Annotated in this window: 52 protein-coding genes (2 of these 52 only partly in view); 51 read left to right on the forward strand and 1 reads right to left on the reverse strand. The window is 41.4% G+C overall.

Annotated elements, in window-relative coordinates:
* The 24 genes from ACDZ29_RS19130 to ACDZ29_RS19245 all read left to right on the forward strand — a co-directional run.
* A protein-coding gene (locus ACDZ29_RS19130) for a PolC-type DNA polymerase III (RefSeq protein ID WP_375088361.1) crosses the window boundary here: on the forward strand, positions 1-2,141 show its final stretch. It extends 2,182 nt beyond the left edge of the window; the window shows 2,141 of its 4,323 coding nt (coding positions 2,183-4,323); the start codon falls outside the window, past its left edge; the stop codon is at positions 2,139-2,141.
* Positions 2,142-2,334: 193 nt separating this feature from the next.
* Entirely contained in the window at positions 2,335-2,808 is a 474-nt protein-coding gene (gene rimP / locus ACDZ29_RS19135) for a ribosome maturation factor RimP (protein ID WP_289324415.1), read from the forward strand.
* 43 nt (positions 2,809-2,851) lie between these two features.
* A complete protein-coding gene (gene nusA, locus ACDZ29_RS19140) occupies positions 2,852-3,982 on the forward strand; it encodes a transcription termination factor NusA (RefSeq protein WP_061462442.1) in 1,131 nt (376 codons plus the stop codon).
* A 17-nt stretch (positions 3,983-3,999) separates the two neighbouring features.
* A complete protein-coding gene (rnpM, locus tag ACDZ29_RS19145) occupies positions 4,000-4,275 on the forward strand; it encodes an RNase P modulator RnpM (RefSeq protein WP_034313617.1) in 276 nt (91 codons plus the stop codon).
* Between the two features lie 4 nt (positions 4,276-4,279).
* On the forward strand, positions 4,280-4,585 hold the full coding sequence (locus ACDZ29_RS19150; protein WP_061144653.1) for a YlxQ family RNA-binding protein: 306 nt from the start codon (positions 4,280-4,282) through the stop codon (positions 4,583-4,585).
* Positions 4,586-4,604: 19 nt separating this feature from the next.
* Entirely contained in the window at positions 4,605-6,761 is a 2,157-nt protein-coding gene (gene infB, locus ACDZ29_RS19155) for a translation initiation factor IF-2 (RefSeq protein WP_289324416.1), read from the forward strand.
* Positions 6,758-7,039 (forward strand): DUF503 domain-containing protein, encoded by a 282-nt coding sequence (locus ACDZ29_RS19160; RefSeq protein WP_057913375.1) that lies wholly within the window; start codon positions 6,758-6,760, stop codon positions 7,037-7,039. Before infB ends, ACDZ29_RS19160 begins: the two co-directional genes overlap by 4 nt.
* Before the next feature lie 18 nt (positions 7,040-7,057).
* Positions 7,058-7,426 (forward strand): 30S ribosome-binding factor RbfA, encoded by a 369-nt coding sequence (gene rbfA / locus ACDZ29_RS19165; protein WP_289317125.1) that lies wholly within the window; start codon positions 7,058-7,060, stop codon positions 7,424-7,426.
* A gap of 166 nt (positions 7,427-7,592) precedes the next feature.
* Entirely contained in the window at positions 7,593-8,513 is a 921-nt protein-coding gene (gene truB / locus ACDZ29_RS19170; protein ID WP_289324417.1) for a tRNA pseudouridine(55) synthase TruB, read from the forward strand.
* A gap of 33 nt (positions 8,514-8,546) precedes the next feature.
* Positions 8,547-9,497, forward strand: coding sequence for a bifunctional riboflavin kinase/FAD synthetase (gene ribF / locus ACDZ29_RS19175; protein ID WP_289324418.1), 951 nt, complete (start codon positions 8,547-8,549; stop codon positions 9,495-9,497).
* Between the two features lie 147 nt (positions 9,498-9,644).
* Complete coding sequence (gene rpsO / locus ACDZ29_RS19180; protein WP_289324419.1) at positions 9,645-9,914, forward strand: 30S ribosomal protein S15; 270 nt, start codon at positions 9,645-9,647, stop codon at positions 9,912-9,914.
* Between the two features lie 320 nt (positions 9,915-10,234).
* On the forward strand, positions 10,235-12,352 hold the full coding sequence (pnp, locus tag ACDZ29_RS19185; RefSeq protein WP_289324420.1) for a polyribonucleotide nucleotidyltransferase: 2,118 nt from the start codon (positions 10,235-10,237) through the stop codon (positions 12,350-12,352).
* A 156-nt stretch (positions 12,353-12,508) separates the two neighbouring features.
* A complete protein-coding gene (locus ACDZ29_RS19190; protein WP_375088362.1) occupies positions 12,509-13,468 on the forward strand; it encodes a polysaccharide deacetylase family protein in 960 nt (319 codons plus the stop codon).
* Positions 13,469-13,515: 47 nt separating this feature from the next.
* Positions 13,516-14,742: a pitrilysin family protein gene (locus tag ACDZ29_RS19195; RefSeq protein ID WP_289324421.1), complete on the forward strand. Its 1,227-nt coding sequence runs from the start codon at positions 13,516-13,518 to the stop codon at positions 14,740-14,742.
* Positions 14,743-14,911: 169 nt separating this feature from the next.
* Positions 14,912-15,178: a YlmC/YmxH family sporulation protein gene (locus tag ACDZ29_RS19200; protein ID WP_289324422.1), complete on the forward strand. Its 267-nt coding sequence runs from the start codon at positions 14,912-14,914 to the stop codon at positions 15,176-15,178.
* Positions 15,179-15,404: 226 nt separating this feature from the next.
* The gene (gene dpaA, locus ACDZ29_RS19205; RefSeq protein WP_370017003.1) at positions 15,405-16,307 is read left to right on the forward strand and encodes a dipicolinic acid synthetase subunit A; all 903 of its coding nucleotides are present in this window, start codon (positions 15,405-15,407) and stop codon (positions 16,305-16,307) included.
* On the forward strand, positions 16,304-16,906 hold the full coding sequence (locus ACDZ29_RS19210; RefSeq protein ID WP_289317118.1) for a dipicolinate synthase subunit B: 603 nt from the start codon (positions 16,304-16,306) through the stop codon (positions 16,904-16,906). The genes dpaA and ACDZ29_RS19210 overlap by 4 nt, the downstream gene beginning before the upstream one ends.
* 214 nt (positions 16,907-17,120) lie before the next feature.
* On the forward strand, positions 17,121-18,176 hold the full coding sequence (gene asd, locus ACDZ29_RS19215) for an aspartate-semialdehyde dehydrogenase (RefSeq protein ID WP_289324423.1): 1,056 nt from the start codon (positions 17,121-17,123) through the stop codon (positions 18,174-18,176).
* An 89-nt stretch (positions 18,177-18,265) separates the two neighbouring features.
* Entirely contained in the window at positions 18,266-19,492 is a 1,227-nt protein-coding gene (gene dapG / locus ACDZ29_RS19220) for an aspartate kinase (protein ID WP_289324424.1), read from the forward strand.
* 49 nt (positions 19,493-19,541) lie between these two features.
* Complete coding sequence (gene dapA, locus ACDZ29_RS19225; RefSeq protein ID WP_375088363.1) at positions 19,542-20,411, forward strand: 4-hydroxy-tetrahydrodipicolinate synthase; 870 nt, start codon at positions 19,542-19,544, stop codon at positions 20,409-20,411.
* 277 nt (positions 20,412-20,688) lie between these two features.
* Positions 20,689-22,359: a ribonuclease J gene (locus ACDZ29_RS19230; RefSeq protein ID WP_289317114.1), complete on the forward strand. Its 1,671-nt coding sequence runs from the start codon at positions 20,689-20,691 to the stop codon at positions 22,357-22,359.
* 124 nt (positions 22,360-22,483) lie between these two features.
* Positions 22,484-23,233 carry a ClpP family protease gene (locus tag ACDZ29_RS19235; protein WP_370017004.1) on the forward strand — a complete coding sequence of 250 codons (750 nt, stop codon included), beginning with the start codon at positions 22,484-22,486 and terminating at the stop codon, positions 23,231-23,233.
* A complete protein-coding gene (locus tag ACDZ29_RS19240) occupies positions 23,230-23,457 on the forward strand; it encodes a YlzJ-like family protein (protein WP_375088364.1) in 228 nt (75 codons plus the stop codon). The genes ACDZ29_RS19235 and ACDZ29_RS19240 overlap by 4 nt, the downstream gene beginning before the upstream one ends.
* A gap of 239 nt (positions 23,458-23,696) precedes the next feature.
* Positions 23,697-26,027, forward strand: a complete 2,331-nt coding sequence (locus tag ACDZ29_RS19245) for a DNA translocase FtsK (RefSeq protein ID WP_375088365.1) — start codon at positions 23,697-23,699, stop codon at positions 26,025-26,027.
* A gap of 33 nt (positions 26,028-26,060) precedes the next feature.
* Here the strand turns inward: ACDZ29_RS19245 and ACDZ29_RS19250 are convergent, their stop codons facing one another.
* Positions 26,061-26,360: a DUF6509 family protein gene (locus ACDZ29_RS19250; protein WP_289324428.1), complete on the reverse strand. Its 300-nt coding sequence runs from the start codon at positions 26,358-26,360 to the stop codon at positions 26,061-26,063.
* 316 nt (positions 26,361-26,676) lie between these two features.
* On the opposite strand from ACDZ29_RS19250, the gene ACDZ29_RS19255 reads away from it, so the two are divergent.
* From ACDZ29_RS19255 to mutL, 27 genes are all read left to right on the forward strand, one after another.
* Positions 26,677-27,402 (forward strand): GntR family transcriptional regulator, encoded by a 726-nt coding sequence (locus ACDZ29_RS19255; RefSeq protein ID WP_289324429.1) that lies wholly within the window; start codon positions 26,677-26,679, stop codon positions 27,400-27,402.
* 152 nt (positions 27,403-27,554) lie between these two features.
* Positions 27,555-28,646, forward strand: a complete 1,092-nt coding sequence (locus ACDZ29_RS19260; protein WP_289324430.1) for a BMP family protein — start codon at positions 27,555-27,557, stop codon at positions 28,644-28,646.
* 201 nt (positions 28,647-28,847) lie between these two features.
* Positions 28,848-30,383 (forward strand): ABC transporter ATP-binding protein, encoded by a 1,536-nt coding sequence (locus tag ACDZ29_RS19265; protein WP_375088366.1) that lies wholly within the window; start codon positions 28,848-28,850, stop codon positions 30,381-30,383.
* Positions 30,376-31,419, forward strand: coding sequence for an ABC transporter permease (locus ACDZ29_RS19270; RefSeq protein WP_289317106.1), 1,044 nt, complete (start codon positions 30,376-30,378; stop codon positions 31,417-31,419). The genes ACDZ29_RS19265 and ACDZ29_RS19270 overlap by 8 nt, the downstream gene beginning before the upstream one ends.
* Positions 31,420-32,379, forward strand: coding sequence for an ABC transporter permease (locus ACDZ29_RS19275; RefSeq protein ID WP_289317105.1), 960 nt, complete (start codon positions 31,420-31,422; stop codon positions 32,377-32,379). It abuts the gene before it with no gap.
* 220 nt (positions 32,380-32,599) lie between these two features.
* Positions 32,600-33,886 carry an EF-P 5-aminopentanol modification-associated protein YfmF gene (yfmF, locus tag ACDZ29_RS19280; RefSeq protein WP_289324432.1) on the forward strand — a complete coding sequence of 429 codons (1,287 nt, stop codon included), beginning with the start codon at positions 32,600-32,602 and terminating at the stop codon, positions 33,884-33,886.
* On the forward strand, positions 33,886-35,172 hold the full coding sequence (gene yfmH / locus ACDZ29_RS19285) for an EF-P 5-aminopentanol modification-associated protein YfmH (protein ID WP_289317103.1): 1,287 nt from the start codon (positions 33,886-33,888) through the stop codon (positions 35,170-35,172). The genes yfmF and yfmH overlap by 1 nt, the downstream gene beginning before the upstream one ends.
* 19 nt (positions 35,173-35,191) lie before the next feature.
* A complete protein-coding gene (gene ymfI, locus ACDZ29_RS19290; RefSeq protein WP_289324433.1) occupies positions 35,192-35,917 on the forward strand; it encodes an elongation factor P 5-aminopentanone reductase in 726 nt (241 codons plus the stop codon).
* 80 nt (positions 35,918-35,997) lie between these two features.
* The gene (locus tag ACDZ29_RS19295) at positions 35,998-36,255 is read left to right on the forward strand and encodes a DUF3243 domain-containing protein (RefSeq protein ID WP_289324434.1); all 258 of its coding nucleotides are present in this window, start codon (positions 35,998-36,000) and stop codon (positions 36,253-36,255) included.
* 239 nt (positions 36,256-36,494) lie between these two features.
* Positions 36,495-37,286: a DUF3388 domain-containing protein gene (locus ACDZ29_RS19300; protein WP_289324435.1), complete on the forward strand. Its 792-nt coding sequence runs from the start codon at positions 36,495-36,497 to the stop codon at positions 37,284-37,286.
* An 8-nt stretch (positions 37,287-37,294) separates the two neighbouring features.
* Complete coding sequence (locus tag ACDZ29_RS19305; RefSeq protein WP_353957901.1) at positions 37,295-38,203, forward strand: RodZ family helix-turn-helix domain-containing protein; 909 nt, start codon at positions 37,295-37,297, stop codon at positions 38,201-38,203.
* A gap of 162 nt (positions 38,204-38,365) precedes the next feature.
* Positions 38,366-38,950, forward strand: a complete 585-nt coding sequence (pgsA, locus tag ACDZ29_RS19310) for a CDP-diacylglycerol--glycerol-3-phosphate 3-phosphatidyltransferase (RefSeq protein ID WP_034313524.1) — start codon at positions 38,366-38,368, stop codon at positions 38,948-38,950.
* Between the two features lie 22 nt (positions 38,951-38,972).
* Positions 38,973-40,205 carry a competence/damage-inducible protein A gene (locus ACDZ29_RS19315; RefSeq protein ID WP_375091170.1) on the forward strand — a complete coding sequence of 411 codons (1,233 nt, stop codon included), beginning with the start codon at positions 38,973-38,975 and terminating at the stop codon, positions 40,203-40,205.
* Between the two features lie 347 nt (positions 40,206-40,552).
* Entirely contained in the window at positions 40,553-41,599 is a 1,047-nt protein-coding gene (recA, locus tag ACDZ29_RS19320; RefSeq protein WP_375088367.1) for a recombinase RecA, read from the forward strand.
* 350 nt (positions 41,600-41,949) lie between these two features.
* Positions 41,950-43,509, forward strand: a complete 1,560-nt coding sequence (gene rny / locus ACDZ29_RS19325; RefSeq protein WP_289317097.1) for a ribonuclease Y — start codon at positions 41,950-41,952, stop codon at positions 43,507-43,509.
* 153 nt (positions 43,510-43,662) lie between these two features.
* Positions 43,663-44,460: a TIGR00282 family metallophosphoesterase gene (locus tag ACDZ29_RS19330; RefSeq protein WP_375088368.1), complete on the forward strand. Its 798-nt coding sequence runs from the start codon at positions 43,663-43,665 to the stop codon at positions 44,458-44,460.
* A gap of 174 nt (positions 44,461-44,634) precedes the next feature.
* Positions 44,635-44,895: a stage V sporulation protein SpoVS gene (gene spoVS, locus ACDZ29_RS19335; protein WP_029281188.1), complete on the forward strand. Its 261-nt coding sequence runs from the start codon at positions 44,635-44,637 to the stop codon at positions 44,893-44,895.
* Positions 44,896-45,033: 138 nt separating this feature from the next.
* A complete protein-coding gene (locus ACDZ29_RS19340) occupies positions 45,034-45,957 on the forward strand; it encodes a dipeptidase (protein WP_289324438.1) in 924 nt (307 codons plus the stop codon).
* 230 nt (positions 45,958-46,187) lie between these two features.
* Positions 46,188-47,945 (forward strand): 2-oxoacid:acceptor oxidoreductase subunit alpha, encoded by a 1,758-nt coding sequence (locus tag ACDZ29_RS19345; protein WP_289317094.1) that lies wholly within the window; start codon positions 46,188-46,190, stop codon positions 47,943-47,945.
* Entirely contained in the window at positions 47,932-48,798 is an 867-nt protein-coding gene (locus tag ACDZ29_RS19350) for a 2-oxoacid:ferredoxin oxidoreductase subunit beta (protein WP_289324439.1), read from the forward strand. Before ACDZ29_RS19345 ends, ACDZ29_RS19350 begins: the two co-directional genes overlap by 14 nt.
* Positions 48,799-48,846: 48 nt before the next feature.
* Positions 48,847-49,161, forward strand: a complete 315-nt coding sequence (locus ACDZ29_RS19355) for a hypothetical protein (protein WP_375088369.1) — start codon at positions 48,847-48,849, stop codon at positions 49,159-49,161.
* A 236-nt stretch (positions 49,162-49,397) separates the two neighbouring features.
* Positions 49,398-50,438, forward strand: a complete 1,041-nt coding sequence (tdh, locus tag ACDZ29_RS19360) for an L-threonine 3-dehydrogenase (RefSeq protein ID WP_375091171.1) — start codon at positions 49,398-49,400, stop codon at positions 50,436-50,438.
* A 390-nt stretch (positions 50,439-50,828) separates the two neighbouring features.
* Positions 50,829-52,373 carry a tRNA (N6-isopentenyl adenosine(37)-C2)-methylthiotransferase MiaB gene (gene miaB / locus ACDZ29_RS19365; protein ID WP_375088370.1) on the forward strand — a complete coding sequence of 515 codons (1,545 nt, stop codon included), beginning with the start codon at positions 50,829-50,831 and terminating at the stop codon, positions 52,371-52,373.
* A gap of 1 nt (position 52,374) precedes the next feature.
* Positions 52,375-52,803 carry a RicAFT regulatory complex protein RicA family protein gene (locus tag ACDZ29_RS19370; RefSeq protein ID WP_289317090.1) on the forward strand — a complete coding sequence of 143 codons (429 nt, stop codon included), beginning with the start codon at positions 52,375-52,377 and terminating at the stop codon, positions 52,801-52,803.
* A 212-nt stretch (positions 52,804-53,015) separates the two neighbouring features.
* Positions 53,016-53,555 carry an outer spore coat protein CotE gene (locus ACDZ29_RS19375; RefSeq protein ID WP_289317089.1) on the forward strand — a complete coding sequence of 180 codons (540 nt, stop codon included), beginning with the start codon at positions 53,016-53,018 and terminating at the stop codon, positions 53,553-53,555.
* A gap of 252 nt (positions 53,556-53,807) precedes the next feature.
* Entirely contained in the window at positions 53,808-56,447 is a 2,640-nt protein-coding gene (gene mutS / locus ACDZ29_RS19380) for a DNA mismatch repair protein MutS (RefSeq protein ID WP_375088371.1), read from the forward strand.
* 23 nt (positions 56,448-56,470) lie between these two features.
* Positions 56,471-57,671: the 5' portion of a DNA mismatch repair endonuclease MutL gene (mutL, locus tag ACDZ29_RS19385; RefSeq protein WP_375088372.1), read on the forward strand. 740 nt of this gene lie beyond the right edge of the window; only the first 1,201 of its 1,941 coding nucleotides appear in the window; it begins with the start codon at positions 56,471-56,473; its stop codon lies off the right edge, out of view.

Here is a 57,671-nt window from a genome sequence, read left to right on the forward strand (position 1 = left end):
AAAAATTGGATAAACCTGTCGTAGCCACAGGAAATGTGCATTATTTGGATCCGAATGATAAAATTTACCGGAAAATCCTTGTAAATTCACAAGGTGGAGCAAATCCGCTGAATCGTCATAAGCTGCCTGACGTACATTTTCGGACAACTGATGAAATGCTACGGGAATTTTCCTTCCTTGGTTCTGAGAAAGCCAAAGAGGTCGTGGTAACTAATACGAATAAAATCGCTGATATGATTGAAGAAATCAAGCCAATCAAGGACGAGCTATATACACCTAAAATCGAAGGTGCCGAAGAAGAGATGCGTGAGATGAGCTATGGCATGGCAAGGAAGATTTATGGAGAGAACCTGCCGGAAATCGTGGAAGCCCGTCTTGAGAAAGAATTGAAAAGCATCATTGGCCACGGATTTGCCGTTATTTATTTAATTTCTCACAAACTAGTAAAAAAATCATTGAATGATGGTTATCTAGTTGGCTCAAGGGGATCGGTTGGATCATCTTTCGTTGCCACGATGACTGAAATAACGGAGGTAAATCCGCTTCCACCGCATTATGTATGTCCGGAGTGCAAGAAATCCGAATTCTTCAATGACGGTTCAGTAGGTTCGGGATTTGACCTGCCAGATAAAGATTGTCCCGATTGTGACATTGCTTATACAAAAGACGGGCATGATATCCCGTTTGAAACCTTCCTTGGATTTAAAGGGGATAAGGTTCCCGATATCGACTTGAACTTCTCGGGTGAATATCAGCCGAAGGCCCATAACTATACGAAAGTTTTATTCGGTGAAGAATATGTCTATCGTGCGGGAACGATTGGCACGGTCGCTGAAAAAACAGCTTATGGGTATGTAAAGGGGTATTCCGCTGATAATAACATCCATATGCGCGGAGCTGAGACTGACCGCCTTGTTGCCGGTTGTACTGGGGTGAAACGGACGACAGGACAGCATCCTGGCGGAATCATAGTTGTTCCGGATTATATGGATATTTATGATTTCACACCTATTCAGTTCCCTGCGGATGACAGGAATTCCGAGTGGAAAACAACTCACTTTGATTTCCATTCCATTCACGATAATATTTTGAAACTCGATATACTTGGACATGATGATCCGACCGTGATCCGGATGCTTCAAGATTTAAGCGGCATCGATCCAAAGACCGTTCCTACCGATGATCCTGAAGTAATGAAAATATTCAGCAGTACCGAATCTTTAGGTGTTACCGAAGAACAGATCATGTGTAAAACGGGTACGCTCGGCATTCCCGAATTTGGAACCCGTTTCGTCCGGCAGATGCTTGAAGATACGAAACCTACAACATTTTCCGAGCTTGTTCAGATCTCAGGGCTTTCTCACGGTACGGATGTATGGTTGAGCAATGCACAGGAGCTGATCCACAACCGGATATGTACACTAAGTGAGGTTATCGGTTGCCGGGATGATATTATGGTCTATCTGATTTATCAAGGACTAGATCCTTCCCTAGCGTTTAAAATAATGGAATCTGTACGTAAAGGGAAAGGGCTCTCGGAGGAATTCGAAGAGGAAATGAGGAAAAATGAGGTGCCGGAATGGTATATCGATTCATGTAAGAAGATTAAATACATGTTCCCGAAAGCCCATGCTGCAGCTTACGTCTTAATGGCTGTCCGGATTGCCTATTTTAAAGTGCATCTGCCTTTATTGTATTATGCAGCCTATTTCACGGTACGTGCCGATGATTTTGAAATCGACGCCATGACACGGGGATCGCAAGCAATCAAATCGAAAATTGAAGAAATTACCGTAAAGGGATTGGATGCATCCACAAAGGAAAAGAATACATTGACGGTTCTTGAACTAGCTTTGGAAATGTGTGAACGCGGATATGCATTCGCTAAAGTGGATTTGTACAAATCCAGTGCTGATCAATTCATAATTGAAGGCAATAATTTGATTCCGCCTTTCAATTCGATACCTGGTCTTGGCACGAATGCGGCCATCAATATCGTCAACGCACGCAAGAATGGTGAATTCCTTTCGAAAGAAGACCTTCAGCAACGGGGAAAGGTTTCGAAGACCATCCTTGAATACCTTGATAAACAAGGATGCCTGGAATCATTACCCGAACAAAATCAGTTATCTTTATTTTAAAGAGGAAACTGATGGAAAAAAGGAAGAAACAGACATGATATTTGCATAAATATCTTGATTATGGTATATTTTTATTGGAAATACTAAGAGGAACCAATGGCAAGAGTGGGGAAACCCACTCTTTCGTGTTGTATTGACCATTTAATTTTGAATCCGAAACCAAGCGCATACAACGCACGTATGGAGGAAACAAATGAGTAAAAAGGTAACGGAAGTTGTAGAAGAATTAGCATTACCAATTCTTGAAGAATTGCAGCTTGAATTAGTCGAAGTGGAGTATGTGAAGGAAGGTAAAACCTGGTTCCTTCGAGTATACATTGATAAAGAAACAGGCGTAGATATTGAAGATTGCGGAAATGTAAGTGAAAAACTCAGTGAAAAGCTTGATGAGGTTGATCCGATTCCACAAAATTATTTTCTCGAAGTTTCATCACCCGGAGCTGAAAGGCCTCTGAAAAAAGAGAAGGATTTCCTTAAAGCTATCGGTAAAAATGTTTACATAAAAACATACGAGCCCATTTTAGATGAAAAAGAATTCGAAGGAATCTTAACCAGTTTCGATGGTAAAGAAGTGACACTCGAAGTCAGAATCAAGACAAGAAAGAAAACGATTGTCATACCATTCGAAAAGGTGGCCAAAGCAAGATTGGCGATTACCTTCTCTTAAGTCAAGCAAATCATTAATTTAAATATCCGTAAGGGGGATCACCATGGGCAATGAGTTATTGGATGCTCTCTATATTTTAGAAAACGAAAAAGGAATTTCCAGGGAAGTTTTGATCGACGCGATTGAAGCTGCTCTTATATCGGCATACCGCCGTAACTTTAACCAAGCACAAAATGTACGTATCGACTTGAATCTTGGTAAAGGAACTATGCGTGTATTTGCCAGAAAAGACGTTGTTGACGAAGTATTCGATTCACGTCTGGAAATTTCTGTTGAAGAAGCAAGAGCAATTGATCCCAACTACCAGTTAGAGGATATTGTCGAAATGGAAGTAACACCAAAGGATTTCGGCCGTATTGCGGCACAAACTGCCAAACAAGTCGTTACTCAAAGGGTGCGTGAAGCAGAAAGAGGCATCATTTACGCCGAGTTCATCGATCGCGAAGAGGATATCATGACTGGCATCGTTCAACGCCAGGATTCCCGATTCATTTATGTGAGCCTAGGTAAAATCGAAGCTTTGCTCCCGGTTAATGAGCAAATGCCGAATGAACAGTATAAACCTCATGATCGCATTAAAGTTTTCATCACTAAAGTTGAAAAGACTTCCAAGGGCCCGCAAATTTTTGTATCCCGTTCACATCCTGGTCTTTTAAAACGTTTATTCGAAATCGAAGTGCCTGAAATTTTCGATGGAACAGTGGAAATTAAGTCAGTTGCCCGCGAAGCAGGCGACCGTTCAAAAATCTCCGTGCACTCCGATAACGAAGAAGTCGATCCTGTCGGTTCCTGTGTAGGCCAAAAAGGACAACGTGTTCAGGCCATCGTCAATGAATTGAAAGGTGAAAAGATCGATATCGTTAAATGGTCGGAGAATCCGGTCATTTTCGTTGCGAATGCTTTAAGCCCTTCAAAAGTACTTGAAGTCATCGTAAAAGAAGAGGAAAAGGCGACTACCGTAATCGTTCCGGATTATCAACTTTCCCTGGCAATTGGTAAGCGTGGACAAAATGCCCGTTTAGCTGCCAAACTTACTGGCTGGAAAATTGATATCAAGAGTGAAACGGAAGCTCGCGAAGCTGGTATTTATCCAGTGGAAGAACAGGAATTCCTTTTGAGCAGAGATAGTTATGTTAATGAAGAGGAAACAGATTTCGAAGAGGATAATGAGTAATTCAGAGGTGAAAAAAGATGAATAACCGAAAAAAAATCCCGATGCGTAAATGTGTGGCTACAGGCGAAATGAAGCCGAAAAAAGAACTCATTCGCATCGTTCGATCTAAAGAAGGGGAAGTCAGCCTTGATCCGACCGGAAAGAAATCGGGAAGGGGAGCTTATTTGACTCTTGATCGGGATGTTATCGAGCTGGCCAAAAAGAAAAATGTGCTGGCTAATCACCTTAGTACCCAAATCGATTCTTCCCTTTATGAACAATTGCTTGAATTAGTGAATAAGGAGAAAAACTAACACCATGACCCAACAACAACAATGGATGTCTCTATTAGGTTTGGCCAATCGAGCACGCAAGCTAATTTCGGGTGAAGAATTAGTGGTTAAAGAGATTAGAAGCGGTAATGCCAAAGTTGTTATTTTATCCGCGGACGCTTCAAAAAACACTGAAAAAAAAATATCTGATAAGTGCGCATTTTATCAGGTTCCTTTAAAAAGAGTCGAAAGCAGGTCTATGCTCGGCCATGCGATAGGTAAGGATGCTAGAGTTGCCGTCGCAGTTCTGGATGAAGGTTTTGCACAAAAACTCCGAACGCTGCTCGATTAAATTTTACGGGGGTGAACGTATGACAAAATTGCGTGTATATGAATATGCAAAACAAAAGAACGTTTCAAGCAAGGATGTAATAAATAAACTTAAAGAAATGAATATAGAGGTAACAAACCATATGACAGCATTAGACGATTCAACTGTAAATAAATTAAACGATTCAATTAAACCTAAAAACGAAGATAAAAGCCAAGCTGCTGAACCAAAAGCTAACGCTACGGTTGCGAAGTACGAAGCTGAAGCAGATGAAAAGAGCACAGTCAATAAAGAAAAACTGAAGAAGAAACCACCAGTTAAGCCTGTAGGTACGAAAAAACCAACTGGGCAGTTTAACAGGGGCCGCAATAATAAGAATAAAAATAATAAACAAAGACAACAAGCACCTCAGGCACCCGTTACAAAACGTAAAGAAAGAGAGCTTCCTGAGAAAATTACGTTTTATGAGTCTTTGACTGTAATGGAACTTGGTAAAAAGCTTCACCGTGAACCATCTGAAATCATTAAAAAGCTCTTTATGCTTGGTGTGATGGCTACAATTAACCAAACTTTGGATAAAGATGCTATCGAATTAATCTGTACGGAATACGGTGTATTGGCTGAAGAAGAGATTCGTGTTGACTTAACTGACCTTGAGTCATTGGTAACCGAAGATGCTTCTGAAGATTTGATCGAGCGTCCGGCTGTCGTAACGATCATGGGACACGTTGACCATGGTAAAACAACATTGCTTGATTCTATTCGCCATACGAAAGTAACGGAAGGCGAAGCAGGCGGAATCACTCAGCATATTGGTGCTTATCAAGTTAATGTTAACGACAAGAAAATTACATTCCTTGATACACCAGGACATGCTGCGTTTACAACAATGCGTGCTCGTGGAGCTCTGGTTACGGATATCACAATCCTAGTTGTAGCTGCGGATGATGGTGTAATGCCTCAAACGGTTGAAGCGATTAACCATGCTAAAGCGGCAGAAGTTCCAATTATCGTTGCTGTTAATAAAATGGATAAAGAAGCTGCTAATCCGGACCGTGTCATGCAAGAATTGACAGAACATGGCTTAGTTTCTGAAGCGTGGGGCGGAGACACAATTTTCGTACCTATTTCAGCCAAAAACGGTGAAGGTATCGATAGCTTGCTTGAAATGATTCTTCTTGTCAGTGAAGTGGAAGAGTATAAAGCGAATCCAACTCGTAAAGCGAATGGTACGGTTATCGAAGCGCGTTTGGATAAAGGTCGCGGATCGGTTGCTACTTTGTTAGTTCAAAACGGAACGTTGAAGGTCGGAGATCCGATTGTTATCGGTAATACATTCGGACGTGTACGTGCTATGCTTAACGATCTTGGACGCCGTGTTAAGGATGCAGGTCCTTCAACACCGGTTGAAATCACTGGATTGAATGAAGTGCCGCAGGCCGGAGATCGTTTCATCGTCTTTGAAGATGAGAAAACGGCCCGTCAAGTTGGGGAAGTGCGTGCGCAGAGACAACTTGCTTCACAACGTAATGAAAAATCCCGTGTAACGCTTGATACATTGTTCGAGCAAATGAAAGAAGGGGAAATTAAAGAATTGAACATCATTCTAAAAGCGGATGTTCAAGGTTCTGCGGAAGCAGTAGCCGCTTCCCTGAATAAAATAGAAGTGGAAGGCGCTAAAGTGAAAATCATACACACTGGCGTCGGTGCAATAACAGAGTCTGATATCATCCTTGCTACAGCTTCCAATGCAATCGTCATCGGATTTAACGTCCGTCCTGACGTGAATGCTAAGCGTGCAGCTGAATCGGAAAATGTTGATGTACGCCTTCACCGCATCATCTATAAAGCGATCGAAGAGATCGAATCGGCTATGAAAGGGATGCTTGACCCTGAATTCGAAGAAAAAATTATTGGTCAGGCCGAAGTTCGTACGACATTCAAAGTATCAAAAGTTGGTACTATCGCCGGTTCATATGTTACAGAAGGAAAAATTACACGTGATAGCGGAATTCGCTTAATTCGTGAAGGTGTCGTCATTTACGAAGGTGAAATTGATGCATTGAAACGTTTTAAAGATGATGTTAAAGAAGTGGCAACGAACTATGAGTGCGGTATTACCATTAAAAATTACAACGACCTTAAAGAAGGCGATGTAATCGAAGCGTATGTAATGGAAGAGATCGAACGTAAATGATCGTTGGCTCCGTCCAATGTGAATGCATCATCCATGACACCCATTCTTTGAAAGAAAAACGGGCCGTGCTTCAGCGTGTCATGACACGGCTTAAACAGAAGTTCAATATTTCTGTAGCCGAGACCGATTTTCAGGATTTATGGCAGCGGACAAAGATTACTATCGTAACCGTAACGTCCTCAAGGAAGGCTACAGAGCGGGAACTTCAAAATGCCCTTAAATTTCTAGATTCTTTTCCGGAACTAGAGCGAACAATAACAGATATAGACTGGCTTTAGGCTATCGAGGTGATATTAATGAGCCTTCGTTCAAATCGTGTTGGCGAACAAATGAAAAAAGAGCTGAGTGAAATTATCGGCCGAAAAATTAAAGATCCAAGAATCGGATTTGTTACCGTGACGGATGTCGCGGTCACAGGCGATTTACAACAGGCAACAGTTTATATTTCCGTTTTGGGTGATCAGGAACAACGGGAGAAAACCCTTCAAGGCCTAGCAAAGGCCAAAGGATTCATGCGTTCAGAAATTGGGCAAAGAATCCGCCTGCGCAAAACCCCTGAGCTGTTTTTTGAATTTGATGAATCGGTCGATTATGGTAATCGTATCGAGTCGTTGATTTCCCAAATCAATTCAGAGGAAAAACCGGCTGAAAAAGACGAAGAATAAGCAAGCAGTAAAAGGAGGCCGACTCAATAAGTGCTTTGCACTTCTTGAAGTCGGTCTCTTTTTTTGAAAACGAAATATGTAATAAAGCCAAAAACACCTTTCGGAATGGAATCCATTTTGCTACATGATAACGTTTAGGGTGTTTTATAAATGATGAGGTGAAAGCGTGAACGGTATTCTTCCATTATGGAAACCCAAGGGATTGACATCCCATGATTGTGTTTTTAAATTAAGAAAAATTTTAAAGACAAAAAAGGTTGGGCATACAGGCACTTTAGATCCTGATGTAACAGGGGTTTTACCTATTTGTATTGGCAGGGCAACTAAAATCGCTGAATATTTGACAGAAGCCGGTAAAGCGTATGAAGGGGAAGTGACCCTTGGTTTTTCAACGACAACTGAAGACGCAAGCGGTGAAAAAGTGGAAGAGAAAAAGATTGATCAAGTGATTCAGCGTGAGCGGATCCTAGAAGTGTTAGAATCATTGACTGGGAAAATTAAACAGACGCCACCGATGTTTTCAGCCGTAAAGGTAAACGGGAAGAAGTTATATGAATATGCTCGTGCAGGGGTGGAAGTGGAAAGGCCGACAAGGGAGGTATCCATCTACGATATTACCCTACTCGATGATCGGTCTGAATTCAAAGGGGAAACCATTTCTTTTCGTTTTCGCGTCAAGTGCAGCAAAGGAACGTACATTCGGACGCTAGCAGTCATGATGGGTGAAGCACTTGGGTTTCCTGCACATATGTCAGATTTGACCCGTATTGAATCAGCAGGTTTTAAGCAAGAGGACTGTTTTACTTTTGCTGAGGTGGAAGCATTCATGGAAACCGGAAGAACGGATGATTTTCTATTGCCTTTGGAGCGGGGATTATTTCATTTGCCCAAATTTCAGATTAGTGATAAAGTAGCAAAGAAAGTACTTAACGGTGCGGTATTGGAACAAACAGAGGATGTCGTTGTTGAAAAAGGGAAGCCTTTTGTGATGGTTGACACATCCGGTAAGGCCATTGCCATTTATCAAATACATCCGACAAAAGTGGGATTAATTAAACCTGTAAAAGTATTGGCACAAGAATTATAGACCGTTTTACCGTCGGAAAGAGGAGATTGAAAGGTGAAAGTGATCGCAATAGAGCATCCTCATCAATATAAATCGGATGATTTTCCTGAGCTTGTAATGGCGCTTGGATTTTTTGATGGTATACATAAAGGACATCAGATCGTTATTCAAACCGCCAAGCAAAAAGCCGATGAAATGAATCTTAAGTCAGCAGTCATGACATTTGACCCCCATCCTTCTGCAGTACTGGGGAGGAAAACGGAAAATATCCGCTATATCACTCCACTTGAAGATAAGGTGGATATCATAGAGTCGATGGAGATAGATTATTTATTCATTGTCCATTTCAGCAAGGAATTTGCTTCGGTACTGCCGGAACGGTTCGTTGACGAATACATTGCCGGTCTGAATGTCCGTCACGTAGTAGCCGGGTTTGATTATTCATACGGCCGCTATGGTCAAGGGTCGATGGAAGATTTGCCTGTTTACGCACAAGGAAGGTTTTCGCAGACGGTCGTTGCAAAACAGACACTTGAAGATGAGAAGGTTAGCTCGACAAGAATCAGGGAAACTCTCGGTAATGGCAACTTTTCCGACTTTTATCATTTGGCTGGCCGACGCTATTTGACGAAAGGTCATGTCATTCACGGTGAAAAGCGGGGCAGGAAGTTGGGATTCCCCACAGCTAATATTGAAGTAAGCGACGATTATATCTTCCCTGCTGCTGGCGTTTATGCTGTAAGGATCAAAATAAGCGGTAAATGGTATGATGGAGTTTGCAATGTCGGTTACAAACCGACGTTCCACGAAGAAAAACCTAAATATCCAACTGTAGAGGTACATGCCTTGGAGTTCTCGGGAGATATTTATGGCAGCCAGGTTACGGTTGAATGGCATACAAGACTTCGGAGTGAGCAGAAATTTTCCGGACTTGAAGCATTAGTCGCTCAGATAGAAACGGATAAGCAAAATGCAATATCCTATTTTTCAAAGCTGGAAGCATAAAAGGGCACTAGATAGACAGGACTTGCAATTTTAATGAAAAACGTGTATTCTATTGTATGTATGAAAATAACCATTGCTTGGCTAGTCGAGACTCCGACGCTGGCTCGGTAATAGGTGATTTTACAGAATTTTAGGAGGAATAATAACATGGCAATTACACAAGTACGCAAAAACGAACTTATCGTTGAGTTCAGAACTCACGATACTGACACTGGGTCTCCAGAAGTTCAAATCGCAGTATTAACAGAAGAAATCAACAACTTGAACGGTCACTTACGCACACATAAAAAAGACCACCATTCACGTCGCGGTCTTCTTAAAATGGTAGGTAAACGTCGTAATCTTTTAACTTACCTACGTAACAAAGACGTTACTCGTTACCGTACACTAATTAACAAATTAGGTCTACGTAGATAATTTTTTCAGGAAGGCGGGAAATTTCCCGCTTTTTTGATGTTAATCAAATGATTTGGACGTGTTCTACTTAAAGGCTGAGCCTTCGTCCTTGGGACTCGGCAGGTGCCGGGTCCTTTTCCATTTATAGATGATTAGGATATACATAATCAAATGAATGAAATTTTTATTCATTTTACTGTTAATGCTTGTTTTTTTCGTGCATAATAGGAATAGTTTGGTTTTAACTCGAGTTCAGTTACTTTCACATATAAATGATTTAATCCAATACAGGTTTAGGTAAACTAAGCCTCTAAGTGAAGATTCAGAGAGGGGTTTAATAAATGGGACAGGAAAAACATACGTATTCATTTGACTGGGCCGGCCGTAATGTAACGGTAGAGATAGGGCAATTGGCCAAACAAGCGAACGGGGCAGTTTTAGTCCGTTATGGAGAAACTGCTGTATTAAGTACAGCAACAGCTTCGAAGGAACCGAGAAATGTCGACTTTTTCCCTTTGACGGTTAACTACGAAGAAAGACTTTATGCAGTCGGTAAAATTCCAGGGGGCTTCATCAAACGTGAAGGCCGACCGAGTGAAAGGGCAATTCTTGCAAGCCGTTTAATTGATCGTCCAATACGCCCGTTATTCGCTGATGGCTTCAGGAACGATGTTCAGATCATCAGCATGGTCATGAGTGTCGATCAAGATTGCTCTACGGAAATGGCAGCGATGCTTGGTTCATCCCTTGCACTTTCAGTTTCCGACATTCCGTTCGAGGGTCCAATTGCCGGAGTTGTAGTAGGAAGAATCAATAATGAATTCATGATTAACCCTACAGTTGACCAACTTGCAAAAAGTGACATCAATTTGACGGTTGCAGGTACTAAAGATGCTATCAACATGGTTGAAGCAGGCGCAAATGAAGTACCAGAGGAAACCATGCTTGAAGCAATCATGTTTGGACATGATGAAATCAAGAAGATCATTGCATTCCAAGAGAAAATCGTTGCTGAAATCGGCAAGGAAAAAATGCAAATCGCTTTATATCAAGTGGATGCAGAACTGGAAGCAGAAGTGAAGGGTCTATGTGAAGCAGACTTGAACAAAGCTGTACAAGTTCAGGAAAAACATGCTCGTGAAGACGCGATTAAAGAAGTGAAAGATCGTGTGTTGGCTCATTATGAAGAAGAAACTGATGAAGCTAAATTAAAACAAATCAAAGAAATCCTTAATAAATTGGTGAAATCCGAAGTCCGTCGTTTAATTACGGAAGAAAAAGTGCGTCCGGATGGCCGTAATCCTGACGAAATCAGACCATTATCATCGGAAGTTACAATTCTGCCTCGTACACATGGTTCTGGATTGTTCACACGCGGACAAACCCAAGCGCTATCGATCTGTACATTAGGTGCACTTGGTGATGTGCAGATTCTGGACGGGCTTGGAACCGAAGAGTCGAAACGTTTTATGCACCACTATAACTTCCCACATTTCAGTGTTGGTGAAACTGGTCCTATCCGTGGGGCAGGGCGCCGCGAAATTGGTCATGGTGCACTTGGTGAAAGAGCATTGGAGCCGGTCATTCCAAACGATAAGGATTTCCCTTATACAATCAGACTAGTGTCGGAAGTACTTGAATCGAACGGTTCAACATCACAAGCAAGTATCTGTGCAAGCACTTTGGCAATGATGGATGCTGGTGTTCCTTTGAAAGCTCCAGTTGCCGGTATTGCAATGGGACTTGTCAAAACAGGTGAGCACTATACAATCTTAACGGATATTCAAGGTATGGAAGATCATCTAGGAGACATGGACTTTAAAGTCGCAGGGACTTCAAAAGGTGTAACTGCCCTACAAATGGATATTAAGATTGAGGGACTTTCAAGAGAAATCCTTGAAGAAGCTTTACTTCAAGCCAAACATGGCCGGATGCATATTTTGGAATCAATGATGTCAACGATCAATCAACCGCGTGAGCAGTTATCCAAATATGCCCCAAAAATCGTTACAATGTCTATAAATCCGGATAAGATCCGTGATGTCATTGGACCGAGCGGAAAACATATCAATAAAATCATTGAAGAAACTGGCGTGAAAATCGACATCGAACAAGATGGAACGGTATTCATATCTTCTACAGATGAACCAATGATTCAAAAAGCGAAGAAAATCATCGAGGATATCGTACGTGAAGTCGTTGTGGGCGAACTATACTTAGGTAAAGTTAAACGTATCGAAAAGTTCGGTGCATTCGTTGAAATCTTCAATGGTAAAGACGGTTTGGTACATATTTCTGAACTGGCTGAAGAAAGAGTCGGAAAAGTGGAAGATGTCGTTTCACTTGGCGATGAATTATTGGTTAAAGTAACTGAGATTGATAAGCAAGGAAGGGTAAACCTTTCCCGTAAAGCGGTCCTGAAAGAGCAAAAAGAGGCAGCTAACCCTTCTCAATCGTAATAGAAATGAAAATCCGGCATGCGATTCCTTGTGAATCTGCATGCTTTTTTTGTTTAAAAGTATTGGGATAAGCATAGTTGTAATGGCATTAAAAGTATGTCATGTTCTACCTTGTCCGTTTTCTTCATACATTTTGGTATGAAGGGGGCGTAAAAAATGAATAATAAATGGAAGCAGATAGTTGCGATAAGTGCCATTGCAGGTATATCATGGTTATTAGTGCAAAATCCATATACACAAATTTATTTGACCCAATTAACAGATCATTCAGTTGCTTCAATGAAGCAAGAAGATGAGCTTCTTTTACAAATAAAAGAATCAACAAAAAAATATGAGATTGCACCACAGGATGCACGAATAGATTCGGTTTGGAAAACCGTTCCTGCATATAATGGACTTAAGGTAAATATTGATGATTCGTATAAAGCTATGAAGAAGGTAGGTGTGTTCGATAAGGATAAGCTGGTATTTCAGCAGGTCCCTGCAAAGATACATATAGAGGATTTGGACCCTGCTCCGATTTACCGGGCCCATCCCGAAAAGCCAGTGGTTTCATTTTTAATCAATGTGGCCTGGGGGAATGAATACTTACAAGATATGTTGGCTGTGTTAAAAAAGAATAATGTCAAAGCCACTTTTTTCCTTGAAGGTAATTGGACCAAGAAAAATCCAGATTTGGCCAAGATGATCGTGGGTGGTGGGCATGAAGTTGGCAATCATTCTTATTCGCATCCCGATATGAAAAACATATCCGCCCAAGCTACACGTGAGGAAATTCGAAAAACGAACGAAGTCATTGAAGCGGTGACAGGTTTGAAAATGAAATGGTTCGCACCACCAAGTGGAAGCTATCGGGATGAAACGGTGAAAATCGCGGATTCTTTCGGTATGGAGACTGTCATGTGGAGTGTGGATACGATCGACTGGCAAAAACCAAGCCCTGAAGTCCTTCAACAACGAGTGCTTTCTAAGGTACACCCAGGAGCATTTATTTTAATGCATCCGACGGAATCTACTGCAAAATCATTGGAAACGTTAATAATTGAAATAAAAAAGAAAGACTTAGATGTTGTTACCGTTTCGGAAGCAGTAGATGAAGAGCGATCGAATCCATGATGTATTGGTTAACGATAGCAGCATAGAATGATTGGGAGGAATGTTAGTTGATTAAGAAATACACGTGTCAAAATGGAGTTAGAATTGTATTGGAAAATATTCCAACTGTACGCTCAGCAGCAATTGGAGTATGGATCAAAACCGGTTCACGAAATGAAACACCTGAATTGAATGGGGTTTCACATTTCCTGGAGCATATGTTCTTCAAAGGGACAACTACAAGAAATGCGCGTGAAATTGCCGAGTCGTTCGATAGTATTGGCGGACAGGTGAATGCATTCACATCAAAAGAATATACCTGCTATTATGCTAAAGTAATGGATAACCATGCAAGCTATGCGCTTGAAATCCTTGCTGATATGTTCTTCAATTCAACTTTTGACGGGGAAGAATTGAAAAAAGAAAAAAATGTGGTCTACGAAGAAATCAAAATGTACGAAGACACACCGGATGACATTGTTCATGATCTCTTAAGCAAGGCAGTATATGAAAATCATCCTCTTGGCTATCCTATACTAGGAACGGAAAATACGCTTGAAACATTCAATAGTGATACATTAAAAAAATACGTCCATGACATGTATACACCTGATAAAGTGGTGGTATCCATTGCCGGGAATGTGGATGAAAAATTGATTCAAGAAGTCGAAAGCTACTTTGGTTCGTATCAAGGAGGAGAAGACCGACTTGAATTGGTCAAACCTTCCTTCCATGAAAATAGGATCACCCGTAAAAAAGATACGGAACAAGCCCACTTATGCCTTGGTTACAAAGGGTTGGAAATCGGTAATGATAAAACATACAGCTTAATCACCTTGAATAATATTCTTGGAGGAAGCATGAGTAGCCGCCTATTCCAGGACGTGAGGGAACAACGCGGCCTTGCCTATTCCGTTTACTCCTATCATTCCAGCTATCAAGATAGCGGTATGGTGACAGTATATGGGGGGACAGGCACAAATCAACTTGACAGCTTGTATGAAACCATTCAGGAAACACTGGATACATTAAAAAGAGATGGTATTACGGAAAAGGAATTACGAAATAGTAAAGAGCAACTTAAAGGAAGCTTGATGCTCAGCCTTGAGAGCACGAATAGCCGCATGAGCCGAAACGGAAAAAATGAGCTTATGTTGGGTGAGCACCGTTCCCTTGATGATATCATCATCAAAATTGACGAGGTTACAGAGGATACCGTCAATGAACTGGCAAACCAGATCTTTACGGAACATTCCTTGTCATTAGTGAGCCCGCTGGAAAACTGGGACAAATAAAAACAAACAAGTCTGCACCTTCCTTATATGGGGGGGCAGGCTTTTTTTTATTAAATGCCTTTGAAAATGGAGGGATCCAGTGTAATGGACAAATATTTCGATAAATGCATTCTAAGTTTACCTTTTTCGGATATAGATTGAATAGAAGGTGAAAAAGGGGGAACCACAATTGAGATTGAGTGAACTTAGCGGTAAAGAAATAGTCGATGTGAATAGAGCGCAACGATTAGGAATCCTTGGTCAGACGGATTTGGAAATAGATGAAACTGGACAAATTACCACGTTGATCATCCCTTCTGTCAAATGGTTCGGCCTCTTAAGGAATGGCAGTGAAATAAGAGTGCCATGGGAACATATAAAAAAAGTCGGTACGGATATGGTCATCATTGATTTTCAGGAAGGCCTACTTAAAGATGGAGAGCATATGGACGGGTAAAAACGCTCGTACCATACTCCTAGGGTTATCTGGAAATGGTCTTTCGAAACGCCTCAGCTGTCAATAGCTAAGGCGTTTTTTCTTTTCTTATCACCGTTTTTTAAGTGAAAACATAAGATGGCAAGGTAACTAGAGAATGTAGCAAAAACAGAATTGCTTCTTGAGGAAATTTATCATGAAGCGAGGAATGTTTAGGATCTTTTATATAAAGAAGGTGACAGTTTTAATGCTCACAGGCATGCAAATCGCTGTAATTGGTGGAGATGCGCGTCAGCTTGAAGTTGTCCGTAAATTGACGGAGCTTGATGCGAAGCTATTATTGGTAGGTTTTGAACAGCTCGACCATGCTTTTACCGGAGCGGTTAAGGAAAAAATGGAAGATATAAATTTCAAGGAAATTGATTCAGTTATTTTACCTGTCCGGGGCACGGATTCAGATGGGAAAGTGGAGACGATCTTTTCCAGTGAAGAGGTTGTTTTGACTGAAGAAATGATAAAAAATACCCCGGCACATTGCACTTTTTATGCAGGAATCAGTAACGATTACCTCAATGGGATATTTAAGAAAGCGGATCGCAAACTCGTTCTATTGTTCGAACGTGATGATGTGGCTATTTATAATTCGATTCCCACTGTAGAGGGTGCGATCATGATGGCCATTCAACATACGGATTTTACTATTCATGGTTCGAATGTAGCCGTTCTCGGACTGGGAAGGGTCGGTATGAGTGTAGCCCGGTCATTCCAGGCCCTTGGAGCAAAAGTAAAGGTGGGGGCAAGAAAAAGCGAGGATATTGCAAGGATCAGTGAAATGGCATTAACCCCTTTTCATTTAAATGATCTTGCTTCAGAAATGAAAAATGTTGATATATGCATCAATACGATTCCTTTTCCGATAATTACCGCAAAAGTCATAGCTAATATGCCAGTTCATACATTAATCATCGACCTTGCTTCAAAACCGGGGGGGACGGATTTTCGTTACGCTGAAAAAAGGGGAATTAAAGCGCTGTTGGCACCGAGCCTACCGGGTATAGTTGCCCCGAAAACAGCTGGTCAGATATTAGCGAATGCACTGGGGTTATTGATTCAAGACGAGTGCTTGATAAGGAAGGGGAAAAAACTATGAGTCTCCAAGGGAAAAGGATTGGTTTCGGATTAACAGGATCACATTGCACTTATGATGAAGTGTTTCCGGAAATAGAAAAACTTGTAAATGAAGGGGCGGAAGTCATTCCAATCGTAACATCGACTGTACAGAACACGGAAACCCGTTTTGGAAAGGGCGAGGACTGGGTCGAAAGAATTGAAAAATTGACGGGGAATCATGTCGTTGATACAATCGTCAAAGCGGAGCCATTAGGACCTAAATTGCCACTGGATTGTATGGTGATCGCTCCTTTAACGGGTAACTCAATGAGTAAAATGGCAAATGCACTTACCGATTCGCCTGTACTTATGGCTGCAAAAGCGACGATGAGAAATCACCGTCCAGTCGTGGTCGCGATATCAACAAATGATGCACTTGGGTTAAATGGTGTCAATCTAATGAGGCTGATGGCAGCAAAAGATATTTATTTTGTTCCATATGGCCAGGATAATCCAACAGGCAAGCCAAGTTCCATGGTTGCCAGGATGAGCATGATTAGGGATACGATCATTTCAGCACTGGAAAGGGAACAGATTCAACCGGTCATCGTCGAAAGGTTCAAGGATGATTTAGACTGAACGAGTTTTCTGGCACGCTCCCGCTTTCTAATGACTGGCATATATGCATAAATTTGTGGCTTGAAGTTATAAAAAACCACTCCGCTACCAGAATATTTTGTTAAAGTGCGACCCTTTGGAATGTTAATGTGATAAAATAAATGATATTCTAAACAAGAAGTAGTAAATCCAAAAAAACAACTAATTTTAAGAGATAGAAAAGGAGTATGTATAAATGACTGAGACACAGGGATTGCGTATTGCAGTTGTGGGAGCAACTGGAGCAGTAGGACAACAAATGATTTCAACACTCGAACAAAGGGACTTACCGATTAAACAAATCATCTTTTTATCATCGGCTCGTTCCGCAGGAATCAAACTTACGTTTAAGGGCGAAGAAATCGAAGTGCAGGAAGCAAAACCTGAAAGCTTTGAAGGCATCGATATCGCTTTATTCAGTGCTGGAGGAAGCGTGTCTAAGGAATTGGCTCCAGAAGCAGTGAAACGCGGAGCGATAGTGGTGGATAATACGAGCGCATTCCGCATGGATGAAAATGTGCCGCTAGTCGTTCCTGAAGTAAATGAAGAAGACTTGAAACTTCATAATGGGATCATTGCAAACCCGAATTGTTCAACTATCCAAATGGTTGTGGCATTAGAACCTATCCGCCAGACATATGGCTTATCAAAAGTTGTTGTTTCTACCTATCAAGCTGTTTCGGGTGCAGGGGCTGCAGCGATAAATGAATTAAAGGAACAAGCTCGCGACTTGCTTGATGAAAAAGAAATAGATCCGAAAATTTTACCGGTAAAAGGGGACGAAAAGCATTATCAAATCGCATTTAACGTCATTCCCCAAATCGATAAATTCCAAGATAATGGGTTCACATTCGAAGAGATGAAAATGATTAATGAAACAAAGAAAATCATGCATATGCATGACCTTTCAGTAGCTGCAACATGCGTAAGGCTTCCTGTTGTAACGGGTCATTCCGAATCTGTTTACATTGAAGTCGAAAAGGATGGCATAGCGGCTTCTCAAATCAAAGATTTAATGAGAACGGCACCTGGAATAGTGTTAGAAGATGAACCGGAACAACAAGTATACCCAACGCCTGCTTCATCCGTCGGCAAGAATGATGTATTCGTCGGTCGGATTCGCAAAGATTTGGATGAAGATAAAGGCTTCCATTTATGGGTGGTTTCCGATAATCTATTAAAAGGAGCAGCTTGGAATTCTGTTCAAATTGCTGAAAGCCTTTTGAAATTAGGTTTGGTTACCGTTAAGTAATAATTTATTCTTAATTAATTACCAATAGGATAGAGAGTTTTTGTCAGCTTCCCGAATCGGGAAGCTGGCTTATATTTGGGGTGCATATAATGAAAATCATCGTCCAGAAATACGGTGGGACATCCGTTCGAGATGAGGAAAGCCGTTCGTTTGCCAAAGGGCATATTGAAAATGCGATTAAAGAAGGCTATAAAGTGGTGGTTGTGGTTTCAGCAATGGGAAGAAAAGGCGATCCTTATGCAACGGATACCTTACTTTCACTAGTAAATGGAGCAAAAGCCAGCCTTTCAAAACGAGAACAGGATTTACTTATGTCAGTAGGAGAAACGATATCTTCTGTTGTATTTACGAACATGCTGTTAGAACACGGTATTGATGCCGTCGCTTATACTGGGGCTCAAGCTGGATTCATGACGAATACCGACTATTCAAGTGCGAAAATAATCGAAATGAAGTGTGACCGTCTCATGAAAGAACTGGAAGTGAAGGATGTTGTCGTTGTAGCAGGATTCCAGGGAGCGGCTAAAAATGGGGACATCACGACCATCGGCCGTGGTGGAAGTGATACTTCAGCTGCTGCATTAGGTGCAGCATTGCAAGCTGAACGGGTCGATATTTTTACGGATGTTGAAGGAATCATGACGGCAGATCCACGTATTGCCGATAAAGCCCGTCCATTATCAATTGTTTCATATACGGAAGTTTGCAACATGGCCTATCAAGGCGCGAAAGTCATTCACCCAAGAGCTGTTGAAATTGCCATGCAGGCCAAAGTGCCAATTCGGATAAGATCAACATACAGCGAAGGTTTGGGAACACTTGTTACTAGTGTGAACAAGGGAAGCCAGGGTAGTGACATACGTGAAAGGCTCGTAACCGGGATTGCCCATGTGCCAAAAATCACTCAAATCAAGGTGCGTGCGAAAAAAGATCAATATAATCTACAGGCAGAAGTTTTCAAAGCAATGGCCAATGCCTCCATTTCAGTGGACTTTATAAATATTTATCCAAGTGGCGTAGTTTATACAGTTTCGGAAGAGATGACAGAGCTTGCCCTCTCGATTTTGGCCGAGCTTGGTCATGAACCGGTCATTGAACGAAATTGTGCCAAGGTGTCCGTAGTCGGTGCAGGCATCAACGGTGTGCCGGGCGTTGCGGCTAAGATTGTTACAGCGCTTTCCGAGAAGGAAATTGCCATTCTCCAGTCAGCGGACAGCCATACGACTATTTGGGTGCTCGTTAAAGAAGAAGATTTAATAGAAGCTGTTAATTCCCTGCACTATGCATTTCAACTGCATGAAAGTGAAGTCCTATAATCATAGGGTTTTCAATAAATAAAGGTTTTAAAAATTAAAGAGGTGTTAGATGATGATATTTGGTAGAGTATCAACCGCAATGGTCACCCCTTTCGATAGCAAGGGAAATGTTGATTTTCAAAAAACGACTTCATTGGTTAATTACTTATTAACGAATGGAACGGATTCGCTTGTGCTTTCGGGAACGACAGGGGAATCTCCAACTTTATCTTCGGAGGAGAAGATTGCGCTATTGCGTCATGTTTCCAAGGTTGTTGAAAAACGGGTGCCCATCATCATGGGTACAGGAAGCAACAATACGTATGCATCCATCGAGTTGACAAAAAAAGCAGAACAAAATGGCGCCGATGCAATCATGCTGGTGGCCCCGTATTATAGTAAAACGAATCAGGAAGGTCTGTACCAGCATTTTAAAGCTATTGCAGCTAGTACGACTCTCCCTGTAATGATATATAATATCCCTGGGCGTGCTTCGGTTAACATTGAACCGGAAACGATCATCCGACTTTCAAAAATTCCCAATATCGTAGCCGTGAAGGAAGCGAGCGGGGATTTAAACGCCATGACCCAAATCATAGCCGGAACGGATGATGATTTTTCATTATACAGTGGGGACGACGCTTTAACACTGCCTGTACTAGCGATTGGTGGTGTGGGTGTAGTTTCGGTTGCTTCACATATTGCTGGTAATGAGTTACAGAAAATAGTGGAGGCTTTTATCAGCGGGAACTTGAAAGAGGCGGCTCGGCTGCATCAGGAACTGTTACCGCTTATTAAAGGTTTGTTTGCAGCGCCAAGCCCGGCACCTGTCAAAACAGCGCTTCAGTTATATGGAATTGACGTTGGATCGGTCAGACTTCCAATCGTGCCATTGACGGAGCAGGAACGCTTGGCTTTAACTAAGGTATTAAAAAAATAAAAAGACAAGGAACAAGCTGATCGTTGAAGATTGGCTTGTTTTTACATAATGATGTATATGAAAGGGATATACTATCCAATTTCTTAAATGATCGATCGAAACTGCATAGGGTAATATACAGGGATGATTGTCTTATACATACACATGGAAAAGCTTTTTTAGGGATGAAATGAAAAAGTCCCTTTGAAAATGGTAAGTGTTGTCATGTTTTTTGAACATCGGTTATAATGAAATCATTGGGAAATTATGAACGGGATTTTTTAAGGAGGATATTCGATTGGGTAAAGATAAAAGTAGTGGGATAAAAGTCATTTCTCTTGGAGGACAAGGGGAACTTGGTAAAAATATGTACGTCGTTGAGGTGAACGAGGACATCTATCTTCTTGATGCAGGGTTAATGCTGCCAGAAGAAGAAATGCTGGGAATCGATGCAGTTATTCCTGATATTTCTTATTTGATGGATAATAAGGAACGGGTGCAGGGGATATTCATTACCCATGGTCATGAAGACCATATGGGAGCGCTTGCTTATGTTTTGAAATATTTACCTGTTCCAGTTTATGGAACAAAGCTTACACTTGCTTTAATCAAAACGAAATTAAAGGAAGATGGCTTTAACGGCAGGGCAATATTTACTGAGATCGATTCAGATTCCCTTTTAAGTTTTCCTCAAGCGGCCGTGTCTTTTTTCCGGACTAACCATAGTATCCCCGATTCTGTCGGAGTCGTGATCCATACGCGTGAAGGTGCAATCGTATATACAGGGGATTTCAAATTCGATCAAGCGGCAACCGATCTGTATAAACCGGAAATCGGTAAAATGGCTAGTATCGGTGAAGAAGGTGTCCTATGCTTGCTTTCGGATAGTACGGGTGCCGAGAGGCCAGGTTATACCCCATCAGAAGCAGTTGTGGCCAGAGATATTACAGAGGTTTTCCATGCTGCCTCCGGAAGGATTATCGTTGCGTGCTTCGCTTCGAACATCAACCGGATTCAACATGTCTTCAATGCAGCGGCAGCTAGTCGCAGGAAAGTGGCAGTTGTAGGAAAAAGCCTGCAACGCGTATATGAAACAGCCTTGAATTTAGGCTATTTAAAGGTCGAAGAAGAGCTGATTATCCCAATAAACGAAATTAGCCAGTATAACGACCGAGAAATCGTCGTGTTATCGACAGGTCATCAAGGGGAGCCCATTGCGGCACTTCAAAAAATGGCAAAACAGACTCATAAGCAGGTAACGATCAAAAAGGGAGACACAGTTTTGATCAGTGCATCACCCCTTCAGGGCGGCGAACTTATCTTATCCAAAACCGTCGATTTGCTATACAGGGTAGGCGCTGAGGTGGTATCTGCGAATAAATATAAAGTGCACGTAACAGGTCATGGTAGCCAGGAAGAACTGAAAATGATGATCAATTTGATGAATCCTAAATTTTTCATTCCTGTGCATGGGGAATACCGCCATTTATATGCCCATCAAAAAGTTGGGATTGCAGCGGGGATTAAACGTGAGAACATCATAATTGCCGAAAAAGGCGATGTCATTGAATTAAAGGGCGATAAAATGGGTCTATCCGGCAAAGTTTCAGCAGGAAATATCTTGATTGATGGCAGCGGTGTTGGAGATGTGGGTAATATCGTCCTTCGTGATCGGCGCTTGTTATCCCAGGATGGCATTTTGATTGTAGTCGTCACGTTGAATCGTCAGGATAAAAGTATTGCAGCAGGTCCTGAAATCATTTCAAGGGGATTCGTTTATGTTCGTGAATCAGAAAAAATGATTGGGGAAGCAACCGAAATAGTAAGTGAAATCGTGAAGAAAAATGGATCGCGCCAACCTTTCGATTGGTCTACGTTGAAGCAGGAAATGCGTGATGCATTAAACCAATTCTTCTATGAAAAAACGAAACGCCGGCCAATGATTTTACCGATCATCATGGAATATTAAGTCAAAAACCCCTGATCTGAAAAGTCAGGGGTTTTTTTTCTGTGCCAAACCTCTTATATCTTGAAGAATGAAGTCCGAGACTCGAGACATAATAAAGCTATAGGCTTAAGAGAAAGGGGTTGGCATAGTGGATAATGCACCATTACCAAATGAAAATGAAGGCCGGCAGGAAGGTAAAAGTTCAACATTAATCGAAAAGATCCAGCAGCTGGGGGCTACTAATGTCCCGCAACTATCTCAGGACTCAAAAATCCATTGTTTGACGATCATTGGACAAATTGAAGGACATATGCAGCTGCCTCCTCAAAATAAAACGACCAAGTATGAACATGTTATCCCACAAATTGTGGCAATTGAACAAAATCCCAATATTGAGGGGCTGCTTGTCATTTTAAATACAGTAGGAGGAGATGTCGAAGCGGGACTAGCCATCGCAGAGATGCTGGCTTCCCTGTCCAAGCCGTCCGTCTCGATTGTACTTGGGGGAGGCCATTCGATCGGTGTGCCGATTGCGGTTTCGTGTGACCATTCCTTTATAGCGGAAACGGCAACGATGACGATTCATCCCATTCGTTTGACAGGTCTAGTCATTGGAGTGCCTCAAACCTTTGAATACTTGGATAAAATGCAGGAAAGGGTCATTAAATTTGTTACACGGCACTCCAATGTTACGGAAGAAAGTTTTAAGGATTTAATGTTTGCTAAAGGAAATTTAACCCGTGATATAGGCACGAATGTAATCGGGGCCGAGGCAGTTGAAATCGGTATGATCGATGATGTAGGAGGAGTAGGCCAAGCCATGAGAAAACTAAATACCTTCATGGAAGAAAGAAGGCCCAAAATTGCCGGGACAGAAGAGGGGCTTCTGCAATGACACTTTATACGATCGTTCCTGAAGAAATCATTTTCCCCCATCACCATGAGAAAACGGCGAATTTAATAGAAATGATCTATAATGGTGTACATGTAATGGTTGAACATGACGGTGGACGCACGTTTCGCATTGATCGAATTGTGAGCACGAATCCTGAAGATTATATGAATGTACACATTCAGCCGGGGGCAGTCATCAATGTGTTCGGACAAATGAATACCTAGTAAAAACGACTAACTAAGGTAAATTATGATATACTGGAATGATAATCAGCAGCCTCTTGGCTGCTTTATTCATTATCTGGACATATTGTCCGACTTAAGAAGAAATGGGATATATATCAAGGACAGGGTCATATTTTTTTGGTATAATCAGCAAGCGAACATTTGTTTCGTGAAGGGAAATCAGGTTGTGATGTTGAATAGGAAAGTTAGAATAGTTTCATGAAGAATCAGGTGATATTATGGCAAAGAAGAAACGCAGAAATAAGAAAAGTACAGAGAAGTTAAAACTAACGCTTAAATATGAATTGATTGGCCTTACTTTAATAGGGTTGGCCATCATAGCCATTGCCAAGCTTGGAGCAGTGGGAAATGGGACGGTCTTTTTAATCCGCTTCTTCATGGGGGAATGGTATATCCTCTTTTTGTTGGGAGCGATTGCTACTGGATTCTATTTGATGATAAAGAGGGAGGTTCCTTACCTGTTAAAACGGCAATTCATCGGGATGTACTTCCTTGTCGCGAGCATGCTCTTGCTAAGTCATGTGACGCTGTTTAACATGCTTGCAGATGGAGGCCCGTTTACGAAGCCCAGCGTGATCTCGAATACATGGGAACTATTCTGGATGGAAGTGACCGGCAAGGCAAGCACAAAGGACCTTGGAGGAGGTATGATTGGAGCGATATTATTTGCAGCCTCATACTTTTTATTCGACGAAGCTGGATCGAAAATCGTTTCATTCCTTTTTATCATTGTAGGTGCCGTGCTATTGACCGGGAAAACTTTAGGTGAAACCCTCGGGAAGTTTTTCATGGGTCTTGGCGGCTTTTTCAAAAAGCAATGGGCTGCATTCAGAGATGATATGAAAACGTGGAATGAAGAAAAAAAAGAAAAGAAAAAAAATCCCGTGAAAAAGAAGAAGCGAGAAAAAGATTTGGTGGAAGAAACGGATCAGCCCCTTCATCAAGAAGAGGAAACACAGCAAATGGCGACGGAACGTATCATTTCCAGCTTTGCTGATAAAGCATATAGTGACGAAACTGAAATAATTCCCGTTGCAATGGAACCTGCAGCTGAAAGTACAGAGGAACAGGATGATGCCGTTCTGCCAATGAATTTCACAGAAGTGGAAAATAAAGAATATCTTTTACCGCCCCTTTCACTATTATTGCAGCCCAAGAAAACGGACCAAAGCGGAGAGTACCAATTGATCCATGAAAATGCGGCAAAGCTTGAACGCACTTTTCATAGCTTTGGAGTGAAAGCGAGGGTCACTCAAGTTCATTTAGGGCCAGCCGTAACCAAATATGAAGTGCATCCGGATGTAGGGGTGAAGGTAAGTAAGATTGTCAGCCTATCCGATGACTTGGCCCTTGCACTGGCCGCAAAGGATATTAGGATCGAAGCTCCGATTCCCGGAAAATCGGCTATTGGAATAGAAGTGCCTAACTCCGAAGTGGCGATGGTGTCTTTAAGGGAAGTTTTGGAAGCCAAAGAAGTTGACAAGCCTGACGCAAAACTGCAAATAGGCTTAGGGCGGAATATTTCTGGTGAAGCTGTTAAGGCTGAGCTCAATAAAATGCCGCATTTACTAGTGGCTGGAGCTACTGGCAGCGGGAAATCCGTTTGTATCAACGGGATTATCACGAGTATCTTGATGAGGGCAAAACCGCATGAAGTGAAAATGATGATGATCGATCCAAAAATGGTGGAGCTCAATGTCTATAATGGAATTCCCCATTTACTCGCACCCGTAGTGACAAATCCAAAGAAAGCTGCACAGGCTTTGCAAAAAGTGGTCAGTGAAATGGAAAGGCGCTACGAGCTATTTTCTCATTCTGGTACGCGTAATATTGAAGGCTACAACGATTATATTAACCGGCATAACATTGAAGAAGATGCCAAGCAACCGCTCCTGCCTTATATCGTAGTCATTGTCGATGAGCTGGCAGATCTCATGATGGTCGCCTCAAATGATGTAGAGGATGCCATCACACGACTTGCACAAATGGCACGGGCAGCTGGCATCCATTTGATAATTGCCACTCAGCGGCCCTCCGTCGATGTTATTACAGGGGTCATTAAAGCGAACATCCCATCTCGGATTGCTTTTAGTGTTTCATCAATGACCGATTCGAGAACGATTCTGGACATGGGCGGGGCCGAAAAACTGTTGGGACGGGGTGACATGCTCTTCCTGCCTGCAGGAGCTTCAAAACCGGTTCGGGTCCAAGGGGCATTTTTATCCGACAATGAAGTCGAGGAAGTTGTCACATATGTCATTTCACAACAAAAAGCCCAATATAACGAAGAGATGATACCGGATGAAATTGCGGACACTTCAAATGGTGAAGTCGAAGATAGTTTATACGGGGATGCCGTCTCCTTGATCATAGAAATGCAAACCGCATCGGTTTCCATGCTGCAGCGCCGTTTCCGGATTGGCTACACGCGGGCAGCCAGGTTGATTGATGAAATGGAAGCGAGGGGAATTGTCGGTCCGTATGAAGGCAGTAAACCACGAAATGTATTGGTTACTAAAGATGAACAGGATGAAGCGCATTTATCATAGGTAATAAAAAAAACCGGGCTGCAGCCCGGTTTTTTAATTATTCATCGCCTCGTCTAAATGTTTAAGGCAGAAGTCGGCAATCATCGCTTCTTCATCTTCCTCTAAATCGAATTCGAGTGCGCCTTCGTTCCCTTTTTCAAAAATATCATATTTAATCAGTTTGCCTATTTGTTCTTCCACTACAAAAAGCACCCGGATATATAAACCATTTTCTGAAAAGAGCTCATCCTCTTCAGGCACTTCAATATCCAAGAACAACTCGTAACGTTCCCCGGTTAAAATTCCGAATGGATCATTCAATTTTTCGATCGTGTATTCTGTAATCTTTAACATCATGTGTACATCCCTTCAAAGAAGATAAATCTTATTATACAGGAAAACAGTATCTTGAAAAGAAAGCTGGCTATTTTCAGTTTACATTTTCAAAATTTTTTTTAGTCTGATTTAGGAGAATAATCGTGCAAATTCCGTGGCCGTTCCTAGATTGAAAGACACAGATGAGGGTAATTTCTCCTAAATTCTTTTAAAGTAAATAGTAAAACACTATTTATTTATATCAAAAAAAATGTTATATTATTTTCGATTAGTAGGAATGATTCAACATCAGAGGTCTGATGTCTTAAGAAAGAAATTAGCTGGGGGAAACTGTATGTCAATAAAATCAGATAGTCGACATTTATATTTGCAGGTCATTGATTACCTGAAGCAGGATATTGAAGCAGGAGTCTATCAGGAAAATGAAAAATTCCCTTCAGAATTCGATCTTGCCAAAAAATTGGGAGTGAGTAGGGCGACACTTCGTGAAGCGCTGCGAATTTTAGAAGAAGAAAACATCATCATTCGCCGCCATGGAGTTGGTACTTTTGTCAATCCAAAACCTCGGTTCACTTCAGGTATCGAGCAATTAAAAAGTGTCACGAACATGATTGAAGAGGCAGGAATGAATCCGGGTACGATTTTCTTAAGTTTGACGGCCCAAGAACCTACAGAAGAGGATATTCGCAGGTTTTCTTGTTCAACAGATGAACGCATCGTCATCATCGAACGTGTAAGGACAGCGAATGGGGAGCCGGTTGTCTACTGTGTCGACAAAATTCCTGAATCAATACTATCAGAAAATTTCGACCGTAATGATGAGTCTCTTTTTGATATTTTGGAAAGAGATGCGAATCGAAAAATTACGCATGCCGTAGCAGAGATTGAACCTATTGGATATCACGAGAAAGTTTCTCCTATCCTTAAATGTTCGCCAGAAGCCGCATTACTCGTTCTAAAGCAGATGCATCTGGATGATTGGGACCAGCCTATCCTGTATTCTGTTAACTACTTTAAAGCCAATATGTTCAGCTTTCATGTTCTTCGTAAACGTGTGTAACTCTGCATACGTGTGAATGCAAGCGTTTGTTTCGATTGCGTAAAGTCGATCAAATGCATGTAAAAAAAATTAACGAGAAGTGAAAACGCAAACATGAATGACTTTTCAGAACATTCCTGCTCAAAAAACTATGTAAATTAGGGGGATAAAAATTGAAAAAGCGCAAATTAGGTCTAGCTCTTTCACTTGTTCTTGCAGCCGGTACGCTATTGGGAGCATGTGGTAATTCAGAGAATGATGATAAAGAATCCTCAAATGGTAAAGACAAGAAAGATAACTTCACAGTTGCCATGGTAACTGATACTGGCGGCGTGGATGACGAGTCGTTCAACCAATCCGCTTGGAAAGGAATTCAGGAATTCGGTAAGGACAATGGTTTGGAAAAAGGTAAAGATGGCTTCAACTATCTGCAATCCAAATCTGATGCTGACTACGCTAAAAACCTGAATACGCTTGTACGTGAAGATTACAAACTTATCTATGGTATCGGTTTTCTTTTAGCCGAAGCTGTTGGTGAAGTGGCTGACCAACGTCCGGATTCACAATTTGCAATCGTGGATACGGTTGTGGATAAAAAGAATGTTGCCAGCATTAGTTTTAAAGAGCAGCAAGGATCGTTCCTTGTAGGTGTAATTGCAGGATTGCAAACGAAAACAAACAAGGTAGGTTTTATCGGCGGAGTTGAATCTGAATTAATCAAAAAATTCGAAGTTGGCTTTAAGGCTGGGGTTTTATCTGTAAATCCGGATGCGAAAGTGGAAGTTAAATATGCCGGTGATTTCAATAAAGCCGACATCGGTAAATCCACTGCAGGCTCCATGTATTCTTCAGGCATCGATATCATTTATCATGCTGCTGGAGGAACTGGAAAAGGCGTATTCACTGAAGCTGTAGAGCAAAAGCAAAAAGATCCTAAGAGAGAAATATATGTTATCGGTGTAGATAGCGACCAAGCTAAATTAGGAGCAGTGCCAGGAACTGACGACAATATCACACTGACTTCTATGTTAAAACGTGTTGACGTAGCAGTTAAAGACCTTTCCGAGAAAGCGAAAGAAGGAAACTTCCCAGGTGGAAAAGTAATTGAGTACGGTATCGAAGAAAATGGTGTAGGCATTTCTGATACAAAAGATAACGTTACAGAAGAATCTTTAAAAGCGGTAGAAGAATGGACAGAAAAAATTAAATCAGGTGAATTCGTTGTTCCAGGTACGGATAAGGAATTCGAAAAACTTGATTTATAAGCTGTAATTTAAGAAAGAATAGGGAGGCAGACTTGCCCTCTATTCTTTCTTTTCCCCAATTGCTCTTTGCAACTAAAATATCGAATGAAAAACTATGATAGAATCGTAGTTTTTCATTTGGTTTTTTTGAAAAAATCAAAAAGTTAGGATCAGCAATTAAATAATTAAGATAATTACACTCATTTTAGGAGTTGATAATACGTGGAATATGTAATTGAGATGCTCAATATCCGTAAGGAATTCCCAGGCATCGTGGCAAATGATAACGTTACCCTTCAGGTGAAAAAAGGGGAAATTCACGCATTATTAGGTGAAAATGGCGCGGGTAAATCTACTTTGATGAATGTTTTATTTGGCTTATACCAGCCTGAGCAGGGAGAAATTCGTGTGAATGGTAAGCCAGTCAAGATTACAAGTCCAAACATTGCTAATGAGTTAGGGATTGGAATGGTCCATCAGCATTTTATGCTAGTTGATCCTTTTACAGTAACGGAAAATATAATTTTAGGAAAAGAACCATCAAAAGCGGGTAAGATCGATTTAAAAGAAGCGAGTGAGGAAGTTAGGAAACTATCAGAACAATATCAGCTTAGTGTTGATCCTTATGCAATAATTGCCGATATTTCGATAGGGATGCAGCAGCGGGTCGAAATTCTTAAAACGCTTTACCGAGGAGCGGAGATATTGATTTTTGATGAACCAACCGCTGTGCTGACTCCTCAAGAAATCAAGGAATTGATTAATATTATGAAAGCCCTTATCAAAGAGGGGAAATCCATCATTTTAATTACACACAAACTTAAGGAAATCATGGAGGTTTGTGACCGAGTAACGGTTATACGCAAAGGGCAAGGAATTGGTACAGTGAATGTCAACGAAACTAACCCTAACGAATTGGCCAGCTTAATGGTCGGTAGGGAAGTTCTTTTTAAAACGGAAAAAACGGCAGCCGCCCCTTCTGATGTAGTTCTCGAGGTTCGGGAACTGGAAGTCAAGGATTCCCGGGGAGTTTCGGCAGTTCGGAACTTGGATTTAGCTGTCCGTGCAGGAGAAATTGTCGGAATCGCCGGTGTAGATGGAAATGGTCAATCCGAATTAATCGAAGCATTGGCTGGCCTAAGGAAGACAACAGCAGGTTCCATAAAGCTAAATGGAAAAGAAATCAGGAATCTGAAGCCGCGTAAAATCACTGAAGCAGGCGTCGGCCATATACCAGAAGACAGACATAAGCATGGTTTGGTTCTCGATTACAGCATTGGGGAAAATATTGTCTTGCAAACCTACTATCAAAAGCCTTTCTCAAAAGCTGGTATCTTGAATTCAAAAAAAATATTTGAAAAAGCCCGTTCCTTGATTAAAGGTTACGATGTTCGAACTCCGAGTGAATATACCCCGGCAAGGGCTCTTTCTGGCGGGAATCAGCAAAAAGCAATCATCGGCCGGGAAGTTGATAGGAATCCGGATTTGTTGATTGCCGCACAGCCTACTCGCGGGCTTGATGTAGGAGCGATCGAATTTATCCATAGACGTCTGATTGAACAGCGGGATGCAGGAAAAGCGGTACTCCTCATATCATTTGAATTGGAAGAAATCATGAATGTAAGCGATAAAATTGCCGTTATATACGAAGGGGAAATCGTCGCAATCGTCGATCCGAAAGAAACGACTGAACAGGAGCTGGGTCTTCTTATGGCCGGCAGTAAACGGACGGAAGCAGGTGGGAAACAAAATGTCTAAGTATTTATCTAAATTAACCAGTCCGTTAATAGCGGTTATCCTCGGCTTAGTCGTTGGGGCCATAATCATGTTAGTAAGCGGCTATGACCCAATTGCCGGCTATGGCTCCATGATAAACGGGATTATTGGGGATTCGTATTATGTAGGGGAATCCGTCAGGACAATCATTCCTTATATCCTAGCTGGTTTGGCAGTGGCTTTTGCTTTTCGTACGGGCCTATTCAATATCGGCGTTGAAGGGCAATTGATTGTTGGCTGGCTTGCGGCAGTTTGGGTCGGAATTGCTTTCGAGCTTCCTAGGATCATACATTTGCCGTTGGCAATCTTAGCTGGGGCAGCTGCTGGTGCCTTGTGGGCATTCATCCCTGGTTATTTAAAAGCGAAGTTTCGTGTGCATGAAGTAATCGTTTCTATCATGTTGAATTATACAGCTTTATATGTAACGAATTACTTAATCCGGAACGTTATGACTGAAAAGCTGGATAAAACAGAAAGAATTGCTGATACAGCATCACTTCGGTCTCCTTTTTTTGAAAGCATTACGGATTTTTCCCGGATGCATTGGGGGATAGTGGTAGCGATAATCTGCGTCATCATCATGTGGTTCATTCTCGAAAGGACAAAAACGGGATTTGAACTGAAAGCGGTAGGTTTTAATCAGCACGCTTCCGAATATGCAGGGATGAGCGTAAATAAGAACATCATCCTTTCCATGGTTATTTCGGGTGCGTTTGCAGGACTTGCGGGTGCTATGGAAGGCCTTGGAACTTTTGGTTATGCAGCGGTCAAAGGTGGATTCACAGGTATGGGCTTTGACGGGATTGCGGTAGCCTTACTTGGAGCGAATACGGCTATTGGTGTTGTTCTCGCAGCCTTATTATTTGGGGGACTGAAAGCAGGGGCCTTAAATATGCCGCTAGAAACTGGCATACCAAGTGAAATTGTAGATATTGTCATAGCATTGATTATTTTCTTCGTCGCATCCAGTTATTTTATTCGTTGGATTGCCGCTCGATTTAAGAAAGGGGTGAAATAAGTGGATTTTTACCAAGTGTTACAAATTATTATTCCTTCTATGATTGCTCTAGCTGCTCCACTTATTTTTACTTCACTCGGAGGAGTATTTTCTGAACGAGCAGGTGTCATAAACATCGGTTTAGAAGGATTGATGGTCATTGGTGCCTTTACAGGGATTGTTTTTAACTTAATGTTCGCTGATGTCTTTGGAGAATGGACTCCTTGGCTTGCAGTCTTGGCGGCTATGATCGCTGGCTTGCTATTTTCCATTCTACACGCTGTGGCATGCATTACGTTCAGGGCGGACCAAACGGTTAGTGGGGTCGCCATCAACTTATTGGCAATAGGTCTAACCATGTTTTTGGTGAAGTTGATTTTTGATAAAGGACAAACTGACAGAATCACAGAAACATTCCCAAGGATTGATGTTCCATTATTAAGTGATATTCCATTTATAGGACCTATCTTTTTCGCAAATGGTTATTATATCGTATATATAGCGGTTCTAATATCATTTGTCGTTTGGTATGTACTATATAAAACACCATTTGGTTTAAGGATTCGGGCGGTTGGGGAGCATCCCATGGCTGCTGACACGATGGGTGTCAATGTTACGAAAATCCGATATGCCGCCGTTTTATTATCAGGTGCTTTTGGCGGTATCGGCGGAGCGATTTATGCTACCATCTTTTCGAATGAATTCAATCATGCGACAATAAATGGTCAAGGTTTCATGGCCATCGCCGCCATGATTTTTGGTAAGTGGCACCCAATCGGGGCAATGGGTGCAGCGTTATTCTTTGGTTTGGCTCAAAGTTTAAGTATCGTTGGCTCGAGCCTTCCTTTCTTCAAGGATATTCCATCGGTTTACCTCTTGATCGCTCCTTATGTTCTGACGATCATTGCACTAACTGGTTTCATTGGACGTGCAGATGCTCCAAAAGCATCCGGGCAGCCATACATCAAAGGAAAAAGATAAGTTACTTAACCGGTCAGCAAACTTTGCTGACCGGTTTTTCCTTTTATATAAGCAGAAGTTCGGGCATTATTGATGGAGATCTGGTGAAAAACCAAAAAAAGTAGCTGTAACTTGCATGATTTTTCCTTTCACATGTATATTTTAAGTAGATGTTTAAAAGGGTTCAGATCTACAAACAATAAGCTAATAAAGGTGATTTATATAATGAGGAGGATTATTCATGTCTATTGCTTCCGATACAATTACGGAAAAAAGCGGCTACAAGCTTCATGTGGTCCGTACGGATAAATATAAAACGAATACTCTCGTGCTGAAGATGAAAGCCCCTTTGACAAAAGAGGAAGTTACATATCGTGCATTGCTGCCATATGTGTTACAAAGCAATACAAGTAAATATCCTACAACACCCGAGCTTCGATCTTATCTTGATGATTTATATGGGGCAGGGTTTTATGTCGATGTAGCTAAAAAAGGTGAATATCAAATCATAAGTTTTACGATCGATATCGTCAATGAAAAATTCCTCAGTGATTCAACGCCGCTTCTGGAAAAGGCTTTTGGATTACTATCAGAGGTGATCTTTCATCCGAAAACGAATGGCGAAGCCTTTGACTCTAAAACGGTTTCCAATGAAATCCGTTCTTTAAAACAGCGGATTCAATCCATTTCCGATGACAAAATGCGATATTCAGCTACACGGCTTGTGGAGGAAATGTGCAAAAACGAACCATATGCTTTAGAAGCGAGCGGTAACATACAAGACTTGGAAACAATAACGCCGGAGTCCCTTTTCGCTTATTATAAAAAAATTCTGACTGAGGATGAAATCGATTTATATGTGATCGGTGATATCGATGAAGCAGAAGTGGAGGCTCTAGCTGATAAGTATGTGTCACTAGAAGAACGAGTGCCGGTGAGCCTGCCAAGGAAGACGGGCAAGGTAGTGGAGATGGAGAAGGAAAAAGAGATCATAGAAAATTCGGATGTGAAACAAGGGAAATTGAATATCGGTTATCGAACCCATGTTGCATATGGTGATCCGGATTATTATGCACTTCAGCTATTCAATGGTATTTTTGGTGGGTTTTCACATTCAAAACTTTTCATTAATGTCAGGGAGAAAGCCAGCCTTGCTTATTACGCAGCTTCAAGGCTCGAAAGCCATAAAGGTCTGTTAATGGTCATGGCCGGCATCGAAAATGCCAACTACAAGCAAGCACTGGAGATCATTCATGCACAAATGAAGGAAATGAAGCAAGGGAACTTTTCTGAAGAAGAACTGGCACAGACAAAGGCGGTGGTCAAGAACCAGCTCCTTGAAACGATAGACGTTTCGAGAGGACTGGTAGAAATTTTATATCATAATGTGGTTTCCGGGCAGAATATACCACTCGACGAGTGGTTTGCAAAAACAGAACGGACGACAAAGGAAGAAATCATTGCCGTAGGTCAAAAGATTCAGCTTGATACGATTTACTTCCTAACAGAAGCGGAGGTGCAAGGGTAATGGAGAAAATAGCATTCACTCAATTGAAAGAGGAACTTTTCCATGAAAAAATGGATAATGGCCTCGAAGTATATATTCTTCCGAAAAGTGGGTTCAATAAATCATTTGCGACGTTCACGACCAATTATGGTTCAGTCGACAACCATTTCAAACCATTGAATCAAACGGAATTCTCTAAAGTACCCGATGGTATTGCCCATTTTCTTGAACATAAGCTTTTTGAAAAGGAAGATGGCGATGTTTTTCAGCAATTTTCAAAGCAGGGAGCTTCTGCAAATGCTTTTACTTCCTTCACCCGTACAGCTTATTTATTTTCAAGCACGTCCGATTTCGATAGGAATCTAACGACTTTAATCGACTTTGTCCAGGATCCTTACTTTTCGGAAAAGACGGTAGAGAAGGAAAAAGGGATCATTGGGCAGGAAATCAATATGTATGATGATAATTCAGACTGGCGGTTATATTTCGGGACGATAGCCAATATGTATCATCAACATCCAGTGAAAATTGATATTGCCGGTACTGTGGAATCGATTGCTGATATTACCAAAGATATGCTTTACGAATGTTATAATACGTTTTATCATCCTAGCAACATGCTCTTATTCGTTGTAGGACCGGTAGAAGTCGAAAGTACCATGAAGCTGATTCGGGATAATCAAAATAATAAAGGGTACAACGAACAGCCTGAGGTGGAACGTAAATTTGACCAAGAGCCGGAAACCGTTGCCAAGGATAAGGAAATCTTAAAAATGAATGTCCAGACACCGAAAGTGATGCTGGGCATCAAGGCCATCAATGTCCATCAATCCGGTTCACAGCTTTTGAAAAGGGAATTGGCGACCAATATTTATTTGGAAATGCTGTTTGGCAAGAGTTCACCTTTGCATGAGGAGCTATACGAGAAAGGGTTGATCGATCAAAGCTTCTCCTATGATTATACACAGGAACAAGGTTTTGGGTTTGCGTTAATTGGCGGGGACAGTGCCAAACCTGATGAGTTGACCGAGTCTTTATTTGCTATCCTGCAAAAATCAAAAGCAGGAACCGGCTTGAATGAAGAAAGCCTGCAAAGGACGATCAAGAAAAAAATCGGTTCTTTCCTTCGTTCTCTGAATTCGCCGGAATATATAGCGAACCAATTCACCAGATATGCTTTCAATGATATGAACCTGTTCGATGTGGTGTCAGTATTGGAAAAACTAAAGATGGAAGATATCAGGAACGTCGCCAATGACTTAATATCCGAAGAACGGATGACTGTCTGTCAGGTACTTCCTAAATAATATAAAAGGGGGCGGGAATGTGGGGAAACGTTTTGCCCTTATTACTGGAGCCAGTGGAGGAATCGGCAGGGAAATCGCTATAAAGCTCGCCGAGGAGAATTATTCACTTTATTTACATTATAACAGCAATGAAGAAGCGATCCTTGAACTAATTGAAGAACTGAAGCCTCATCAAGTAGAACTTATTCCGGTTCAAGCAGATTTGGCTGCACCGGACGGCTACAAGAAATTGGCGGAAAATATTTTTGCCCTTCATGCAATCGTCCTAAATAGTGGCAATAGTTATTATGGGCTCATATCGGACATGGATGAGAAAATCGTCAATGAAATGGTCCAGTTGCATGTAACGAGCCCTTTCCAATTAACAAAGGAACTTCTTCCTAAGCTGATGTACCAAGAACAGGCCGCCATTGTTGCGGTCACATCCATTTGGGGGCAGACGGGTGCATCTTGTGAAGTATTATATTCAATGGTCAAGGGCAGTCAAAATGCTTTTATCAAGGCGCTTAGCAAAGAAGTATCCCTTAATGGAATCCGGGTGAATGCCGTTGCCCCCGGTGCGATTTCCACTTCCATGCTCGAATCCTTCAGTGCTGAAGATTTGGAAATCATCAAAGGTGATATCCCAATGGGCAGGATGGGCAATTCGAAAGAAGTCGCCGAGGCCGTATATTATTTGCTTTCTGACAAGTCATCTTATATAACTGGACAAATCTTAGGCGTAAATGGTGGATGGTACACATGATTTTTTTAAAGACATGTATAATTTCCTCGGTTCCTTCACAAAATATCTTTGTACTATTTTGAAGGAAAGGGTGACCATTCATGTCTGTACTAGACAATTGGGATCAATGGAAAAATTTCTTAGGCGACAGATTAAATCAAGGTGAACAACAAGGTTTGTCAGAAGGTGCTGTTAACAACTTGGCTTACGAAATCGGTGATTACCTTGCTAAGCAGGTTGAGCCCCAGAATGATCAAGAGAAAGTACTTGCTGATCTTTGGTCGGTCGCAAGCGATCAAGAAAAACATGCCATGGCAAGCGTTATGGTCAAGTTAGTCGAGAACAATGGATCAAAGTAAAATATCAATCCAAAGGCCCTGTTATTAATTAACAGGGCCTTTGGATTGAAGTTGATCACTATTTATCCTCTTATATAAAAATGAATATTTTTATAGGGTTTTTCCTTTTAACTTATCCCGAAATGCTATATTATAGAAGCTAGACAATAATAATTAATGGGTGCAGATCTTGAAATTTACGGTGGATAAGTTTTGCCCCGGATGTTGGGTAAAAGCTTTTAGGCTTAAGGAGTGTTATCGTGGAGAATAAAGAATGGTATTTTGAATATGAAATTCAAGTGAACCGTCCTGGTTTATTAGGGGATATTTCCTCCCTGCTGGGTATGCTGTCCATCAATATCATCACTATTAACGGGGTCGATGAAGGCAGGCGTGGTTTACTTTTGTTGGCGAAAGACAGCCGTAATATAGAAAGATTCGAATCAATCCTCCATACGATGGATACGATAAAGGTCATTAAGCTGCGGGAACCTAAATTGCGTGATCGTCTCGCTGTCAGGCATGGCCGTTATATTCAGCGCGATGCTGATGAGAAGAACACTTTTAGGTTTGTCCGTGATGAGCTAGGCTTGCTTGTCGATTTCATGGCCGAGCTATTTAAACAGGAAGGTCATAAATTAATCGGGATACGAGGCATGCCGCGTGTCGGGAAAACTGAATCTATCGTTGCTTCGAGTGTATGTGCTAATAAGAGATGGTTGTTTGTGTCATCGACCCTTTTGAAGCAGACTATCCGCAGTCAGCTTATTGAGGATGAATATAATAATGATAATTTGTTCATTTTAGATGGAATTGTTTCCACTCGCCGTGCAAATGAGCGTCATTGGCAGTTGATTCGCGAAATAATGAGGCTTGATGCTGTTAAAGTCATTGAACATCCGGATGTTTTTGTCCAAAATACGGAGTATACCCTAGAAGACTTTGATTATATTATTGAATTGCGAAACAATCCAGAAGAAGAAATAACATATGAAGTTGTAGACCAAAAAGACCAGTTTTCAGGGTCCGATTTTGGTTCCTTTGACTTTTAAAATGGCAGGTGTTTTATTTGACTGAGTTAGGTAATCGATTAAAGGAAGCTAGGGAAGCAAAAGGTCTTAGCCTAGAAGATTTACAGGAATTAACGAAGATTCAAAAGCGTTACCTCATTGGCATTGAAGAGGGAAATTACAGTATGATGCCTGGAAAGTTCTATGTACGGGCATTCATAAAGCAATATTGTGAAGCGGTCGGGGTGGATTCAGAAGAGATTTTTGAACAATATAAGAGTGAAGTGCCCTCAGTCTATAGCGAGGAATTGCCAGAACAGCTTTCAAGGGTCCAATCCAGAAAAACGATACCGGCAGGGGATTCGAAGGTTGTAGAAATGTTACCGAAGATCTTGGCTGTCGTTTTAGTAATTGGTGTGGCCGTTTTGATATGGGTACTGGTATTGAACTATATGGGTAACCCAGATAATGATGATAAAAAGAACGCTAAAGAGAATGAAGCCGTGGGCTACAATAAAAGTGATGGCTTTAACGAAGAAAAAGAGAATGCAGACAAGAAACAGAATGAAGTAAAACCAGATTCATCTGATAAGAAGACTGAAGATGAATCAGATGTTAAAGATGAAAAGAAAGAGCAAAAACTTAGCGTCATCAGTTCCACCGGTAAAAATAGTACGTATGAATTAAAAGATACGGATACCTTTAAATTAAAGGTGACTTCCAAAGGCTCACCATGGGTTGGCATAAAAAATGGTGAAGGTAAATTACTATTCCAGGGCACCATCGACAAGAACAAAAGCCAGGAAGTTGATTTCACCAATGAAAAAGAAGCAGTCATCAATGTTGGCAGAGCGTATGAAACGGAAATTTTTGTGAATGATGAGAAGCTGGAGTATTCCATTTCACCGACTGAAGTGAATACGCAATTGGTAACGATACAATTTACGAAAGCCGAATAGTCATCTTATAGATGACTATTTTTTCTCTATATAATTCAGGCGGGAAATGGTCCACCCGGCATATTAGATTGTATTTTGAGTTAAATTATACATATAAGCATTATGTTAAGATCTAAAACGCATTGCCGAAATGGCAGGCGTAAATTTTGGAGGTTAAAAGTTTTGAATTTGCCTAATAAGATTACAGTAGCAAGAATCTGTTTAATACCAGTATTTTTAATTATCATGCTCGTACCTTTTTCATGGGGGACGTTGACTTGGGGAGAATACAGTTTGCCAGTGGCGCACCTAGCTGGAGCCATCCTCTTTATTATCGCTTCTACTACGGATTGGATCGATGGCCATTTTGCCAGAAAATATAATATGATTACTGATTTAGGGAAATTTTTAGATCCATTGGCTGATAAGCTTCTGGTTTCGGCTGCCCTAATTGTTTTGGTTGATCTGGATTTAATGTACGGTCAGTCTTGGATTGCCATCGTGATCATAAGTCGTGAGTTTGCCGTGACCGGTTTGCGTTTGGTATTAGCGGGTACAGGCGAAGTGGTTGCAGCGAACCAGCTTGGTAAAATTAAAACATGGGCACAAATCGTTTCCATTTCAGCATTATTGCTGCATAACCTTCCATTTGCCCTCATTTCACTTCCGTTTGCTAATATCGCATTATGGATTGCATTAATCTTTACAATATGGTCAGGTTTGGATTATTTTATAAAAAACAAAGAAGTATTTGTTAATTCTAAGTAAAACGAATGGTGGTTTTGAAAAGATGGATGCAGAAATCATTGCAGTGGGCTCAGAGCTTCTTTTAGGACAAATCAATAACACTAATGGAAGATTCTTATCGCAGCAGTTTGCGGAAATGGGGATCAATGTTTTTTACCATACTGTGGTTGGGGATAACGACCGGCGATTGCAACAAGCTATAGAAATCGCTGAATCAAGGGCGAACTTGATTGTCTTTACCGGTGGACTCGGTCCTACCAAAGATGATTTAACGAAGGAAACGATTGCTCGCCATATAGGGAAAAAGCTGGTTTTTAATGATGAAGCTTTGCAATCCATTGAAGCTTACTTCCAAAAACGGGAACGGACCATGACGGAAAACAACAAAAAGCAGGCCCTTGTCTTAGAAGGCAGTGAAGTGTTGGCAAACGATCATGGCATGGCACCGGGAATGGTCTTGTCCAAATCCGGGATTACATATATGCTCCTGCCTGGGCCGCCAAGTGAAATGGAGCCGATGTTTTTAAGTTATGGTTATGAATCGATCATGAATAAATTGGAAAAGCATGAACGGATCGATTCCAAGGTTCTTCGGTTTTACGGGATAGGTGAAGCCGAACTGGAAACGGTGATTGAAGATCTCCTTGTCAATCAAACGAATCCGACAATTGCTCCGTTGGCAGCCGAAGGGGAAGTGACGTTAAGGATCACCGCTAAAGACTCTTCTAAAGAAAAATGCGATGAGCTTATTTTAGAAGCGGAAAAAGAAATTCTTAGCAGGGTAGGTAAGTTCTATTATGGAAGTGATAATACTTCGCTAATAAAGGAACTTGTAAAAGAATTGACGGTCCGCAAGCTTTCGATCGCGGCAGCCGAAAGTTTGACCGGAGGGATGTTCCAAGAACAGCTGACAACCATCCCAGGCGCCGGTAAAGTCTTCAAAGGCGGTATTGTCAGCTATACGAATGATGCGAAGTCGAATGTCCTCGGCGTCAGTGATAATACCATCTCCGAGCATGGGGTGGTCAGCGGTGAGTGTGCAATGGAAATGGCCTCTAATGTCCGGAAAAAGCTCGATGCGGATGTAGGCATAAGCTTTACGGGTGTCGCAGGGCCGGATGAACAAGAAGGCAAGCCTGTAGGGACAGTATTTATCGGCATTTCATATCGGGATGGAAACACTCATTTCAAAGAGTTGAACCTTTCCGGAAGCAGGGCGCAGAACCGTATTCGCAGTGTGAAGTACGGATGTCATTACCTATTAAGGGATTTATGAACGCTGAAGCAGAGCTTTTTACAGCTCTGCTTTTTATTTGGTTCAAGAAGTTTGTTTCTTGAAAAAAAGGGAAAAAAGAAAAAAGTTAATTCAATGAAAATGTTTTTTTTAGGGAGTAAGTGAAAGGAAATGGAGATTTCATTAAGATAAAAAGCTTTTTTACAAAGAATATCCCGCAAGAAAAAAACGAATGAATGTTCGACTTTTTGCTTGGCAAAATAGTAAAAAGAGTATATAGTAAAGATAGGTTTTGAGACAGGATGCAAACCTTGATCTCAAATAAATTGCTAACGTAAGTACACCTTTAATCGGACAGCCGATTATTTGAATATAGAGGAGGAAATTGAGTGAGTGATCGTCAAGCGGCTTTAGATATGGCGTTAAAACAAATTGAAAAACAATTTGGTAAAGGTTCTATTATGAAACTTGGGGAACAGACTGATCGTAGGATTTCAACGATTTCAAGCGGTTCTTTAGCATTGGACGTAGCATTGGGAGTGGGCGGATATCCAAGAGGCCGGGTCATTGAGATATATGGACCTGAAAGCTCCGGTAAAACGACTGTTGCCTTACATGCTATTGCAGAAGTACAAAAAACTGGAGGCACGGCTGCATTCATTGATGCCGAGCATGCTTTAGATCCAGCGTATTCAGAAAAACTTGGTGTGAATATTGATGAGTTACTGCTTTCGCAGCCTGATACTGGTGAACAAGCCTTAGAGATCGCTGAAGCGTTAGTTCGAAGTGGAGCGGTAGATATCATTGTCATTGACTCGGTGGCAGCACTTGTTCCTAAAGCTGAAATAGAAGGCGAAATGGGAGATTCCCATATGGGTCTTCAAGCCCGGATGATGTCTCAGGCACTTAGAAAACTGTCTGGTGCCATTAATAAATCAAATACCATTGCCATTTTCATTAACCAAGTACGTGAAAAAATAGGTGTTATGTTTGGAAATCCAGAAACGACTCCGGGAGGCCGGGCATTGAAGTTCTATTCAACAGTTCGTCTGGAAGTGCGTCGTGCGGAACAATTAAAACAAGGTAATGAAATCGTTGGTAATAAAACCAAAATCAAAGTTGTAAAAAACAAAGTTGCTCCACCATTCCGTCAAGCAGAAGTTGACATCATGTATGGTCAAGGGATTTCCCAGGAAGGTGAAATCATCGATATGGGTGCAGATCTTGATATCGTCCTTAAAAGCGGATCGTGGTACTCATACAATGAAGAGCGTGTCGGACAAGGCCGCGAAAATGCGAAGCTGTTCTTGAAAGAAAATCAGGATATCGCTCTGGAAATTTCTCGGAAAATCAGAGATCACTATAATCTTGATGGAGAGCATGAATTACCACCAGAAGAAAATGAAACAGAAGAGCATTTTGAATTACTTGATTAATGGTAGGAAAAGGCCTAAGCTTGTTCGCTTAGGCCTTTTCTATATATTGTGAGAAAAGTGCGAAATTTTCAGCGGATTAAATGGCATTGAAAACAGATATCCAGACTTCTTCCATAATGAATGCTGTAGTTAATGATGGTTGATATTAAGAAAACTTGAATAATCATTGATACATAAGGGACAAACGCTTGACAATAAAAATTCTCAACTATACAATTAATATGTATATTTTACAATTTTTCAAACTAAAATTTTGAAAATTAAGTGCTGTATATTGAATTTATGTGCAATGTACTTGCCGACAGTTCAACATTTTATGTAAAAAGTTCATAGCAAGGGGAGGTGAAACGATGGAACCCATGACAATCATCTTCACTTTGCTTGGCCTAATCGTCGGTGCAGTTGTTGGTTATTTTATTCACAAATCAAAATTTGAGAGTAAAATAGCAGGGGCAAAGGGCTCTGCGGAACACATCCTTGAGGATGCAAAACGTGAAGCGGAAGCACTTAAGAAAGAAGCCTTGTTGGAAGCAAAAGATGAAATTCATAAAGTTCGTTCCGATTCGGATCGGGAATCCCGTGAAAGAAGGAACGAATTACAAAAACAAGAAAATCGGTTATTGCAAAGAGAAGAGAATCTGGACCGCAAGGATGAAACGTTAGACAAACGTGAAAGCCTTTTGGAGAAAAAAGAAGATTCTCTAAACCAAAGACAACAGCATATTGAAGAGATGGAAAGCAAAGTGGACGAGACGGTTCGTAAGCAGCAAACAGAGCTTGAACGTGTTTCCGGTTTAACTCGTGAAGAAGCTAAAGCAATCATTATAGACCGAATGGAAAACGAGCTGGCTCACGATGTAGCGCTTATGATTAAAGAAAGTGATACCCGTGCCAAAGAAGAAGCTGATAAAAAAGCAAAAGAAGTTCTTTCTCTTGCCATTCAGCGTTGTGCGGCTGATCATGTTGCAGAAACCACCGTTTCTGTAGTAAATCTTCCAAACGATGAAATGAAAGGACGGATTATCGGACGTGAAGGACGAAATATCCGGACGTTAGAAACGCTAACAGGTATTGACCTTATTATCGATGATACTCCTGAAGCTGTCATTTTATCTGGATTTGATCCAATTAGACGGGAAACGGCACGCTTGGCTCTTGAAAAACTTGTTCAGGACGGACGGATCCATCCGGCTCGAATTGAAGAAATGGTTGACAAAGCAAGACGTGAGGTAGATGAACATATTCGTGAAATTGGTGAACAAACAACTTTTGAAGTTGGAGTTCACGGTCTTCATCCAGATCTCATCAAAATACTAGGGCGTTTGAAGTTCCGTACAAGTTATGGGCAAAACGTACTTAAGCATTCAATTGAAGTGGCCCAGCTTTCAGGTTTACTGGCCGCTGAGCTTGGTGAGGATGAGGTTCTTGCCCGCCGTGCAGGTTTATTGCATGATATTGGGAAAGCGATTGATCATGAAGTGGAAGGCAGTCACGTTGAAATTGGCGTTGAATTAGCAACCAAATATAAAGAGCATCCAACGGTCATTAACAGCATCGCTTCACATCATGGCGATACGGAACCAACTTCCATCATTTCAGTTCTTGTGGCTGCCGCTGACGCATTATCAGCTGCAAGACCAGGTGCTAGAAGTGAAACGCTTGAAAATTACATTAGAAGACTTGAAAAACTTGAGGAAATTTCCGAATCCTATGACGGAGTGGAAAAATCATTTGCGATTCAAGCCGGACGTGAAGTGCGGATTCTAGTGAAACCAGAACAAATCGATGATCTTTCGGCTCATCGACTCGCACGTGATATCCGAAAAAGGATTGAAGAAGAGCTCGATTATCCAGGTCATATAAAAGTTACGGTCATCCGTGAAACAAGAGCAGTCGAATACGCCAAATAAATTGTTAATGAAAGACGAAGTGGTGCAAACCACTTCGTTTTTTCTTTTTCCGATATTAATCGTTAAGCGTAATTCCTATAATTACCCCAAATTATGTTACAATACATACTTGAATAATTCATATAATTAGGTGAATCTAGAAAGGGTTTTACAATGAAATTGTTATTTATTGGAGATGTAGTGGGGTCTCCTGGACGTGACATGATCCAAGAATACCTTCCTAAGTTAAAAGAAAAGTATCGTCCGCATATCACGGTAATCAATGGGGAAAATGCTGCAAGTGGCCGGGGAATTACAGAAAAGATTTACCGCAGTTTTTTAGAGTGGGGAGCGCAGGCGGTGACCATGGGAAACCATACATGGGATAATCGCGACATTTTTAATTTTATTGATGATGCGAAATATCTCGTCCGTCCAGCGAATTTTCCAGATGGAGCACCAGGAGAAGGAATGAAATTTTTAAAATTGAATCAGCAGGAAATAGCGGTCATCAATTTGCAAGCTAGAACATTCATGCCGGATTTAGACTGTCCGTTCAAAAAGGCGGAAGAACTAGTGGCGGAGGCTCAAAAAAGGACACCAATCATTTTTGTCGATTTTCATGGAGAAGCTACAAGTGAAAAGCAAGCTATGGGGTGGTTCCTGGATGGTAAGGTTACAGCCGTTGTTGGTACACACACGCACGTCCAGACAGCCGATAACCGTATTTTACCTGCGGGCACCGCTTACATATCAGATGTAGGCATGACAGGACCGTATGATGGCATCCTTGGTATGGACAGAGGGGCAGTCATTCATCGGTTCTTAACTAGCCTCCCTGTCCGTTTCGAAGTGCCTAAAGAGGGCCGGACCCTATTAAGTGGAGTTCTCCTTGAAATTGATGATAAAACTGGCAGTGCTAAAAAAATAGAAAGAATTTTGATTAACGAAGATCACCCCTTTTATAATTGATTTGAATGGATGGACAGTCAAACTGGCCATCCATTTTTTCATTCTTTAATAAATGGTGGACAATCCCGGTTTTCTTTGTCATACAAGTTTTACTTGATGAATATAGTAGCAGTGGAAAGTGTTATAACTATTGAGCCAAGTTAGAATCGGCAGGGAAAACAAGGAGGACTAGGAATGGAAATATTAAAAGTTTCAGCAAAATCTAATCCTAATTCTGTAGCAGGCGCACTAGCGGGAGTGCTCAGGGAAAGAGGGGCAGCCGAAATACAAGCAATCGGTGCAGGTGCGTTAAATCAAGCCGTCAAGGCAGTAGCAATCGCAAGAGGGTTTGTCGCACCTAGTGGAGTTGACTTGATTTGTATTCCTGCCTTTACAGATATACTTATTGACGGCGAAGAGAGAACGGCAATAAAGCTAATCATTGAACCAAGATAATTTCATGAGTGGGTGTCCTGTTTGTCGAATGGCGAGCAGGCTCTTTTTTGTCCTGAAATCCAAATGACGAAAAACCCGGGTCCCTTTATAATGGAGTATATGATCCTTTAAGGGACAGGGACAGGAAGGGGGATTACATTGGCAATTTTTGATGCACATTGTGATGTGTTGATGAAGATGTTCATAGATCCGGATATTACTTTTTTGGATAGTGATAAATTACATATAACGAAGCGGGGATTATTGGATCAAGGAGGAAAAGTCCAATGTTTTGCAATATATATTCCTGAAAAAGTACACCCTGATATGAGATTTCAAGCGGCTTTGGCAATGGTGGATCTTTTTCATGAAAAGATTTTATCAGAGCCGGAAATGAAATTTATAAAAACCAAGGCAGATATCGATTCTCTAAAAGAAAAGGAAATAGGTGCGGTGCTAACTTTGGAGGGGTGCGATTGCATTGGAAATGATTTGTTGAAACTTAAAACCTTAATTCATCTTGGAGTGTCCTCAGTAGGTCTAACTTGGAATTACGCCAACTTGGTAGCTGATGGTGCATTAGAATCAAGAGGCGGCGGATTGACAGGGTTTGGAGCGGAGGTGGTGGCGCTTTTGAATGAGAAGTCAATTTGGTGTGATTTATCCCATTTATCTGAAGCTGGATTTTGGGACACCCTAAAACTGGCAAAATTCCCAATTGCCTCACATTCGAATGCCTATCATCTTTGTTCGAATCCGCGAAATTTGAAAGACGGCCAGATAAAAGCCCTTTTACAAAAAAATGGAGTGATAGGGGTAACCTTTGTCCCTCAATTTCTATCAAATGGTGATTCGGCTTCGATAAAGGATATCTTGAAACATATAGAGCATATATGCAATTTGGGCGGGGAAAGACAAATTGGATTAGGCTCTGACTTTGATGGAATCGATCATATGGTAGAAGAATTAATGTCATATAAGGATTATCATAACCTTATCAATGAACTGAACAGGCTTTATTCAAGTGAGTTTGTAAAAGGCCTCCTTTTTGGTAATTTCACTCGTAATTTTCCGCTTAAATAGGAAATATTTTAAGTAATTTTTAATTCTTACTATATAGATATGAATAAATATTCTGAAAATATAAAAAATAAAAGCAAAAAGGTTGCAATTTAATGATTTAACCGATAGAATTGAAAGCGTTTAGTACACCTTTTCTATATTAGAACGATTAATTATACATAGTCGAATGTTCTGAAGAGAGGTGCGTTTTAAATGCATTTATATACGAACGTCCTAAAGGAGTGTAAGACATGATCAATCAACTTTCATGGAAAGTTGGCGGACAACAAGGTGAAGGTATTGAAAGTACAGGAGAAATATTCTGTATTGCCCTCAATCGCTTAGGTTATTACTTGTATGGCTACCGTCATTTCTCATCCCGAATCAAGGGTGGACACACGAATAACAAAATTCGTGTAAGTACTACGGAAACTCGTGCTATCTCTGATGATTTAGACATCTTAGTTGCTTTTGACCAAGAAACAATTGACGTCAATTATAAAGAATTACATGAAGGTGGCATCATAATCGCAGATGCAAAATTCAAACCTGTCTGCCCAGAAGATACAAAGGCAGAATTATATATTGTTCCATTTACGGAAATAGCAGCGGAATTAGGAACATCATTAATGAAAAATATGGTCGCTATCGGTGCGACATGTGCTGTTCTGGGAATGGAAATTTCCGTATTCAACGATGTGGTTGATGAAATATTCGGCCGTAAAGGTGAAGAAATCGTTAAGAAGAATATGGATGCCATTACTGCTGGCTACAAAGCAATGGAAGTGATGCTTGGAGAAAAACTGGGCGCAATGGAGCTGGAAAAGGCAGATGGCCAAAAACGATTGTTCATGATCGGAAACGATGCTATCGCTTTAGGCGCAGTTGCAGGCGGTTGCCGCTTCATGGCAGCTTACCCGATTACTCCGGCCTCGGAAATTATGGAATACCTAATTAAAAAACTTCCTCAATTGGGTGGGACGGTCATACAGACTGAAGATGAAATCGCAGCAGCTACAATGGCGATCGGTGCAAACTATGGTGGTGTACGTGCCATCACAGCTTCAGCTGGACCTGGACTTTCATTGAAAATGGAAGCGATTGGTCTAGCGGGCATCACCGAGACGCCAATTGTCATTGTCGATACTCAACGTGGTGGTCCATCTACGGGACTTCCTACAAAACAGGAGCAATCCGATTTAATGGCCATGATTTATGGTACACATGGTGAAATTCCTAAAATCGTCATGGCTCCGAGTACAGTCGAGGAAGCTTTTTATGATACGGCAGAAGCATTCAACCTTGCAGAGGAATATCAATGTCCAGTTATCATTTTATCCGACTTACAGCTATCACTAGGTAAACAGACGGTTCAGCCGCTTGATTACGGAAAAGTGGAGATAAGACGCGGTAAATTGGTGGACTTTGAAATTGAAGAGGATGAAAACAAATCATACTTCAAGCGTTATGAAGTAACTGAAGACGGGGTCTCCCCACGTGTAGTTCCTGGAATGAAAAATGGAATTCACCATGTTACAGGTGTTGAACATGATGAAACGGGCAGACCTTCTGAAACGGCTTTGAATCGTAAAGTGCAAATGGATAAACGGATGCGTAAGCTTAATAATCTTACAAACACATTCCATACGCCAGTATACAAAAACACACCGCATGAAGAAGCGGATTTATTAATTCTTGGTTTTAACTCAACACGCGGGACGATTGATGAAGCGATCGGCCGGTTGGAAACGGATGGAATGAAAGTGAATCATGCGCAAATCCGGTTGATACATCCTTTCCCAGCTGATGAAGTCCTATCATTGGTGCAAAGTGCCAAGAAAGTAGTAGTTATTGAAAATAATGCGACTGGACAATTGGCTAATATTATCAAGATGAATGTCGGACATGTTAATAAAATTAAAAGCATCCTAAAATATGATGGCAACCCATTCCTCCCGCATGAAATTCACACACAATGCAAGGAGATGTTCGAATATGGCAACGTTTAAAGAGTTTCGTAATGATGTAAAACCTAACTGGTGTCCTGGCTGCGGTGATTTCTCCGTTCAGGCTGCCATGCAGCGTGCGGCAGCAAATGTAGGATTGGAGCCGGAGAATTTGGCTGTAGTTTCCGGTATCGGCTGTTCAGGGCGTATATCCGGTTACATCAAGTCATATGGTTTCCACGGAATCCATGGCCGCTCACTGCCAATTGCCCAAGGAGTGAAAATGGCCAACCGTGAATTGACCGTTATAGCTTCTGGCGGTGACGGAGATGGATTTGCAATCGGGATGGGACACACCATTCATGCGATCCGTCGTAATATCGACATTACTTATATTGTCATGGATAACCAAATTTATGGATTGACAAAAGGCCAGACTTCTCCTAGGTCCGCTGCTGGATTTAAAACGAAATCCACTCCAGAAGGATCAATAGAACAGTCTGTTTCACCTATGGAATTAGCATTGTCAGCTGGCGCTACGTTTGTAGCCCAAAGCTTTTCCACTGACTTAAAAGACCTGACGGCAATCATTGAAGCAGGGATAAACCATAAAGGATTCTCCTTTATCAATGTTTTCTCTCCATGCGTAACTTATAATAAGATCAATACGTATGATTGGTTTAAACAAAACTTAACTAAATTGAACACGATTGAAGGCTATGATTCATCGAATAAAGAACAGGCGATGCAGACTTTGATGAAACATGACGGCCTTGTGACAGGGATTATTTATCAAGACTCTTCACGTCCTTCGTACCAGGAATTAGTGCCGGGATATGCTGAAGAAGCGTTAAATAAATCAGATCTTACACTGGATCAAGCACATTTTGATAAGCTTGTTGAAGAATTTATGTAAAACGAAAAGGTTCACCCCTAAGATGGGGTGAACCTTTTTTGTGATTAATTGGAAAGCTCAAGTAGAGAGAATCACTATACTCTCTGGATTAGCTTACCACCAACCGTTATTGCATCCAAAGCCGCCGAAGAAATTGCAACGATTCCTTCTGCAACAACAATGGTGATGGTGATGATGGCGGTCCCGATCGCGGTCCCGATCGCGATCGCGGTCTCTATCGCGGTCCCGATCGCGGTCCCGGTCGTGGTCCCGATCACGGTCTCTATCGCGGTCGCGCCTATTACAGCCTCTCACAGCACGACAAAAATCGTCTGCGATTCTGTCGTTATTATTATTATCATGATGGTGATTATTGTTACATGACATATAAGTCACTCCTTCGTTTATTTTGGTTGTACAAGATATCTTATTCGAGAGCGGACGAGATGCTATAGAAACATGACCCATTTAACAAAAATGTACTAATGCCCAAAATCATCAAAATTAATGTGAGAAGGCTGGTACAAAAGCGATTATGGTATTTTTTTAATTAGTTTTTCATATCTTTACATATTAAGGTAGATGAAAAGAACAGCCCTATTTCAGGGGGAGTGTACATGTTGAGAGGAAAAATGAAAGCAGTCGTCAAACATCACCGAGGTTATGGGGCACAATTACAAGTTGTCGATATTCCGGAAATTCGTGATGACGAAGTCTTGATTCGAGTGAAATTGACCTCAATCTGTGGAACGGATATTCATATTTTCACCTGGGATAAATGGTCGCAGGGAAGAGTGAATCCACCATACGTATTTGGGCACGAATTTGCTGGGGAAGTAATCGAGATAGGGGCAAGTGTGAGCAATGTAGCGGTTGGTGATTGTGTATCAGCCGAAACACATATAGTTTGCGGTACATGCAGGCAATGCTTAACAGGACAATTCCATATTTGTAAAAACACCAACATTATCGGTCTCGATAAACAAGGGTGCTTTGCAGAGTATATAGCTCTGCCCGCCAAAAATCTATGGAAAAATCCAAATGATATGCCACTCGATATCGCTACCATCCAAGAACCGATGGGAAATGCCGTCCATTCAGTGCTTGCTGGCGAGGTACTGGGTAAAACGGTGGCCATAATCGGCTGTGGTCCAATTGGGCTTATGGCAGTTGCTGTAGCGAAGGCTGCAGGTGCTGATAAAGTAATCGCTCTTGATATTAATGATTATCGACTTCAGCTTGCCAAAAAGATGGGGGCTACAGACCTCATTCATTCAATTAAACAGAATCCACTGGAAATCACGAAAGGTCTGACAAATGGGGATGGAGTGGATGTGGTTTGCGAAATGAGCGGTAATCCGATAGCTATCGAACAAGGGTTTAAGATGGCGACAAACGGTGGAAGGATATCAATTCTAAGTCTGCCGTCTCAGCCCGTCACTCTTAATATAACGGATGATATTGTATTCAAGGGTCTTATTGTCCAAGGGATAACCGGAAGGAAAATGTTTTCAACCTGGCAACAGGTTTCCAGTCTGCTTGGAAGTGGCAAGGTTGATGTAAAACCAATGATTACACACCGTTTTCCGCTAAGCGATTTTGAGAAGGGATTTGAAATGATGATCAAAGGTCAGTGTGGTAAGGTGCTTCTGATACCTTAACCATCTGAAAAGGAGGAGGAATGAGAGGTTTTGAATCAACTGGAAATAGGATTATCTGGATTTGAAAAAGCTGATAAGGTGCCAGGGGTCATCCAATAAATGAATAAGAAGAGGCTAATTTCGTCATAGTGAATATACGATTCAAGCCTCTTCTTTCATGTTCTTATTTTCCGCATTTGTGAAAAGTTTCTTACAATTGAAGAAGGCACGACAGAATGATTGTTTCTTGCTGTTAAAAGCTTTATACTATGTTAATGTGGATATATCACACTTAAAAGCTAATATTTACTGGTAATTCTTAATAAGGAATCCGTATAAAAACCATTAGAAGATAGGTCTTGAAATAGTTGGGGGAAGAAATAAACTAACTATTTTGAAAGGAGATTAACTATGAACGAGAAACAACGTTTAGAATCACAACAAGTACAGGCTGAAAATCCAGCGGACAAAAAATCCGATAAGGACTTCAGTAAGTACTTTCAAGCCGTTTATATTCCGCCTTCCTTAAAAGATGCGAAAAAGCGAGGAAAAGAAGAAGTAGAATATCATGATGACTTTGCAATTCCTGAAGGTTTCCGTGGGATGGGAGAAGGCAAAAAGTTTTACATTCGTACATACGGCTGTCAAATGAACGAACATGATACTGAAGTCATGGCGGGCATCTTTACGGCACTTGGTTATGAACCGACAAACACGGTGGATGATGCTAACGTCATTTTACTTAACACATGTGCAATTCGGGAAAACGCAGAGAATAAAGTGTTCGGTGAATTGGGGCATTTAAAATCATTAAAATTGGAAAAGCCGGATCTATTGCTTGGGGTTTGCGGTTGTATGTCGCAAGAGGAGTCAGTTGTAAAGCGGATTCTTGAGAAGCACCATTTTGTAGATATGATTTTCGGAACGCATAATATCCACAGGCTGCCGCAAATTCTTAATGAAGCTTATCTATCCAAGGAAATGGTCATTGAGGTTTGGTCTAAAGAAGGTGATGTAATCGAGAATCTTCCGAAGGTGCGTAAAGGCAAAACGAAGGCATGGGTCAATATCATGTATGGCTGCGATAAGTTTTGTACATACTGCATCGTACCTTACACAAGGGGGAAAGAAAGAAGCCGCAGACCTGAAGATATCATACAGGAAGTCCGTCATTTAGCGGCTCAGGGTTACAAAGAAATAACTCTGCTTGGACAGAATGTGAATGCTTATGGTAAAGATTTTACTGATATCGAATATCGTTTCGGTGATTTGATGGATGAAATCCGCAAAATCGATATTCCGCGTATTCGTTTTACGACAAGTCATCCCCGTGACTTTGATGATCACTTGATCGAAGTCCTGGCTAAAGGCGGAAATCTCGTTGACCATATCCACCTTCCTGTTCAATCTGGAAGTACGGACACACTTAAAATCATGGCCCGTAAATATACACGCGAGCAATATTTAGAGCTGGTAAGAAAGATTAAGGAAGCTATCCCAAGTGCATCGCTAACAACTGACATCATTGTAGGCTATCCGAATGAAACGGAAGAGCATTTTGAAGAAACGATGTCTTTATACCGCGAAGTTGGTTTCGATGCAGCATATACTTACATTTATTCACCACGTGAGGGAACACCGGCTGCGAAAATGCAGGATAATGTACCGATGGAAGTGAAAAAGGAACGCCTGCAACGCTTGAATGCCCTTGTCAATGATACGTGCGCGTTGAAAATGAAAGAGTATGATGGACAGATTGTTGAAGTGCTTGTTGAAGGCGAAAGCAAGAAGAATGCGGAAGTATTAGCAGGTTATACAACGAAAAATAAGCTCGTGAACTTCAAAGGACCAAAATCCGCTATTGGCCAAATCGTAAAAGTGAAAATCACCGGTACGAAAACATGGTCATTAAATGGGGATATGGTTGAAGAAGCAACGGCGATTGAGGTGGAGTAATATGACGAAATATACTAAAGATGACATCCTGTCAAAAGCGGCCGAGCTTGCTGAAATGATTGCCAGCACGGAAGAAGTCGATTTCTTTAAACGGGCAGAAGCTCACATCAATGAAAACCAAAAAATCCGTGAAATGATCGCAAGTATCAAGAGTTTGCAAAAACAGGCGGTAAACTTCCAGCATTACGGAAAAGAGAAAGCATACAGCCAAGTTCAGGCCAAAATTGATGCACTTGAAAAACAATTGGATGAACTTCCGATCGTCCAAGAATTCAAGCAATCCCAAGTTGATGTAAATGATCTCTTACAAATGGTCTCATCACAAGTATCGAATAAGGTGACGGACCTGATCATTGAATCGACCGAAGGCGACGTCCTTCGCGGGGAGACTGGTTCACAAGTACAAGCCGGCGGCGGAAGCTGTTCATGAATATGGCAAAGCCCTTCTGATTTCAGAAGGGCTTTTTTATATTGCGTAAATCCTTATACAGCGCCCATTCGTGACACATATCCCAAAACATGCGCATAAAATAACCTAGGTTTAAAACATTACTGCAGTTTTCAAACAATTAAAATTCTACGCACACTAGACTTTTACCACGCATAGGATGAATGGAAACTGTATGAGGAGGGTTCGCTAGCATGTCACAATATAGAGAGATAATTACTAAAGCGGTGGTGGCAAAAGGACGTAAATTCACAAAGTCCTCTCACACCATTTGCCCGGCTCATCATCCTTCTAGCATTCTAGGTTGTTGGATCATCAACCATAAATACGATGCAAAGAAAGTCGGCAAAAAGGTAGAAATTCACGGCAGCTACGAAATCAACGTCTGGTATTCTTATAACCATAATTCGAAGACGGAAGTTGTAACTGAAAAAGTGCAATATACCGACGTGATTTCGCTGAAATACCGTGATCCCGATTGTCTTGATGACCATGAAATTTTTGCAACAGTTGTCCAACAGCCGAATTGTTTAGAAGCTTGCATCTCCCCATGTGGACAAAAAATCATTGTCCATGTGGAAAGGGAATTCTTTGTGGAAGTCGTCGGCGAAACGAAAATTTGTGTCGCTGTTAGTCCAGATGGCCGCTGTGAGGATGACTGGGGCTCTGATTTCGATGATGAGGAATTTGAAGATTTAGATCCGGATTTCCTTGATGAATTCGAAGACGAATAGAATATAGAAAGTAACTACCGGATGACATTCCCTTCATCCGGTTTTATTTAATTTAAAGTCGGACAGGACCCTTGCAGGCATAACGATGAGAAACCAAAAAAGTTTGCAGATACTGCAAACATACAACAGTTAATCTCACAGGATAATTGATTTACCATTCAATTTCGAATTCAGGCAATGTTGCTTTCCCGTATGTTATAATGAAGGACATAAATGAGTAATAGATTTTAGTTTGGGAAAGGTTTTGAAGGAATGGCTGGATATACTCCGATGATACAGCAATACTTAAAAATTAAGGCAGAGTACCAGGATGCCTTTTTATTTTTTCGTTTAGGCGATTTTTATGAAATGTTTTTTGACGATGCACTGAATGCATCCCAGGAGCTCGAAATCACATTAACGAGCCGAGAAGGTGGTAGTGAAGACAGAATTCCGATGTGCGGCATTCCGTATCACTCGGCTCCTAATTATATTGATATATTGATAGAAAAAGGATTTAAAGTAGCTATATGTGAACAGACTGAAGATCCCAAGCAAGCCAAAGGTGTGGTACGCAGGGAAGTTGTCCAGCTGATTACTCCGGGAACGAAAATGGATAGTAAGGGTCTTCGAGAAAAGGAAAATAATTATATTGCCACCATCACTTATTTTACGGATGGGCAGTTTGGCTTTGGATACAATGATTTATCGACCGGGGAAAATAAGGTCACTTTGATTGAGAGTTTTGAAGAAGTTCTGAATGAATTTGCCATCCTTGGTGCGAGCGAAGTGGTCATTGCTGAAGATTTCAATGAAGAATGGAAAAAAAAGCTGCAAGAACGGGGCGCTGCCGCTTTATCCCTAGAGAATAATTTGGTTCAAAGCGAGTCATTCGTTGCATTGCTTCATCTGTTAAAAGACCAGAAACTGGCAACGACGACCACACGTTTATTGAATTATCTATACCGTACTCAAAAGCGCAGCCTGGATCATTTACAGCCAGTGCTTGCATATGAAACTTCACAATATATGAAAATTGATTATTATAGCAAACGCAATTTGGAATTGACTGAAACCATTCGTTCGAAAGGCAAAAAAGGTTCATTACTATGGCTGCTTGATGAAACGAAAACAGCCATGGGCGGAAGGATGTTGAAGCAATGGATTGATAGACCGCTCATTAATAAAAAACAGATCGAGCGGAGGCAAAGCCTTGTTGAAACCCTGAAAAATCAATACTTCGAACGGCAAGACTTACGTGAACGGCTTAAGGAAGTGTACGACTTGGAGCGGCTTGCCGGAAGGGTCGCCTTCGGGAATGTAAACGCTCGGGACTTGATTCAATTGAAACGTTCATTGCAACAGGTGCCAATCATTCGTGAAATCGTGAAGTCAATGGCTTCCAATCAGGATATTTCAATTCTTGCCGATAAATTGGACCCTTGTGAAGAAGTGACGGATCTGCTTGAAACGGCACTTGTAGAAAACCCGCCATTGTCCGTGAAGGAAGGGAATATCATTCAGGACGGTTTCCATAAGGAGCTGGATACGTACAGGGATGCCAGCAGAAACGGAAAAACTTGGATTGCACAGCTGGAACGAGAAGAGCGGGAACGCACAGGGATCAGATCATTGAAAATCGGATATAATCGTGTTTTTGGCTATTATATTGAAGTCACACGAGCCAATTTGCATCTGCTTGAAGAAGGGCGTTATGAACGGAAGCAAACACTAACGAATGCCGAACGTTATATCACACCTGAATTAAAGGAAAAGGAAGCTTTGATTTTACAAGCAGAGGAAAAAAGCGTCAGTTTGGAATATGACCTATTCCTTAATCTTCGTGAAGAGGTCAAAAGCTATATCCCGCGCTTACAGGATTTAGCGAAAGGCGTCAGTGAACTGGATGTCCTGCAGTGCTTTGCGACGATTAGCGAAGAACGCCATTATGTGAAGCCTGTATTTTCTGATGATAGAAAAATCGTCCTGAAGGAAGGCAGGCATCCAGTGGTCGAGAAAGTCCTTCAATCACAGGAGTATGTCCCCAATGACTGCTTTATGTATGGAGAACGGGAGTTACTCTTGATCACAGGGCCCAATATGTCGGGGAAAAGTACGTATATGCGTCAGATTGCGCTAACATCGATTCTAGCGCAAATTGGATGCTTCGTGTCCGCAAGTATAGCTGAATTGCCTATTTTTGATAAGGTATTTACTAGGATTGGCGCGGCTGATGATTTGATTTCCGGTCAAAGTACATTCATGGTCGAAATGCTTGAAGCAAGAAATGCGATTATGAATGCGACAGAAAACAGTTTGATATTATTTGATGAGATCGGGCGGGGAACATCAACTTACGATGGAATGGCGCTTGCCCAGGCCATCATTGAATACATTCATGAGGAAATTGGAGCCAAGACCCTCTTTTCGACTCATTATCACGAATTGACGGTATTGGCATCAGAACTGCCTAAATTGAAAAATATCCATGTCAGTGCTATTGAGCAAAATGGAAATGTCGTTTTCCTTCATAAAATTAAAGAAGGTCCAGCGGATAAAAGTTATGGTATTCATGTTGCAAAGCTTGCTGATTTACCGAAGCAGTTAATTGATCGGGCGGCAGCCATTTTAGCGCAATTAGAGAATGAAAATGGACAAGCAAAGGCGATGGCTGAACAGCCCGCTGCTGTTGTCAAAGCACCAATTGCCGAAGCTGAAGCTGAAGCCTCTCCTGTAACATCCGCCAATGAGGCACAGCTTTCCTTCTTTGGGGAAGAGGCTCCTAAAGGGAAAGTGAATTCTTCACCTAAGGAAAAAAAGGTGCTGGATGACATTAAATCACTCGATATCCTTGAAATGACGCCGCTTGAGGCGATGAATATCCTTTATAAATTACAAAAGAAACTTAAATGAGAAAATAAAGCGAGGCGATAATAATGGGAAAAATCATGCAGCTTGACGAGGCTTTGTCCAATAAAATCGCAGCTGGCGAAGTTGTGGAACGCCCAGCCTCAGTCGTTAAGGAACTTGTGGAAAATTCAATAGATGCAAACAGTACCATAATAGAGATTGAATTGGTGGAGGCTGGCCTTGGTTCCATCCGGATCGTGGACAATGGCGATGGGATTTTGGCCGATGACATAGAGGCAGCATTTAAACGACATGCCACAAGTAAAATAAAAGATGAAAATGACCTCTTCCGAATTCGAACACTTGGCTTTCGCGGTGAAGCAATGCCCAGTATTGCTTCAGTTTCCCGTTTCGAATTGAAAAGCAGCACGGGTGAAGGTGTAGGGACGCGCATACTTCTAGAAGGCGGCATGGTTAAGGAACTCGAGGCTTCATCCGGCCGTAAAGGAACGGATATCCTGGTTTCCGACTTGTTTTACAATACTCCTGCAAGGTTGAAATATATGAAGACCATTCATACCGAGCTAGGAAATATTACGGATGTCGCTAATAGGCTCGCACTTTCGCACCCGGATGTTTCAATACGGTTATCACACAATGGGAAGCGTATCCTGCATACGAATGGGAACGGGGATGTCAGGCAGGTGCTAGCTGCAATCTATGGTACGAATATCGCCAAAAAGATGATTCCGATTCAGGCAAGCTCCTTGGACTTCAAATTATCCGGCTATATCGTTATGCCTGAGGTCACCCGGGCTTCAAGGAATTATATATCAACCATGATAAACGGCCGCTTCATTAAAAACTATGCACTCGTGAAAGCGATCTTGGATGGGTACCATACACTTCTTCCAATTGGCCGTTTTCCAATCGCTTTGTTGAATATTGAAATGGATCCGATTCTTGTCGATGTCAACGTACATCCATCCAAAATGGAGGTAAGGCTCAGCAAGGAACAGGAATTGTACAGTCTCGTATCAGAAACGATTAAATCTTCCTTTAAAAAGATATCTCTAATTCCAAGTGGATATACACCTGCACCAAAGCCGGAACAAGTGAAAAGTGAGCAAACTACGCTGGAATTGGACCATGTCGTGGAAAGCGGGAAGCGCGTCCTTGAAGAAGCCAGGAAAGAAGCTTCACTCTTGAAGGATACCTTGATCCGGGAAAAGCAGGACCAAAAGAAACATATGGAGCTTGTTGAGGATTTCAATCTCGAACCAATAA

Origin of the sequence: Peribacillus sp. RS7 (assembly GCF_041956845.1) — a bacterium.
GTDB lineage: Bacteria > Bacillota > Bacilli > Bacillales > DSM-1321 > Peribacillus.

What these genes read in the sequence shown, in the direction of transcription:
- rimP (WP_289324415.1), top strand. Translation starts at nt 2,335, where the DNA reads ATGAGTAAAAAGGTAACGGAAGTTGTAGAAGAATTAGCATTACCAATT.
- rnpM (WP_034313617.1), top strand. Translation starts at nt 4,000, where the DNA reads ATGAATAACCGAAAAAAAATCCCGATGCGTAAATGTGTGGCTACAGGC.
- ACDZ29_RS19150 (WP_061144653.1), top strand. Translation starts at nt 4,280, where the DNA reads ATGACCCAACAACAACAATGGATGTCTCTATTAGGTTTGGCCAATCGA.
- ACDZ29_RS19270 (WP_289317106.1), top strand. Translation starts at nt 30,376, where the DNA reads ATGTCTAAGTATTTATCTAAATTAACCAGTCCGTTAATAGCGGTTATC.
- ACDZ29_RS19190 (WP_375088362.1), top strand. Translation starts at nt 12,509, where the DNA reads ATGAATAATAAATGGAAGCAGATAGTTGCGATAAGTGCCATTGCAGGT.
- ACDZ29_RS19245 (WP_375088365.1), top strand. Translation starts at nt 23,697, where the DNA reads ATGGCAAAGAAGAAACGCAGAAATAAGAAAAGTACAGAGAAGTTAAAA.
- ACDZ29_RS19345 (WP_289317094.1), top strand. Translation starts at nt 46,188, where the DNA reads ATGATCAATCAACTTTCATGGAAAGTTGGCGGACAACAAGGTGAAGGT.
- spoVS (WP_029281188.1), top strand. Translation starts at nt 44,635, where the DNA reads ATGGAAATATTAAAAGTTTCAGCAAAATCTAATCCTAATTCTGTAGCA.
- ACDZ29_RS19330 (WP_375088368.1), top strand. Translation starts at nt 43,663, where the DNA reads ATGAAATTGTTATTTATTGGAGATGTAGTGGGGTCTCCTGGACGTGAC.
- yfmF (WP_289324432.1), top strand. Translation starts at nt 32,600, where the DNA reads ATGTCTATTGCTTCCGATACAATTACGGAAAAAAGCGGCTACAAGCTT.
- pnp (WP_289324420.1), top strand. Translation starts at nt 10,235, where the DNA reads ATGGGACAGGAAAAACATACGTATTCATTTGACTGGGCCGGCCGTAAT.
- rny (WP_289317097.1), top strand. Translation starts at nt 41,950, where the DNA reads ATGGAACCCATGACAATCATCTTCACTTTGCTTGGCCTAATCGTCGGT.
- ACDZ29_RS19375 (WP_289317089.1), top strand. Translation starts at nt 53,016, where the DNA reads ATGTCACAATATAGAGAGATAATTACTAAAGCGGTGGTGGCAAAAGGA.
- ACDZ29_RS19315 (WP_375091170.1), top strand. Translation starts at nt 38,973, where the DNA reads ATGGATGCAGAAATCATTGCAGTGGGCTCAGAGCTTCTTTTAGGACAA.
- nusA (WP_061462442.1), top strand. Translation starts at nt 2,852, where the DNA reads ATGGGCAATGAGTTATTGGATGCTCTCTATATTTTAGAAAACGAAAAA.
- miaB (WP_375088370.1), top strand. Translation starts at nt 50,829, where the DNA reads ATGAACGAGAAACAACGTTTAGAATCACAACAAGTACAGGCTGAAAAT.
- rbfA (WP_289317125.1), top strand. Translation starts at nt 7,058, where the DNA reads ATGAGCCTTCGTTCAAATCGTGTTGGCGAACAAATGAAAAAAGAGCTG.
- ACDZ29_RS19240 (WP_375088364.1), top strand. Translation starts at nt 23,230, where the DNA reads ATGACACTTTATACGATCGTTCCTGAAGAAATCATTTTCCCCCATCAC.
- dpaA (WP_370017003.1), top strand. Translation starts at nt 15,405, where the DNA reads ATGCTCACAGGCATGCAAATCGCTGTAATTGGTGGAGATGCGCGTCAG.
- ACDZ29_RS19370 (WP_289317090.1), top strand. Translation starts at nt 52,375, where the DNA reads ATGACGAAATATACTAAAGATGACATCCTGTCAAAAGCGGCCGAGCTT.
- yfmH (WP_289317103.1), top strand. Translation starts at nt 33,886, where the DNA reads ATGGAGAAAATAGCATTCACTCAATTGAAAGAGGAACTTTTCCATGAA.
- ACDZ29_RS19255 (WP_289324429.1), top strand. Translation starts at nt 26,677, where the DNA reads ATGTCAATAAAATCAGATAGTCGACATTTATATTTGCAGGTCATTGAT.
- ACDZ29_RS19295 (WP_289324434.1), top strand. Translation starts at nt 35,998, where the DNA reads ATGTCTGTACTAGACAATTGGGATCAATGGAAAAATTTCTTAGGCGAC.
- asd (WP_289324423.1), top strand. Translation starts at nt 17,121, where the DNA reads ATGACTGAGACACAGGGATTGCGTATTGCAGTTGTGGGAGCAACTGGA.
- rpsO (WP_289324419.1), top strand. Translation starts at nt 9,645, where the DNA reads ATGGCAATTACACAAGTACGCAAAAACGAACTTATCGTTGAGTTCAGA.
- ACDZ29_RS19250 (WP_289324428.1), bottom strand. Translation starts at nt 26,360, where the DNA reads ATGTTAAAGATTACAGAATACACGATCGAAAAATTGAATGATCCATTC.
- mutS (WP_375088371.1), top strand. Translation starts at nt 53,808, where the DNA reads ATGGCTGGATATACTCCGATGATACAGCAATACTTAAAAATTAAGGCA.
- ACDZ29_RS19350 (WP_289324439.1), top strand. Translation starts at nt 47,932, where the DNA reads ATGGCAACGTTTAAAGAGTTTCGTAATGATGTAAAACCTAACTGGTGT.
- ACDZ29_RS19160 (WP_057913375.1), top strand. Translation starts at nt 6,758, where the DNA reads ATGATCGTTGGCTCCGTCCAATGTGAATGCATCATCCATGACACCCAT.
- dapG (WP_289324424.1), top strand. Translation starts at nt 18,266, where the DNA reads ATGAAAATCATCGTCCAGAAATACGGTGGGACATCCGTTCGAGATGAG.
- infB (WP_289324416.1), top strand. Translation starts at nt 4,605, where the DNA reads ATGACAAAATTGCGTGTATATGAATATGCAAAACAAAAGAACGTTTCA.
- dapA (WP_375088363.1), top strand. Translation starts at nt 19,542, where the DNA reads ATGATGATATTTGGTAGAGTATCAACCGCAATGGTCACCCCTTTCGAT.
- ACDZ29_RS19210 (WP_289317118.1), top strand. Translation starts at nt 16,304, where the DNA reads ATGAGTCTCCAAGGGAAAAGGATTGGTTTCGGATTAACAGGATCACAT.